General features: G+C 74.6%; 41 protein-coding genes. 15 read left to right on the forward strand and 26 right to left on the reverse strand.

What is annotated here, in order from left to right; all coding sequences use genetic code 11:
- Positions 1-65 precede the first annotated feature (65 nt).
- From trmB to PKA89_RS02420, 4 genes are all read right to left on the reverse strand, one after another.
- Positions 66-746 carry a tRNA (guanosine(46)-N7)-methyltransferase TrmB gene (gene trmB, locus PKA89_RS02405; protein ID WP_324416240.1) on the reverse strand — a complete coding sequence of 227 codons (681 nt, stop codon included), beginning with the start codon at positions 744-746 and terminating at the stop codon, positions 66-68.
- A 55-nt stretch (positions 747-801) separates the two neighbouring features.
- Positions 802-1914, reverse strand: coding sequence for a PP2C family protein-serine/threonine phosphatase (locus tag PKA89_RS02410; RefSeq protein WP_324416496.1), 1113 nt, complete (start codon positions 1912-1914; stop codon positions 802-804).
- 141 nt (positions 1915-2055) lie between these two features.
- Positions 2056-2526, reverse strand: coding sequence for a ribose-5-phosphate isomerase (locus PKA89_RS02415; protein ID WP_324416242.1), 471 nt, complete (start codon positions 2524-2526; stop codon positions 2056-2058).
- Between the two features lies 1 nt (position 2527).
- On the reverse strand, positions 2528-3160 hold the full coding sequence (locus tag PKA89_RS02420) for a disulfide bond formation protein DsbA (RefSeq protein ID WP_324416244.1): 633 nt from the start codon (positions 3158-3160) through the stop codon (positions 2528-2530).
- Between the two features lie 119 nt (positions 3161-3279).
- Between PKA89_RS02420 and pepN the strand changes: the two genes are divergently transcribed.
- The 3 genes from pepN to PKA89_RS02435 are packed head-to-tail and all read left to right on the forward strand — an operon-like array spanning position 3280 to position 7176.
- Entirely contained in the window at positions 3280-5832 is a 2553-nt protein-coding gene (gene pepN / locus PKA89_RS02425; RefSeq protein WP_324416246.1) for an aminopeptidase N, read from the forward strand.
- Positions 5825-6781 (forward strand): mechanosensitive ion channel family protein, encoded by a 957-nt coding sequence (locus tag PKA89_RS02430; RefSeq protein ID WP_324416248.1) that lies wholly within the window; start codon positions 5825-5827, stop codon positions 6779-6781. The genes pepN and PKA89_RS02430 overlap by 8 nt, the downstream gene beginning before the upstream one ends.
- Entirely contained in the window at positions 6778-7176 is a 399-nt protein-coding gene (locus tag PKA89_RS02435) for a globin (RefSeq protein WP_324416250.1), read from the forward strand. The genes PKA89_RS02430 and PKA89_RS02435 overlap by 4 nt, the downstream gene beginning before the upstream one ends.
- On the opposite strand, the gene PKA89_RS02440 is transcribed toward PKA89_RS02435, so the two are convergent.
- Complete coding sequence (locus tag PKA89_RS02440) at positions 7166-8275, reverse strand: crosslink repair DNA glycosylase YcaQ family protein (RefSeq protein ID WP_324416252.1); 1110 nt, start codon at positions 8273-8275, stop codon at positions 7166-7168. The two genes, PKA89_RS02435 and PKA89_RS02440, sit on opposite strands and share 11 nt — an antisense overlap.
- A 116-nt stretch (positions 8276-8391) precedes the next feature.
- Between PKA89_RS02440 and PKA89_RS02445 the strand changes: the two genes are divergently transcribed.
- The 4 genes from PKA89_RS02445 (at position 8392) to PKA89_RS02460 (ending at position 13334) form a co-directional block, all read left to right on the forward strand.
- A complete protein-coding gene (locus tag PKA89_RS02445; protein ID WP_324416254.1) occupies positions 8392-9237 on the forward strand; it encodes an alpha/beta hydrolase in 846 nt (281 codons plus the stop codon).
- Positions 9238-9335: 98 nt separating this feature from the next.
- A complete protein-coding gene (locus PKA89_RS02450) occupies positions 9336-11117 on the forward strand; it encodes a glycoside hydrolase family 13 protein (RefSeq protein WP_324416256.1) in 1782 nt (593 codons plus the stop codon).
- 2 nt (positions 11118-11119) lie between these two features.
- Positions 11120-11938, forward strand: a complete 819-nt coding sequence (locus tag PKA89_RS02455) for a glycerophosphodiester phosphodiesterase (RefSeq protein ID WP_324416258.1) — start codon at positions 11120-11122, stop codon at positions 11936-11938.
- Between the two features lie 10 nt (positions 11939-11948).
- Positions 11949-13334 carry an MFS transporter gene (locus PKA89_RS02460; protein ID WP_324416260.1) on the forward strand — a complete coding sequence of 462 codons (1386 nt, stop codon included), beginning with the start codon at positions 11949-11951 and terminating at the stop codon, positions 13332-13334.
- Here the strand turns inward: PKA89_RS02460 and PKA89_RS02465 are convergent.
- Positions 13316-13933: a hypothetical protein gene (locus tag PKA89_RS02465; protein ID WP_324416262.1), complete on the reverse strand. Its 618-nt coding sequence runs from the start codon at positions 13931-13933 to the stop codon at positions 13316-13318. The genes PKA89_RS02460 and PKA89_RS02465 overlap by 19 nt on opposite strands.
- Positions 13930-14376 (reverse strand): acyl-CoA thioesterase, encoded by a 447-nt coding sequence (locus tag PKA89_RS02470; protein WP_324416264.1) that lies wholly within the window; start codon positions 14374-14376, stop codon positions 13930-13932. The genes PKA89_RS02465 and PKA89_RS02470 overlap by 4 nt, the downstream gene beginning before the upstream one ends.
- A gap of 51 nt (positions 14377-14427) precedes the next feature.
- Here PKA89_RS02470 and PKA89_RS02475 point away from each other — a divergent pair, with 51 nt between their 5' ends.
- Both PKA89_RS02475 and PKA89_RS02480 read left to right on the forward strand, forming a co-directional pair.
- On the forward strand, positions 14428-15783 hold the full coding sequence (locus tag PKA89_RS02475; protein ID WP_324416266.1) for a serine hydrolase domain-containing protein: 1356 nt from the start codon (positions 14428-14430) through the stop codon (positions 15781-15783).
- A gap of 231 nt (positions 15784-16014) precedes the next feature.
- Complete coding sequence (locus tag PKA89_RS02480; RefSeq protein WP_324416268.1) at positions 16015-18153, forward strand: RecQ family ATP-dependent DNA helicase; 2139 nt, start codon at positions 16015-16017, stop codon at positions 18151-18153.
- Between the two features lie 10 nt (positions 18154-18163).
- Here the strand turns inward: PKA89_RS02480 and PKA89_RS02485 are convergent, their stop codons facing one another.
- From PKA89_RS02485 to PKA89_RS02505, 5 genes are all read right to left on the reverse strand, one after another.
- Entirely contained in the window at positions 18164-18883 is a 720-nt protein-coding gene (locus PKA89_RS02485; protein WP_324416270.1) for an ABC transporter ATP-binding protein, read from the reverse strand.
- Positions 18873-19655, reverse strand: coding sequence for an ABC transporter ATP-binding protein (locus PKA89_RS02490; protein ID WP_324416272.1), 783 nt, complete (start codon positions 19653-19655; stop codon positions 18873-18875). Before PKA89_RS02490 ends, PKA89_RS02485 begins: the two co-directional genes overlap by 11 nt.
- 1 nt (position 19656) lies before the next feature.
- The gene (locus tag PKA89_RS02495) at positions 19657-20832 is read right to left on the reverse strand and encodes a branched-chain amino acid ABC transporter permease (RefSeq protein WP_324416274.1); all 1176 of its coding nucleotides are present in this window, start codon (positions 20830-20832) and stop codon (positions 19657-19659) included.
- Positions 20832-21833 carry a branched-chain amino acid ABC transporter permease gene (locus PKA89_RS02500; protein WP_324416276.1) on the reverse strand — a complete coding sequence of 334 codons (1002 nt, stop codon included), beginning with the start codon at positions 21831-21833 and terminating at the stop codon, positions 20832-20834. Before PKA89_RS02500 ends, PKA89_RS02495 begins: the two co-directional genes overlap by 1 nt.
- A gap of 83 nt (positions 21834-21916) precedes the next feature.
- Positions 21917-23062: a branched-chain amino acid ABC transporter substrate-binding protein gene (locus PKA89_RS02505; protein WP_324416278.1), complete on the reverse strand. Its 1146-nt coding sequence runs from the start codon at positions 23060-23062 to the stop codon at positions 21917-21919.
- Between the two features lie 223 nt (positions 23063-23285).
- On the opposite strand from PKA89_RS02505, the gene PKA89_RS02510 reads away from it, so the two are divergent.
- Positions 23286-24746, forward strand: coding sequence for an MFS transporter (locus PKA89_RS02510; protein ID WP_324416280.1), 1461 nt, complete (start codon positions 23286-23288; stop codon positions 24744-24746).
- On the opposite strand, the gene PKA89_RS02515 is transcribed toward PKA89_RS02510, so the two are convergent.
- Positions 24710-25420, reverse strand: coding sequence for a hypothetical protein (locus tag PKA89_RS02515; protein WP_324416281.1), 711 nt, complete (start codon positions 25418-25420; stop codon positions 24710-24712). The two genes, PKA89_RS02510 and PKA89_RS02515, sit on opposite strands and share 37 nt — an antisense overlap.
- A gap of 60 nt (positions 25421-25480) precedes the next feature.
- Between PKA89_RS02515 and PKA89_RS02520 the strand changes: the two genes are divergently transcribed.
- On the forward strand, positions 25481-26950 hold the full coding sequence (locus PKA89_RS02520; RefSeq protein WP_324416283.1) for a PLP-dependent aminotransferase family protein: 1470 nt from the start codon (positions 25481-25483) through the stop codon (positions 26948-26950).
- A gap of 32 nt (positions 26951-26982) precedes the next feature.
- Positions 26983-27930 carry an acyl-CoA thioesterase II gene (locus tag PKA89_RS02525; protein WP_324416285.1) on the forward strand — a complete coding sequence of 316 codons (948 nt, stop codon included), beginning with the start codon at positions 26983-26985 and terminating at the stop codon, positions 27928-27930.
- A 3-nt stretch (positions 27931-27933) separates the two neighbouring features.
- Here the strand turns inward: PKA89_RS02525 and PKA89_RS02530 are convergent, their stop codons facing one another.
- From PKA89_RS02530 to glgX, 7 genes are read right to left on the reverse strand one after another with little or no spacing between them, the layout of a single operon-like run.
- Positions 27934-28617 carry an ABC transporter ATP-binding protein gene (locus PKA89_RS02530; protein ID WP_324416287.1) on the reverse strand — a complete coding sequence of 228 codons (684 nt, stop codon included), beginning with the start codon at positions 28615-28617 and terminating at the stop codon, positions 27934-27936.
- The gene (locus PKA89_RS02535) at positions 28614-29546 is read right to left on the reverse strand and encodes an ABC transporter ATP-binding protein (protein WP_324416289.1); all 933 of its coding nucleotides are present in this window, start codon (positions 29544-29546) and stop codon (positions 28614-28616) included. The genes PKA89_RS02530 and PKA89_RS02535 overlap by 4 nt, the downstream gene beginning before the upstream one ends.
- Positions 29543-32377, reverse strand: a complete 2835-nt coding sequence (locus PKA89_RS02540) for a hypothetical protein (protein WP_324416292.1) — start codon at positions 32375-32377, stop codon at positions 29543-29545. The genes PKA89_RS02535 and PKA89_RS02540 overlap by 4 nt, the downstream gene beginning before the upstream one ends.
- The gene (locus PKA89_RS02545) at positions 32374-35520 is read right to left on the reverse strand and encodes an FtsX-like permease family protein (RefSeq protein ID WP_324416294.1); all 3147 of its coding nucleotides are present in this window, start codon (positions 35518-35520) and stop codon (positions 32374-32376) included. The genes PKA89_RS02540 and PKA89_RS02545 overlap by 4 nt, the downstream gene beginning before the upstream one ends.
- A gap of 56 nt (positions 35521-35576) precedes the next feature.
- Complete coding sequence (treZ, locus tag PKA89_RS02550) at positions 35577-37403, reverse strand: malto-oligosyltrehalose trehalohydrolase (RefSeq protein ID WP_324416296.1); 1827 nt, start codon at positions 37401-37403, stop codon at positions 35577-35579.
- Complete coding sequence (gene treY, locus PKA89_RS02555) at positions 37400-39850, reverse strand: malto-oligosyltrehalose synthase (protein ID WP_324416298.1); 2451 nt, start codon at positions 39848-39850, stop codon at positions 37400-37402. Before treY ends, treZ begins: the two co-directional genes overlap by 4 nt.
- An 8-nt stretch (positions 39851-39858) precedes the next feature.
- Positions 39859-42009 carry a glycogen debranching protein GlgX gene (gene glgX, locus PKA89_RS02560; RefSeq protein WP_324416300.1) on the reverse strand — a complete coding sequence of 717 codons (2151 nt, stop codon included), beginning with the start codon at positions 42007-42009 and terminating at the stop codon, positions 39859-39861.
- A gap of 213 nt (positions 42010-42222) precedes the next feature.
- Between glgX and fabG the strand changes: the two genes are divergently transcribed.
- Positions 42223-42978, forward strand: a complete 756-nt coding sequence (gene fabG, locus PKA89_RS02565; protein WP_324416302.1) for a 3-oxoacyl-ACP reductase FabG — start codon at positions 42223-42225, stop codon at positions 42976-42978.
- On the opposite strand, the gene PKA89_RS02570 is transcribed toward fabG, so the two are convergent.
- Together PKA89_RS02570 and PKA89_RS02575 are read right to left on the reverse strand one after the other, a co-directional pair.
- Complete coding sequence (locus tag PKA89_RS02570) at positions 42951-43469, reverse strand: nitroreductase family deazaflavin-dependent oxidoreductase (RefSeq protein WP_324416304.1); 519 nt, start codon at positions 43467-43469, stop codon at positions 42951-42953. The two genes, fabG and PKA89_RS02570, sit on opposite strands and share 28 nt — an antisense overlap.
- Before the next feature lie 38 nt (positions 43470-43507).
- Positions 43508-44653 (reverse strand): acyl-CoA dehydrogenase family protein, encoded by a 1146-nt coding sequence (locus PKA89_RS02575; RefSeq protein ID WP_324416307.1) that lies wholly within the window; start codon positions 44651-44653, stop codon positions 43508-43510.
- A gap of 92 nt (positions 44654-44745) precedes the next feature.
- On the opposite strand from PKA89_RS02575, the gene PKA89_RS02580 reads away from it, so the two are divergent.
- Both PKA89_RS02580 and PKA89_RS02585 read left to right on the forward strand, forming a co-directional pair.
- On the forward strand, positions 44746-45402 hold the full coding sequence (locus PKA89_RS02580) for a TetR/AcrR family transcriptional regulator (protein ID WP_324416309.1): 657 nt from the start codon (positions 44746-44748) through the stop codon (positions 45400-45402).
- A gap of 33 nt (positions 45403-45435) precedes the next feature.
- Positions 45436-46161 carry a class I SAM-dependent methyltransferase gene (locus PKA89_RS02585; protein ID WP_324416311.1) on the forward strand — a complete coding sequence of 242 codons (726 nt, stop codon included), beginning with the start codon at positions 45436-45438 and terminating at the stop codon, positions 46159-46161.
- Between the two features lie 20 nt (positions 46162-46181).
- Here PKA89_RS02585 and PKA89_RS02590 read toward each other — a convergent pair whose 3' ends face one another.
- The 4 genes from PKA89_RS02590 to PKA89_RS02605 form a co-directional block, all read right to left on the reverse strand.
- A complete protein-coding gene (locus PKA89_RS02590) occupies positions 46182-47138 on the reverse strand; it encodes an NAD-dependent epimerase/dehydratase family protein (protein ID WP_324416313.1) in 957 nt (318 codons plus the stop codon).
- Positions 47135-48157 (reverse strand): glycosyltransferase, encoded by a 1023-nt coding sequence (locus PKA89_RS02595; protein WP_324416315.1) that lies wholly within the window; start codon positions 48155-48157, stop codon positions 47135-47137. Before PKA89_RS02595 ends, PKA89_RS02590 begins: the two co-directional genes overlap by 4 nt.
- Before the next feature lie 17 nt (positions 48158-48174).
- Positions 48175-49857, reverse strand: a complete 1683-nt coding sequence (ettA, locus tag PKA89_RS02600) for an energy-dependent translational throttle protein EttA (RefSeq protein WP_324416317.1) — start codon at positions 49855-49857, stop codon at positions 48175-48177.
- Between the two features lie 61 nt (positions 49858-49918).
- A complete protein-coding gene (locus tag PKA89_RS02605; protein WP_324416319.1) occupies positions 49919-50470 on the reverse strand; it encodes a single-stranded DNA-binding protein in 552 nt (183 codons plus the stop codon).
- Positions 50471-50740 lie beyond the last annotated feature (270 nt).

The following is a 50740-nucleotide window of genomic DNA, read 5'->3' on the forward strand; positions in this document are numbered from 1 at the left end:
CCGCGAACGTGTGTGAAGAACGTCGCCAGGCCGACGTTCTTCACACACGTTCGCAGTGGGGGGAGTCAGGGCAGCAGCGTGCAGCGGAGCTCGGAGACGGTGCGCCCGTGCCGCAGCCCCTTGGCCTCGAAGCCGTCGTCCGGACGCCACGCCGGACGCTCCCCCTCGACGACGTCGAAGCCTCCGAACGCGGCGAGCTGCTCGCGACAGTGCCGGGCGTAGGCGTCGATGTCGGTGGCGATGCGCAGCACCCCGCCGGGCGCGAGGCGCGAGGCGATGAGCGTCAGCGTGTGCTGCTGGACGAAGCGCCGCTTGGCGTGCCGCTGCTTGGGCCAGGGGTCGGGGAAGAACAGGTGCACGGCGGCGAGCGTCGCCGGCTCCACCCGGGCGCGCAGCAGCGGCAGCACGTCGCCGGGGTGCACCCACAGGTTGGCGACGCCGGCCTCCTCGGCCGCGGCGAGCATCCGGGCGACCCCCGGCACGTGCACGTCCACGGCGACGACGTCGGCCTCCGGGTGGGCCAGGGCGTAGGCGATGGCGGCGGCGCCGTGCCCGGACCCGATCTCGAGCACGACCGGGCCGCTGCGCCCGAACGCCTCGGTGGGCACGAGCGGGCCCTCGGGCAGGGCGCGCGCCGGCAACAGCGTGGCCATCCGCTCGTCGGTCAGGGGGCTGTTGCGCCAGCGCGGCGTGAAGGTGCGCACGCCCTCGCGGGGCTCGTGGTCGAGGACCGGGCGGGATGCCACGGGTCGGGCCTTTCGGGTCGGGACCGGGTGCCGGGCCGCGGCACCGCCGTCCGCGTCAGACGCGGCGCACGGAGAACGCGGCCCGGTCGTCATCCTCCCCCGAACGCGCCGCCTCGCACACCTCGCGGGCGACGTCGCCGTCCCGGACGACCGACATCGCGGCCACGCCGAGCATCCGGTCGATGCCGTCGGTGAGGTCGCGGTCCCGGGTCTCGACGACGCCGTCGGAGTAGAGGAGCAGCCCGTCGCCACGCTCGAGACGGCCGGTGAGCCGGGGGAACTCGGCCTCGGGCAGGAGGCCCAGCAACGGGCCGCGCGAGCCCTCGAGGACGGTCCAGCGGGCGCGTCCCGAAGTGTAGGCGGCCGGTGCGGGGTGCCCCGCGTTGCCGACCGAGTAGGCGCCGGTGCGCAGGTCGAGCTCGAGGTGGACGGCCGTCGCGAACCCCTCGCCCCACCCCTGCCGCACGAGGTACCCGTTGGCCGCCCGGAGGAAGCTGGCGGCGGGCACCGCGCCGAGCAGCCCGCCGAGCGCACCGGAGAGGAGGAGCGAGCGGGTGCCCGCCCCGGTGCCCTTGCCGCTGACGTCGACGAGGACCACCTCGAGCCGCTCCTCGCCCGGGGCGAGGTGCGCGATGACGAAGTCGCCGGAGAAGCGGTCGCCGTGCGCGGAGAGGATGCAGGAGGTGGCGTACCAGCCGGTGGGCAGGGCCGGCACGCCGCCGGCCTGCACGATGCGGTCGCGCAGCTCGACGAACATCCGGTCCGCACCGAGGCCGCGGGTGCCGACGAGGGCGCGCGAGCGGGCGACGAGCACGGCCTGCCACATCACGAGGGCGACGGCGACGACGACCCCGGCGACCCGCACCGGGTCGAGCAGGGAGACCGGCGACCAGACGAGGACCACCGCGGCGGTCGCGCCGAGTACGACGGCGAGCCGCCGTGGTTCGAGGACGAGCCCGGCGAGCACGAGCAGCGGGAAGACGAGCGCGATGGGGACGAGCGCCGGCGCCAGCACCGCCCCGGCCCCGAGGAGGACGACCCCGACGACGAGCAGGACGGTGGGGGCGCGCCCCTCGGCGAGGCGGCCGAGGCGGTCGGCGGGGAGGCGGCGCCACCCCACCTCGGCCTCGGGACGGACCGCCCCGGCCGGCTCACCGCCTGCTGCCATGCTCACCCCTGTGTCGTCGTCCGGTCGCCACAGTCGGGCGGGCGTCACAATAGTGCCAACCGACCCGCCCCGCCAGAGGATCGGCGCGGACCGCTCCCGCGCAGGTGGGGAGCCTGCGGCGGAGGTCGCCGGAAGGCCCGCTCAGGGGGTGGGCGGGAGGCTGCCGTCGGCCTCGTAGGCGTCGATCATCCGCAGCCGGCGCACGTGCCGCTCCTCGCCGCTGAACGGCGTGGCGACGAAGGTGCGCACCATCGCCCGAGCCACCTCGGGCTCGGTCATCCGGGCGCCGATCGAGATGATCCGGGCGTCGTTGTGCTCACGGGCGAGGCGGGCCAGCTCCTCGTCGTAGCAGAGGGCAGCGCGGACCCCGCGAACCTTGTTCGCGGCCATCTGCTCCCCGTTGCCGGAGCCGCCGAGGACCACGCCGAGCGCCTCGGGGTCGGCGGCGACGGCCTCGGCCGCGCGGAGCACGAAGACCGGGTAGTCGTCCTGGGCGTCGTAGGCGTGCGGGCCGTGGTTGGTCACCTCGTGGCCCTCGGCCTCGAGGAACGCCGCCAGGTCGGCGACCATCTCGAACGCGGCGTGGTCGCCGGCGACGTGGACGCGGGCCATCTCAGTCCTCCGTGTCGAAGATCGGGCCCTGGGTGCGGGACCGCTTGAGCTCGTAGAAGCCGGGGGTGCGGGCGAGCAGCAGGCAGCCGTCCCAGAGCAGCCCGGCGGCCTCGCCCTTGGGCGCCGGCGTGACGACCGGACCGAAGAACGCGACGCCGTCGACGGCCACGACGGGGGTGCCCACGTCGTCACCGACGAGGTCGATGGCCCGCTGGTGGCTGGCCCGCAGCTCGTCGTCGTGCTCCTGCGAGTGCGCGGCCTCGGCGAGCTCGGCCGGCAGGTCGAGGTCCGCGAGGGCCCCGGCGATGGCCGTGGCGTAGTCCTCCTCGCGGTGGTGGATGCGGGTGCCGAGGGCGTCGTAGAGCGGCTTGACGACCTCGTCGCCGAGCTTGTGCCGCGCGGCGATGACCACGCGCACCGGGCCCCAGCCGTCGTCCATCAGCTCGCGGTACCTCGCCGGGAGGTCCTCGCGGCCCTCGTTGAGCACCGAGAGGCTCATGACGGACCAGGTGACGTCGACGTCGCGCACCTGCTGCACCTCCCCCATCCAGCGGGAGGTCATCCAGGCCCACGGGCACAGCGGGTCGAACCAGAACTCGGCGGAGGCGCGGGTGGGGGCGGTCTCGGTGGTCACCCTCGCCATCCTGCCACCGCACCCCCCACCCCCGGCCGGGTGGTCCCGCACCGTGACAGGATGAGCCGCGGGGCGCCCGGACCGGGCGCCCTCATCGCACAGGACGACAGGAGCCCCCCGTGCCCGGCACGAACCTCACGCGCGACGAGGCCGCCACCCGCTCGGCCCTCGTCACCGTCGACACCCACGACGTCGTCCTCGACGTCACGGCGAGCGCGGAGACCTTCCCGACGACGAGCACCATCCGGTTCTCGTGCAGCACACCGGGCGCGGAGACCTTCCTCGACTTCGTGGGCGCCTCGGTCGAGTCGATCACCGTCAACGGCGCCGAGCTCGACCCCGCGACGCACTACGCCGACAGCCGGGTCCGCCTCACCGGGCTCGCCGAGCAGAACGAGGTCGTCGTGCGCGCGACCGGCCGGTTCACGAACACCGGCGAGGGGCTGCACCGCTTCGTCGACCCGGTCGACGACGAGGTCTACCTCTACACGCAGTTCGAGGTGCCGGACAGCCGGCGGATGTACCCCGTGTTCGAGCAGCCCGACCTCAAGGCCGAGTTCGGCTTCACGGTCACCGCGCCGGCGCACTGGCAGGTCGTGTCCAACTCCCCGACCCCGCAGCCGCTGCCGGCCGGCAAGGGCACCGCCACGTGGGCCTTCGAGCGCACGCCACGCATCTCGAGCTACATCACCGCCCTCGTCGCCGGCCCCTACGACGTCGTCCGCGACACGGTGACGACGCGGGCCGGCGAGGTGCCGCTCGGCATCTTCTGCCGCCGCTCGCTCACGCCGTACCTCGACGCCGACAACCTCTTCGAGGTGACCAAGCAGGGGTTCGCCTTCTTCGAGGAGGAGTTCGACTGCGCCTACCCGTTCGCGAAGTACGACCAGCTCTTCTCGCCGGAGTACAACATGGGGGCGATGGAGAACGCGGGCTGCGTCACCATCGCCGAGGTCTACGTCTTCCGCTCGCGGGTGCCCGACGCCCTCGTCGAGCGCCGCGCCCTCACCGTCCTCCACGAGCTGGCGCACATGTGGTTCGGCGACCTCGTGACGATGCGGTGGTGGAACGACCTGTGGCTCAACGAGTCCTTCGCCGAGTGGGCCTCGACGACGTGCCAGGCCGAGGCGACCGAGTGGACCGACGCGTGGACCACGTTCGGCACCTACGAGAAGGACTGGGCCTACGGCCAGGACCAGCTCTCGACGACGCACCCGATCGTCGCCGAGATCCGTGACCTCCAGGACGTGGAGGTCAACTTCGACGGCATCACCTACGCCAAGGGCGCCTCGGTCCTCAAGCAGCTCGTCGCCTACGTCGGCCGCGACGCCTTCCGTGAGGGGCTGCGCACCTACTTCCGCACGCACGCCTGGGGCAACACGACCCTCGACGACCTGCTGACCGAGCTCGAGGCCACCTCCGGCCGTGACCTGCGCGCGTGGTCGCGCCTGTGGCTCGAGACCGCGGGCGTCAACACGCTGCGCCCGGTCGTCGAGGTCGACGAGTACGGACGCATCAGCGCGGCGGCCGTCGAGCAGACCTTCGCCGAGGGCTACGAGACGCTGCGCCCGCACCGCCTCGGCATCGGGCTCTACGAGGTCCGCGACGGCGCGCTGCACCGCACCGACCTCCTCGAGCTCGACGTCGACGGCGAGCGCACCGAGGTGCCCGAGCTCGTCGGCCGCGAGCAGCCCGACCTCCTCCTCGTCAACGACGAGGACCTCGCCTACGCGAAGATCCGGCTCGACGAGCGCTCGCTCGCCACCGCCCTGGCCCACCCGCGCGGCTTCACCGAGTCCCTCCCCCGCGCCCTCGTCCTCGCCTCGGCGTGGGACATGACCCGCGAGGCCGAGATGGGCGCGCGCCGGTTCGTCGACCTCGTCCTGGCCAGCCTGCCCGGCGAGAGCGACTCCACCCTGCTGCGCACCCTGCTCGTCCAGCTGCGCACGGCGGTCTTCTCCTACACCGCGCCGGAGCACCGCGAGGCCACCCGCACCGCGACCCGCGACCGGCTGTGGGAGGTGGCGCGGGCCGCCGCCCCCGGCAGTGACGCGCAGCTCCAGCTCGTCATGGCCGCCGCCGCGTTCACGACGGCGGGCGACGACACGACGACGCTGCGCGGCCTCTACGAGGGCACCGAGGTGCTCGACGGCCTCGACGTCGACTTCGAGATGCGCTGGACGCTGCTCACCGCGCTCGCCGCGGCCGGTGACTCCTCGGACGAGGAGGTCGCCGCCGAACGGGCCCGCGAGGACACCGCGACCGCCCGCGAGCGCGCCGCCCGCACCCTCGCGGCCGTGCCGACCGCGCAGGCCAAGGAGCGCGCGTGGCGCACGAGCGTCGAGGAGAGCGGCCTGCCGAACGCCGTCGTCGACGCGACCGGCCTCGGCTTCAGCCGGGCCGGCACGCCCGCCGAGCTCCTGCGTCCGTACGTGGCGCGCTACCACACGATGCTCGACACCGTCGAGGCCAAGGGCTCGCACGCCCTCGTCGAGGCCCTCGTCCTCGGCTTCTACCCGAGGCCGCTCGCCGACGCCGCGCTGCTCGAGGCGACGCAGTCGTGGCTCGACGAGCGCGCCGACGCCCCCGCCGCGCTGCGCCGCCTCGTCGCCGAGAACCGCGACCCGGTGGTCCGCGCCCTCGCCGCCCAGGAGCGTGATGCCCGTGACTGATGCCGTGACCGCCCTGCTCGCCCTCGACCCGTTCACCCTCGACGCGAGGACGGTGAGCACGTACTGGGACACGGTGCAGGGGTGGCTGCTCACCGACGGCATCCGGGTGCTCGTCGTCCTGCTCCTCGGGTTCGTCGCCCGCTGGGCGCTGCACCGCTTCATCGGCCGGGTCGTCGCGACGATGACCTCGCGCACGGCCGCGCGCCTGGCCACCGCGGGGGGTGCCGGGCGCGTCCTCGCGACGGCCACCGGTCTCGCCGGTGAGCGGCACCGACAGCGGGTCGAGACGATGGGGTCGCTGCTGCGGAGCATCTCGACCTTCGTCGTCGGGATCGTCACGGTGCTCACCGTGATGGCCCTCGTCGGGCTCCCGCTCGGGCCGCTGCTCGCGTCGGCAGGCGTCGGCGGGGTGGCCCTCGGCTTCGGCGCGCAGAGCCTCGTCAAGGACTTCCTCTCCGGGATCTTCATGATCTTCGAGGACCAGTACGGCGTCGGTGACGTCATCGACACCGGCGAGGCGATCGGCACCGTCGAGGAGGTCACCCTGCGGGTCACCCGGCTGCGCGACGCCGACGGCATCACCTGGTACGTCCGCAACGGCGAGATCGTCCGGATCGGCAACCGGTCGCAGGGCTACTCGGCCGCGTGGGTCGACATGCCGGTCTCCTACCTCGAGGACATCGAGAACGTCCTCGGCGTCGTCCGCGCCGCGGCGGAGGCCTTCGGCAACGACCCGACGTGGTCCGAGAAGCTCCTCGAGCCGCCGACCGTCCTCGGCGTCGACTCGATCACCGGGCAGACCGTCACCGTGCGGGTGCTCGCGAAGTGCCTGCCGGGCGAGAACTTCGGCGTCCAGCGCGAGCTGCGCACCCGCATCAAGCTCGCCTTCGACGCCCACGGCATCCAGGGCCCGCCGCTCCCGCCGTTCTCGACGGGGGCCCACTCGTGAGCCTCTACGAGGAGGTCGGCGGGGCCCCCACCTTCGAGCGGCTGGTGCACGCCTTCTACGAGGGCGTGGCCGCCGACCCGCCGCTGCGGGCGCTCTACCCGGAGGAGGACCTCGCGCCGGCGGAGCGCCGGCTGCGGATGTTCCTCACCCAGTACTTCGGCGGGCCGAGCACGTACAGCGAGGAGCGTGGCCACCCCCGGCTGCGGATGCGGCACGCGCCCTTCCCCGTGACCCTCGACATGCGCGACCGCTGGATGCGGCACATGCTCGACGCCGTCGAGGTGGCCGGCATCCCCGAGCCGCAGGCAGAGCAGATGCGCGACTACTTCCTGCGCGCCGCCCACATGCTCGTCAACACCGACGACGGGCACGGCCACCCGCCGCTCACCCCCTGAGCCGCAGGTCCCGCCCGAGGATGGCACCGAGCCGCCCGACCTCCTCGTCGAGCGCCCCGGCGGGCAGCGGCGCGGCGTCGAGCCAGGTGACGTCGAGGTCGTCACCGCGCCGGCTCCAGGTGCCGCGGACCACCCCGCCCGCGACGACGAGGTTCGCCTTGCGGGTCACCACCTCGCGCCGGTCCGGCGGGACCACGGAGGTGTCCCTCGTCCCCGGTCCCATGACCCACTGGTCGTGGCCGGGCAGCAGCCGCACGGCCTCCGACGGCTCGGCCGCGAGCAGCGCCTCGAGGTCCTCGCGGAGCAGCAGCGACGGCGTCCCAGCGACCTCGACCGTGACGAGCCGGTCGGCGAGGCCGGCCAGCCAGCGCTCGACCCGCCGGCGGCCGGCGCTCAGGCCGTCGCCCAGCCAGTGGTGCACGTGCCCCGGCGTGGCCGGGCCGTAGGTGCGCAGGTAGGCCAGGACCGCACGCGGTCCGGCGTCCTCGAGGTCGGGGACGCCCCGCCACCGCGGGTTGGTGTCGAGCCGCTGGAAGGTGGCCCGGCCCCCGCGCGGCGGCCCGAAGCACATGTCGCCCTGCCACGTCAGCGGCTTGACCAGCGTGCCGGCTCCCGCGGCGAACACCGGCGCGAGGTGGCGGTAGGCCGGGTCCCGGGTGACCACCTCACCGAGCTCGGTCACGGTGAGCGGCCCGGCGGTGAGGGCCTCACGGACGGCGGCGCGGAAGTCCGGCCAGTCCTCCGGCGCCAGCCGGTAGTGCTCGACCCAGCTCGGCAGCTCCCACTGCCGTCCGGCGGCCCGCAGCGCGAGGTAGATGCCCCCGTCCTCCGCCGCGAGGTGGTGCACCGCGCCCCGGAAGGCGAACACCCTGACCACCGTGCCCGCCGCGAGCGCCGCCGCCAGCTCGCCGGGACGCGAGCTGCGCCGCCGGGTGCGGACGGCGAGCTCGGCGCCCGCCTCGTCCATCGAGGGCACCGCACCGAGGCGACGGACCACCCCGGCGACCGGCTCGCCGCCCACCGGGTCGAGCAGGTGCCGCGCGAGCCGGTGGGCGAGCGCCTGCTCGCGGGTGACCCGGACCTGCGTCGTCGCGACCATGCCAGCGAGCCTGCCACCGGATCCGGACGGTCCGCGTCCGGCACGTGGCGTTCCCGACACGTCCGCAGGTCCGGTGCCCGTCGGGGTCGACACTGGAGCCGAGAGGAGCGCACGAGATGACGGCCGGTCGGCGCGCGGCGGGACTCGTGTCCCGGACGGCCCTGGTCGCCTGCGCCCTGCTGGCGGCCTGCACCCCGGGCGGCGACCCGGGCGTCCGCGTTCTGCCGGCCCACGACTACCGCCCGGGCCTGCAGGCCACCGCGCACCTGCCCGTCCGCACCGGACCGGCGCCGGTCGTCGTGCTCGTGCCCGGTGGCGGCTGGGTCTCGGCCGACCCCTCCGGTCTCGCCGGCCTCGCCGAGCACCTCGCGGCCGCCGGGGCGGTGGCGGTCCCCGTCGAGATCCGCGCCGCCCGCGACGGTGTCGTGTGGCCGACCCCCGTGGAGGACGTGCTGTGCGCGCTCGCCGACGCCGCCGTGACCAGCCGCGAGGCCGGGATCGAGCCGACGGCACTGGTCCTGCTGGGGCACTCCTCGGGCGCCCACCTGGCCGCGCTCGCGGCGCTGGCGCCGCACGACGTGCACCCCGTGTGCGCCGACCCCCTCGTCGTCCCCGACGCGCTCGTCGGGCTCGCCGGGCCGTACGACGTCCGGCAGGTCCCCGAGGCCGCGGTCGCACTGCTCGGCGTGCGGCCCGAGGAGGACCCGGCCCGGTGGGTCGCGGCGGACCCGCTGCTGCTCGCCGACCGGCGGCCGGACCTGCCGGTGCTGCTGGTCCACGGCGACGCCGACGACGTCGTCCCGCCGGCCCAGAGCCGCGCGTTCGACCTCGCGCTGCGCGCCGCCGGCCACCCCACCTCGCTCGTCGTGGTCCCCGGTGCCGGTCACGCGGACGCGTACTCGGCCGACGTCGTCGGCGACCTGGTGGCCGAGTGGGTCACCGCCCTCGGGCCGCGGCGCTGAGGCCCCACGGGGCGGCGCCGCAGGACGGGGGCTCGGGGTCGGTCCACGGCGGCGGGCCGGTTTCGACGCGGCCGGGCAGATGGGGAAGCATGGGGCGGGTGACCGCCCAGAGCACCGAGCCACGCCCGCTCACCGAGCCCGGCACCGTCCTCCACCCGGCCGAGGCGCCCGACGCGCCGTGGTGGCGCGACGCCGTCATCTACCAGGTCTACCCGCGCTCGTGGGCCGACAGCGACGGCGACGGCATCGGCGACCTGCCGGGCATCACCGCCCGCCTGCCCTACCTGCGCGACCTCGGCGTCGACGCGGTCTGGCTCAGCCCGTTCTACGTCTCGCCGATGAACGACGCCGGGTACGACGTCGCCGACTACCGCGACATCGACCCACGCTTCGGCACCCTCGAGGACGCCGACCGGATGCTCGCCGCCGCGCACGACCTCGGGCTCAAGGTGCTCGTCGACCTCGTGCCGAACCACACGAGCAGCGAGCACGCGTGGTTCCGGGCCGCCCTCGCCGCCGGCCCGGGCAGCCCCGAGCGCGACCGCTACGTCTTCCGCGACGGACGCGGCCCGCACGGTGAGGAGCCCCCGAACAACTGGCCGTCGGTCTTCGGCGGCAAGGGGTGGAGCCGCGTCACCGAGGCCGACGGCAGCCCGGGCCAGTGGTACCTCCACATCTTCGACGTCACCCAGCCGGACCTGAACTGGCACAACCCAGAGGTCCGGGCCGAGCTCGAGTCGGTCCTGCGGTTCTGGTGCGACAGAGGGGTCGACGGCTTCCGGGTGGACGTCGCGCACGGCCTCGTCAAGGCCGAGGGGCTGCCGGACTGGCACGGCGCCGTGGGCCTGTACGACGAGGTCGTCACCGAGGAGGGTCCCGAGGCCGACGGCGACACCTCCGTGCTCGACCACAACGCCGGCGGGCACGCCCCGATGTGGGACCAGGACGGCGTGCACGAGATCTACCGCTCGTGGCGCCGGGTCCTCGACTCCTACGGCCGCCCCGACCGGATCCTGTGCGCCGAGGCGTGGGTCAAGCCCGAGGAGCGGCTGGCCCGCTACGTCCGGCCCGACGAGATGCACCAGGCCTTCAACTTCGAGTTCCTCGAGGCGCCCTGGGACGGGGCGGCCCTGGCGGCGGTCGTCGAGTCGTCGCTGCGCTCGAACGACGCCGTCGGCGCGCCGACCACGTGGGTGCTGTCCAACCACGACGTCGTCCGGCACGCCTCCCGGCTCGGCCTCGACCAGCACCGTCCGCGGCCGAACGGCATCGCCGCCGACGACCCGCAGCCCGACGCCGAGCTCGGGCTGCGCCGGGCGCGGGCCGCGACCGCGCTCATGCTCGCGCTGCCCGGCGGCGCCTACGTCTACCAGGGCGAGGAGCTCGGGCTGCCCGAGCACACGACGATGCCCGACGAGGTGCGCCAGGACCCCACCTACCACCACACCAAGGGGGAGGTGACCGGCCGGGACGGCTGCCGGGTGCCGATGCCCTGGGTCAGGGACGCCCCCAGCCTCGGCTTCGGCCCGGGCGACCACCCGTGGCTGCCGCAGCCCGAGGCCTACGCCGGGCTCGCGGTCGACCAGCAGGACGGTGTCGCGGGCTCGACCCTCGAGCTGTACCGGACGCTGCTCCGGCTGCGTCGCTCCCTCGGGCTCGGGCGCGGCTCGTTCGCCTGGGACGGGCGGACCGGCGGCGACGTGGTCGCGTTCCGGAGCGCGCCGGCGGAGGACGGCGGTGAGGTCCTCGTCGTGACGAACACGGGCGCGGCACCGGTGGCGCTTCCGGCGGGCGAGGTGCTCGTCGCGTCCGGGCCGCTCGGTGCCGACGGCACGCTGCCCGCGGACACCACCGTCTGGCTCCGCCCCACCGCGGGCTGACCGTGCGGGCCGCCGACTTCCCCTACCTCGCGACGCCGACCCCCCTGGCCCTCGCCCACCGCGGCGGGGCCAAGCTCGCCGAGAACGCCGGGCTGGAGAACACGCTGGTCGCCTTCGGTCGGGCCGTCGCGATGGGCTACCGCTACCTCGAGACCGACGTCCACGCGACCCGCGACGGCCACGTCGTCGCCGTCCACGACCCCCGCCTCGACCGGGTCACCGACGCCACGGGGGCCGTCGCCGACCTGCCGTGGGAGGCCGTCGCCGCGGCCCGCATCGGCGGCTCCGAACCCGTGCCCCTGCTCGCCGACCTCCTCGAGGCCTTCCCGGACGCCCGCCTCAACATCGACGTCAAGGCGGACACCGCCCTGGCGCCGACCCTCCGGGTGCTGCGCGACCACGACGCCCTCGACCGGGTGTGTCTCGGCTCGTTCTCACCGCGGCGCGTCCGGGCCATCCGGCGCGAGCTCGGCCCCCGCGTCGCCACCGCCGCCGGCCAGGTCGGCACGGCGGCGCTGCGGTTCTCGCCGGCGCTGCTCAGCCGGCTGCTGCACACCCCGGCGCCGGTGCTCCAGATCCCGGCGGAGCACCGGGTCGCGGGGCGCACGCTGACCCTCGTGACCCCCGGGCTGGTCCGGCGCGCCCATGCCCTCGGCAAGCAGGTGCACGTCTGGTTCCACGACTGGTCGCGCGAGGACGCCGACGAGTACCACCGACTCCTCGACCTGGGCGTCGACGGCATCGTCGCCGACCGGATCGACGTCCTGCGCGACGTCCTGGACCAGCGCGGACACCCCCTGACGCCGAGGTCCGGGCACTAGGGTGACGACAATGCGGACCGAGGGCAGCGAGCGCGTCGGAGGACCCCTCAGCCGCCCGTACCTCGAGGTCACGCTGGCCGTCCTCGCCCTGGTGACCATCGTCGCGTTCGAGTCGATGGCCGTCTCGACCGCGATGCCCGACGTCGCCGTCGAGCTGCACGCCGTCCGCTCCTACGGCTTCGCGTTCTCGGTGATGCTCACCGCGCAGCTGCTCGGCATCGTCCTCGCCGGGGTGTGGACCGACCGCTCCGGACCGCTGCCCGGCACGTTCGTCGGCCAGCTGCTGCTCGCGGCGGGCGCGGCGACGTGCGGCTCCGCCACCCGGCTCGACGTCTTCCTCGTCGGGCGCGCGCTGACCGGGCTCGGTGGCGGGCTGCTCGTCGTCATGCTCTACGTCATCGCCGGACGGGTCTACCCGGAGGCCGCCCGGCCCCGCCTCTTCACGTACATCTCCGCCGCCTGGGTCGTCCCGTCGCTCGCCGGTCCGCCGCTGTCGGCGTGGCTGACCGAGAACCTCACGTGGCGCTGGGTGTTCTGGATCGTCGTCGTGCCGGTCCTCGTCACCGTCGTGGCGCTCGGCCGGGCCCAGCGGCGGGTCGACACCTCCTCGCTCGGGGAGGTCGACGCGAGCCGCGACCACGCCACGCACGTCCGGACCGCCTGGGCCGGCGTCGCGGTCGCCCTCGCCGCGGGCGCCCTCCAGCTCGGCACCCACGAGCTCGTCATCGCGTGGTCGTGGAAGACCGGGCTCGCGCTCGTCGGGCTCGTCGGGGTGGTCGTCGTCGCCCCGCGCCTGCTCCCGCGCGGCACCGTGCGCATGGCCGCCGGGGTGCCGAGCTGCGTCCTCGCCCGCGCCCTGCTCTGCGCCGCGTTCTACGGGGCCGTCACCTACGTGCCGCTCTTCCTCGCCGGGCAGCGCCACGCGAGCCTCCAGGTCGCCGGGCTCGCCCTGGCCGTCGGGGCCGTCGGCTGGGCCGTCGGCGCCTGGTACCAGGGCCACGACGCGCTGCACCTGCCGCGGCACCGGCTCGTCGAGGTCGGCGGCCTGGTCCTCGCGGTCGGCCTCGGCTGGCTCTCCCTCGTCGCGTGGGTCAACCTGCCCGCCTGGCTCGGCGTCTTCGCGCTCCTGCTCGCCGGCTTCTCGATGGGCACCGGTGTCACGACGACGACCATCCTCGCGCTCGAGCTGAGCCCGCTCGAGGCCCACGGCGAGGCGTCCTCGTCCATCCAGCTGGCCGACGTGCTCGGCAGCGTCCTCGGCATCGCGGGGGTGACGGCGGCGTTCGCCGCGGCCCACGTCCCCGGGCAGGACAACCCGCTCTTTGGGGCGATCTTCCTCGCCCTCGCGGTCGTCGCCGTCGTCGTCGTGCCGGCCGGTCAGCGCATCAGGACGTGACCGCCGGCGGCGGTGAGCCGGGTCCACCGCCCGGAGCGGAACACCCGGACCGCCGACCCCGGTGCGAGGAAGCCGAGCGAGAACGCCGCGAAGGCGCCGCCGGCCCGCACGCCGTCGAGGTCACGGGCCCACACGCGGTCACGGACGAACCCCGCCGCGGCGCCCCGCTCGCGGACCGCCGCACCGACCTCGGCCAGTCCCTCGCGGGCCGCGGCGGCGAGGTCGTCGGCGGGCAGCTCGCCGGCCGCGTCCCAGCCGGACCGCGGCGGGGTGAGCGCCGACCACGCCGCGAGCGCCCGGGTCGGGGGCAGGGGAAGGACTCCGGGCGCCCCGGGACGGGCGGTGCGGTCGGTGACCGCCCCGAGGGGCACGACGGCGTCGCAGGTGGCCGGCTCGGCGAGGGCGAAGGTGCGCAGGCCGAGGACGGTCCCCTCGGAGAGGATGCCGCTGCCCGGGAGCACCCCGACCCAGGCGGCGAGCACGTCCCCGCCGGCCTGCAGGCGCATGGCGCCCTGCTCGTCGAGGGTGCGGGCCCGCGCGGCGAAGCGCCCGAGGTCGCCGAGCGCCGCGGCGTCGACGAGCCGGAGCACCTCGCTCACCGGCCACCCCACCGGAAGGCCACGGGGTCGCCGACGTGGACCGCGAGCGCCTCGCGCGCGGCGGCCTCGAGGCGCCGTGGGCGCGCGGTCGCGAAGTCGTAGAGGACGAGCCCGGTCTCGGCGACGGCGTACACGGCCTCCCCGACCGACGCGGGGTCGCGCACGACGTAGCCGAGGTCGAAGCCGGCCCCGTGGACGCGGGTGACCCACATGTCCACCTCGACCGGTTCGGGCCGGTAGGTGAGCGGCGCGCGGTACTCGATGGCGTGCCGCGACACGACGATGCCCTCGTCGAGCAGCGTGGGGCGGTCGGGGAACCACTCGCGGAACCCGATGACGCGGGCGTCCTCGAGGAGGCGGAGGTACTGCACGTTGTTGACGTGCCCGTAGGCGTCCATGTCGGACCAGCGCAGCGGGACCTCGACGACGTAGGGGTCGGTCATGGCGGCCATCCTTCCAGCCACGGTCCCGCTCCACGGTCCTAGGGTGGGCCGGTGACCCTCGCCCCCCGCACCACCGCGCTCCTCGACCACGCCCTCGCCACCGCCCAGCGGGAGGGTCGGGTGCCCTCCGTCGTCGCCGGCCTCGTCCGCGGCGGCGGGCTCGTGTGGCACGGCGCGGTCGGCACGCTCGACGGCCGCGCCTCCGGTGAGCCGGCGGACGCCGACACGCAGTACCGGATGGGGTCGATCACCAAGACCTTCGTCGCCGTCTGCGTGCTGCGGCTGCGCGACGCCGGCCGGCTCGACCTCGCGGACCGGTTCGAGGAGCACGTCCCGGGGTCGGCGCTCGGCGGGGCGACACTCGAGCAGCTGCTGACCCACGCCGCGGGCGCCCAGGCCGAGACCGACGGGCCGTGGTGGGAGCGCACGCCGGGTGGCGACTGGGACGCGCTCGTCGCCTCCGGTGCCGCCCAGCGGTTCCGGGCCGGGCGCCGCTTCCACTACTCCAACGTCGGCTACGGGGCGCTCGGCCGCCTCCTCGAGGTACACCACGGCACCGGGTGGTTCGACGTCGTGCGGGCCGAGCTGCTCGAGCCGCTGGGGATGAGCCGCACGACGACGCGGCCGGCCGGGCGCGCGGCCCAGGGGCTCGCGGTCCACCCGTTCGCCGACCTGCTGCTCCGGGAGCCGGAGCACGACGGCGGCGCGATGGGCCCCGCCGGCCAGCTGTGGACCACCGTGACCGACCTCGCGCGATGGGCGGCCTTCCTCGGGGGCGACACCGCCGGGCTGCTCGCGCCGGAGACCCTCGCCGAGATGTGCGAGCCCCACCACGTCGTCGACGAGCCGGGCCAGCCGTGGACCGGCGCGCACGGCCTCGGCTGGCAGGTGTGGAACGAGGACGGTGTCCGGTTCGCCGGGCACGGTGGGTCGATGCCCGGATTCCTCGCCGGGCTGCGGGTGAGGCTCGTGGGCGGCGACGGCGTCGTGACCTTGGCCAACACCACCTCGACGGCGGTGATGCGCGGGCTCGGCGACGACCTCCTGCGGGTCCTCGGCGAGGAGGAGCCGGCGCCGGTGGAGCCCTGGTCGGCCGACGGCGACCCGGCGTCCCTCGAGCTGGTGGGCACGTGGCACTGGGGAGCGAGCACGACGACGGCCCGGCTGGTCGGCGAGGACCTCGTCCTCGGGGAACCGGGCACCGCGCGCGGTTCCCGGTTCCGCCGCACCGGGCAGGACGCCTGGGTCGGCCTGGACAGCTACCACACCGGCGAGCCGCTGCGGGTGGTCCGCCGGGCCGACGGCACGGTCTCGCACCTCGACCTCGCGTCGTTCCGCTTCACCCGCACGCCGTACGACCCCACCGCCGACGTCCCCGGCGGCGTCGACGACCTCGGCTGGCACTGACCACCTGGTCCCGCTCCCGCCTCCCGCCCCACGCCGACCGTCCCCGCCCCCCGCGTATCGGGTCACCCGATACGGCCGCGCCTCACCCGGGTTCGGTTCCCCCGCGAAGCGCGCCGTTCCCCGGTGAAGCAGCCGGTCCGCGCCCAGCCACCCCCGTCGTCCCGCGTCGGCGGCCGGCCTGTGGACGGCGGGCGCCCCGGTGTCGGCCGGGGTGCGTACGGTGGGCGGACCATGACGACACCGGCCGTGCCACCCGTCCCCGCTCCCCCGACGCCCGAGCTCACCGAGCGGGCACGCGCCGACCTGCGCCGGCTCGTCGGGCGCGATGACGCCGACTTCCGCGACGGCCAGCTCGAGGCGGTCTCGGCCCTCGTCGCCGACCGCTCCCGCGTGCTCGTCGTGCAGCGCACCGGATGGGGCAAGTCGGCGGTCTACTTCGTCGCCACGGCCCTGCGCCGTGCCGAGGGCGCCGGCCCCACGGTCATCATCAGTCCGCTGCTCGCCCTCATGCGCGACCAGATCGCCGCCGCGCAGCGGGCCGGCATCCGGGCCGTCACGATGAACTCCGCCAACGCCCAGGACTGGGACGAGGTGCGCGCCGCCCTGGCCGCCGACGCCGTCGACGTCCTCCTCGTCAGCCCCGAGCGGCTCAACAACCCGCGCTTCCGTGACGAGCAGCTCCCCGACCTCGCCCGCCGCTGTGGCCTGCTCGTCGTCGACGAGGCGCACTGCGTCAGCGACTGGGGCCACGACTTCCGCCCCGACTACCGGCGCATCCGCGACCTCCTCGACGGGCTGCCCTCCGACACACCGGTGCTCGCCACCACCGCCACTGCAAACGCCCGCGTCGTCCACGACGTCGAGGAGCAGCTGGGCGTCGGCGGTCGTCCGGTCCTCACGGTGCGTGGGGGGCTCGCCCGCGACTCGCTGCGCCTCGGTGTGCTCCGCTCGATGTCTCCGGAGCAGCGCCTCGGCTGGCTGCTCGCGCACCTCGGCGAGCTCCCGGGTAGCGGCATCGTCTACGCGCTCACCGTCTCCGCGGCCGAGGACGTCGCGGCGAGCCTGTCGGAGGCGGGCCACGCGGTCGCGTCGTACACCGGCCGCACCGACCCCGCCGACCGCGAGCGGCTCGAGGACGCCCTGCGCCGCAACGAGGTCAAGGCCCTCGTCGCCACCTCGGCCCTGGGCATGGGCTTCGACAAGCCCGACCTCGGCTTCGTCGTCCACCTCGGGGCGCCGAGCAGCCCGGTCGCCTACTACCAGCAGGTCGGCCGGGCCGGGCGCGCCACCGAGCGGGCCGACGTCCTCCTGCTGCCCGGGCCGGAGGACCACGACATCTGGCGGTACTTCGCGAGCGTCTCGATGCCACGCGAGGAGCAGGCCGAGGCGGTGCTCCGCGCGCTCGCCGAGGCCGGCCGGCCGCTCTCGACCGCCGCCCTCGAGACGGCCGTCGACGTCCGACGGACCCGCCTCGAGCTGCTCCTCAAGGTCCTCGACGTCGACGGCGCGGTGCAGCGGGTCTCCGGCGGATGGGTCGCCACCGGCGTGCCGTGGCAGTACGACGCCGAGCGGTACGACCGGGTGGCCGCCGCGCGCCGTGACGAGCAGCAGCTGATGGTCGACTACGAGCGCACGGACGGCTGCCGGATGGCCTTCCTCCAGGAGTGCCTCGACGACGACACCGCCGTCCCGTGCGGCCGCTGCGACGGCTGTGCGGGCCCCTGGTACCCCACCGAGGTCCCCGACCGCGTCGTCGGCGCGGCCCGCGAGCGACTGCAGCGGGTCGGCGTCGACCTCGACCCCCGCGCCCAGTGGCCCACCGGGATGGACCGGCTGGGCGTCCCGGTCAAGGGGCGCATCGCCCCGGAGGAGCAGGTGCGGCCCGGCCGGGTGCTCGCCCGGCTCTCCGACCTCGGGTGGGGCCAACGCCTGCGCGAGGTCCTCGCCGAGGACGCCCCCGCCTCCCCCGAGCTGCTGCGGGCCTGCGTGCCGGTCCTCGCCGGGTGGGGCTGGGGCGAGCGGCCGGTCGGCGTGGTCGCGATGCCGTCGCGCACCCGGCCACGACTCGTCGGCTCCCTCGCGGCCGGGCTCGCCGAGATCGGCCGGCTGCGGATGCTCGGCACGCTCGACCTCGCCCACGACGGCCCGACCGGCGAGATGGGCGGCAACAGCGCCTACCGGCTGGCCGGCGTCTGGGAGCGGCTCGTCGTCGGCCCCGACCTCGCGGCCGCGCTCGACGGCTGCCCGGGGCCGGTGCTCCTCGTCGACGACATCGTGTCGTCGCGGTGGAGCCTCACCGTCGCCGGCCGCGCGTTGCGGCTCGCGGGCGCCCCGGGCGTGCTGCCCTTCGCGCTCGCCCTCGACGGCTGAACCGGTCCGGCTAGACGTCGCCGCCGAGGTAGGCGGCCTTCACCGACTCGTCGCCCGCGAGCTCGGCACCGGTCCCCGAGCGCACGATCTCGCCGGTCTCGAGGATGTGCGCGGTGTGCGCCAGCTTGAGCGCCTGGGCGGCGTTCTGCTCGACCACGAGCACCGTCGTGCCCTGCTCGTTGATCTCCTTGATGATGGCGAAGATCTGTTGGATCAGCTTGGGCGCCAGCCCCATCGACGGTTCGTCGAGCAGCAGCAGCTTGGGCCGGGCCATGAGCGCCCGGCCGATGGCGAGCATCTGCTGCTCACCGCCGGACATCGTCCCCGCGATCTGCCGCTCGCGCTCGTAGAGCCGCGGGAAGAGGTGGAACACGCGCTCGAGGTCCTCGGTGTAGGCCGCCGACTTGCGGTCGGTCCGCACGTACGCGCCCATGTCGAGGTTCTCGCGCACGGACATCCCGACGAACACGCCGCGTCCCTCGGGTGCCTGGCTCAGCCGGAGCGCGACCCGCTCGTGCGCCGGGACCTGGGTGATGTCCTGGCCGTCGAAGAGCACCCGCCCGGCGCGGACCGGACGCAGCCCTGAGATGGTCTTGAGCGTCGTCGTCTTGCCCGCGCCGTTGGCCCCGATGAGCGAGACCACCTGGCCCTCCTCGACCCCGAAGGAGATGTCGCGGATGGCCTCGATGTGCCCGTAGTTGACACAGAGGTTCTCGACCTCAAGAAGCATCCTCATCAACTCCCAGGTAGGCGGCGATGACCGCGGGGTCGTCGCGGATCTCGGCGGGGGGGCCCTCGGCGATCTTCTTGCCGAACTCCAGCACGACGATCCGGTCGGTCACCCCCATGACGAGCCGCATGTCGTGCTCGATGAGCAGCACGGTGTACCCGCGGTCGCGGACCCGCTTGATCAGCTCCATGAGCTGGACCTTCTCCTGCGGGTTGAAGCCCGCGGCCGGCTCGTCGAGGCACAGCAGCTTCGGGCCGGTGGCCATGGCGCGGGCGATCTCGAGGCGTCGCTGGTCGCCGTAGGAGAGGTTCGCGGCGAGCTCGTCGGCCCGGGAGGTCAGCCCCATGAACTCGAGCAGCTCCATGCCGCGCTCGTGGCCGTCGTCCTCCTCGCGGCGGTGCTTCGAGGTCCGGAACAGCGCGGAGAGCACCCCGCTGGAGTGGTGCGCGTCGGCGCCCACGAGCACGTTCTCCAGGGCCGTCATCGAGTTGAACAGCCGGATGTTCTGGAACGTGCGGGCGATGCCGCGCTGGGTGATGGCGTGCTTCTTGAGGCCGGCCAGGGGCTGGCCCTCGAAGCGGACCGCTCCCGACGTGGGCTGGTAGACCCCGGTGATGACGTTGAAGGCGGTGGTCTTGCCGGCACCGTTCGGGCCGATCATCCCGAGGATCTCGCCCTCGTCGATGTGCAGCGACACCGAGTCCAGCGCGGTGAGGCCGCCGAAGCGGAGGGTGACGTCGTCCACCTCGAGGACGCGGGCACGCTCGGCCATCTCAGAGCACCTCCGTGTGGGCGTCGTCGCGCCCCTCGAGCTGGTCGATCTCCTTGGCCGCCACCCGGGCGCGGATGGTGCGCCGTGGGGGCAGGAGGCCCTGCGGCCGGTAGACCGGCAGGATCATCAGGGCCAGGCCGAAGACGAGCAGCCGGAAGTCGGCGAACTCCCGGAAGCGCTCCGGGAGGTAGGCGACGAGCGTGCCGCCGACGATCGCGCCCCACCGGCTGCCCGCGCCGCCGACGATGACCGCCGCGACGAAGAGGATCGACAGCAGCAGCGGGAAGCTCTGCGGGTTGATGTAACCGCCCTGGCTGCTCGCGTAGAGCGACCCCGACAGGCCACCGATCGCCGCCCCGAGCGCGAACGCGAGGAGCTTGAAGCGGAACGTCGGCACTCCCATCAGCTCGGCGGCGTCCTCGTCCTCGCGGGTGGCCTCCCACGCCCGGCCGACCCTGCTGTCCTTGACGAGGCGGTCGGCGAAGAGGATGAGGATGAGGAACGTGAGGATGAGCCAGTAGTACGGCACCGCGCTCAGCGCCCCGAAGATGAGGAACCGGGTGTCCCGGCCCTGGTCGATCGACGGGATGATGCCATCCCACTGGAGGCTGGGGATGCTGAACAGGCCGCCCTGGTCGAAGGGTGGCTTCGGGGCCGGCCCGATGTTCGGGGGGTGCGGGATGTCCTTGATGCCGGCCGCCGCACCGAGCCAGTCGACGTTGGTGACGATCAGCCGGATGATCTCCCCGAAGCCGAGCGTGACGATGGCGAGGTAGTCGCCGCGCACCCGCAGCGTCGGCCAACCGAGCAGGACGCCGGTCGCCATGGTCACGACGACCGCCAGGGGCAGGACGAGGAAGAACGGCCACGCGAAGTGGTAGGCGGTGAGCACGCCGGTCGTGTACGCGCCGACGAGGTAGAAGCCGATGTACCCGAGGTCGAGCAGGCCGGCGTAGCCGATGACGATGTTGAGGCCGACGGCGACCAGTGCGGTGGCGGCGACACCGAACATCACCCCGCCGAAGTCGATCTGCTCGGTCGTGATGATCGGGGGCCGCAGCAGCGGCAGCACGTAGAAGAAGACCACCAGCAGGACGATGAGGGCGAGCCGAGCCGGCCGCGGCAGGGCGGCGTAGCGCCGCGCCATGCGGTCGAGGTAGGTGCGGACGACGCCCATCACGCACGCGCCTTTCCGAGCGACTCACCGAGCAGGCCGGAGGGTCGCACGAGGAGGATGAGGATGAGGAGCACGAAGGACACGACGTCCTTCCACTGGGTGCCGAAGATGCCGGCGCCGTAGTTCTCGGCCACCCCGAGGATGAGCCCGCCGACGAGGGCGCCGCGCAGGTTGCCGATGCCCCCGAGGACGGCCGCGGTGAAGGCCTTGACGCCGAGGATGAAGCCCGAGTCCTGGCGGGTCGAGCCGATCTTCACCATGTAGAGCGTGGCCGCGGCCCCGGCCATCATGCCGCCGAGGACGAACGTCCCGCGCACGATGCGGGAGGCGTTGACGCCCATGAGCGCTGCCGAGTCGGGGTCCTGCGCCACCGCCCGCATGCCGCGCCCGAAGCGGGTGCGGCGGACGAACTGGTCGAGGGCGACCATCATGAGCAGCGCGGCGACGATGACCATGATGTCGACGTTCTTGACCCCGTAGGAACCGATGTGGAACACCGTGTCCGGCTGGATGGTCACCGGGTTGGAGTAGGTGTCGCGCGCCTTGGAGACGTAGTTGTCGAGGTTGTCGCGCAACCCGACCCACCCGACGACGCGGTCACGCAGGCCCATCAGCTCGGAGAGCGCGAACGAGGCGCCGATCGCCGAGATGAGCGCCATGAGCCGCGGGGCCCCACGCTTGAGCAGCGGTCGGTAGGCCACCCGCTCGATGACGAGGGCGATCGCCGCCGACAGCGCCATCGCGGCCAGCAGCGCCACGACGAGCAGCCCGATCGTCGACCCGAGGCTCTGGGTGACCGGCACCGTGCCGTGGAGGAACACGAACACCCACGCCACCGCGAAGGTGCCGTACATGAACACCTCGGAGTGGGCGAAGTTGATGAGCTGCAGCACGCCGTACACCATCGTGTACCCGAGCGCGACCAGCGAGTAGACGGCGCCGATGGCCAGACCGGTGATGGTCAGCTCGACGATGTTGGTGAAGAGGAACGAGAAGTCCACGGCACTCCTACGGCAGAGACAGCGGCCGGGGGCGGTGCCGCCCCCGGCCGCGAGTCGTCATCGGTTCTGGCGTGCGAACCCGGTCACTTGATCGGGGTCGGGTTCTCCGTGTCGAGCGCACCGTTCTTGACCATGTACGCGTAGATGGTCGAGGTCTTGATGTCGCCCTTGTCGTCGAAGGAGATCGGTCCGCTCACACCGTCGCCGCTGTAGGAGTTGATGAAGTCGTTGATGTCCTTGGGCTCCGTCTTCCCGGCCTTGAGCGCGGCGAGGAAGATGTTCGCGGCGTCGTAGGACTGCGTGGTGTACAGGCCCGCCTCGTTGCCGGTGTCCTCCTTGACCTTGCTGGCGAAGTCGGCCGGGGCGGGAGCCGCCGGGGCCGAGAGGATCGCGCCGTCGCCGGCCGCACCCGCGACCTTGACGAACGACGGGTCCTCGGCGCCGTCGCCGGACATGAAGGTGCCCTTCCAGCCGGCCTGGCGCAGCTGCTTCACGAGCAGGCCCGCCTCGGTGTAGTAGCCGCCGTAGAAGACCGCGTCGGCACCGGCGGCCGTGATCTTGGTGACCGTGGCCGACATGTCGGTCTGCTTCACCTGGATCTCGTCCGAGCCCACCGCGGCCGCGCCGAGGCTGTCCTTGACGACGGTCGCGAGGCCCTTGGAGTAGTCCTGCGCGTCGTCGACGACGTAGACCTTCTTGGCGCCGACCGTCTCGGTGAGGTACTTCGCGTCGGCCTTGCCCTGCGCGTTGTCGTTGCCGATGACGCGGTGCCAGGTGGTCCAGCCCTGCTGGGTGATCGTGACGTTGGTCGCCGAGGGCGAGATCGAGGGAAGGCCCGACTCGAAGAAGGTCTTGCCGGTGGCGAGGGACTCACCCGAGAAGCCGGGACCGATGAGACCGACGATGGTCTTGTCGCCGACGATCTGGGTGGCCAGCGCGGGGGCCTTGTCGGGGCTGCCCTGGGAGTCGAACTTCTTGAAGCCGACCTTGCACTTGGCGTCCTTGTTGTACTCGTCGACGGCGAGCTGGATGCCGTTGGCCATGTTGACGCCGAGGGCGCCGGCGTCGCCGGTCAGGGCGCCGAGGAAGGCGAGGTTCTGCTCCTTGCAGTCGCCTCCGCCGCTGCTGCTGCCGCCGCCGCTGTTGTCGCTGCTGCCGCAGGCCGCGAGAGAGAGGCTGGCCGCCGTGACGGCCACCCCGATGCGCCAGGTGCGGGTGATACGGATCATCGGCCCTCCGTGGGTACGAACTCGTGTTCGAGACGGGCGGCTGCGCCCCGGGTGGTCGCAGCCGTGGTGGGCAGAACCTAGCACCGCCGGGGGCGAACACCGCAGAGGCTCGGGCCTCCCGGGACGACGACGTGACGAACTTGTGACCAAGGGGCGCGTCGAGGGTTGCGGTCCGCGAGGCCTCCCCGGGCCATCCGCCGCCGCCAGCACCTAGCGTGGACGGGTGAGCCAGGAGACCGAGGAGCGGGAGCGGACGGCCCCCGAGGACACCCCCGACCCGCGGCGCTGGCGCATCCTCGGCGTCACCCTCGTCGTCGGCTTCATGGTGCTGCTCGACGTGACCATCGTCAACGTCGCCATCCCCTCGATGCGGGCGGGGCTCGACACCACCGCCGGCGCGGTCCAGTGGGTCGTCTCCGGCTACGCCCTCGCCCTCGGGCTCGTCCTCGTGAGCGGCGGCCGGCTCGGGGACGCGCACGGCCGGCGGGTCGTCATGCTCGTCGGGCTGGCCGGGTTCGTCCTCTCGAGCGCGGCGGCCGGGCTCGCGCCGCACGTCGCGGTCCTCGTCGGTGCCCGGCTGGTCCAGGGCTTCGCCGCCGGCCTGCTGACCCCCCAGAGCTCGGGCCTCATCCAGTCGCTCTTCCGCGGCCCGGAGCGCGGGGTCGCGTTCGGGCTCTTCGGGTTCACCGTGTCGGTGTCGTCGGCGATCGGGCCGGTGCTCGGCGGCCTGCTCATCGCCTTCTTCGGGGCGGAGAACGGCTGGCGGTGGATCTTCCTCGTCAACGTGCCGATCGGCCTCGTCCTCCTCGTGGCGATCGCCCGCCTCGTGCCGGGGCGGCTGGACGACGCGCCCCGCGACACCCGCCTCGACCTCCCCGGCGCGGCGTTCCTCGGCGTCACCGTCCTCGCGCTGCTCTACCCGGTCGTCAGCCTCGAGTCGGGCCGCCGGTGGCCGCTGCTCCTGCTCCTCCTCGTCCCCGTCGCCGGCGCGGCGTTCGTCCGCCGCGAGCGCCGGGTGGTCCACTCCGGCGGCGAGCCGCTGCTCGACCTCGGGCTGCTGCGCGCGACGCCCGGCTACGCCAGCGGCATCCTCGTGGGCAGCCTGTACTTCACGGGCTTCACCGGGGTCTTCCTCGTGCTCAGCGTCTTCCTCCAGGAGGGGCTGGACTACACGCCGTTGCACGCCGGGCTGCTCCTCACCCCGTTCGCCGTCGGGTCGGCCGTCGCGAGCCCGCTCGCCGGGCGGCTGGTCAGCCGGGTCGGCCGGCCGATCACCGTCGTCGCCCTCGGCGTGATGATGGCCGGCCTCGTCGCGCTCGCCGTCGTCGTCCCGGCCCTCGACGGCGACCTCCCGTGGTGGGCGCTCGCGGCCCCCCTGCTCGTCGCCGGCCTCGGCGGCGGCGCCGTCGTCTCGCCGAACATCACCCTGTCGCTCGCCGAGGTCCCGCCCCGGATGGGCGGCGCGGCCGGCGGGGCACTGCAGACCGGGCAACGGATCGGCGCCGCGATCGGGGCCGCGGTCCTCATGACGACCTACCAGGTGGCCGTCGCCCGCACCGACGACCCCGGGACGTCGCTGCGCTGGGCGCTCGGGGCCTCGGTGGCCCTCCTGCTCGCCGCGTGGGCGGCGGCTGTGTGGTCGTGGCGCTACGAGCCGGAGGTCTCGGCGAGCTCCGGCTCCTGAGCCGGCGGCCCGAGGCGCACGGTGAGCATCGGCAGGAAGAGCTGGACGACCGGCCCGATGAGGAGGGCGTAGACGAGGGTGCCCAGCCCGACGACGCCGCCGAGGGTCCAGCCGAGGACGACGACGGTCACCTCGATCGAGGTGCGCACGAGGCGGATCGAGCGGCCGGTGCGGTGGGCGAGGCCGGTCATCAGCCCGTCGCGCGGTCCGGGACCGAGCTGGCTGCCGATGTAGAGCGCACCGGCCAGGCCGTTGCCGACGACGCCGACGACCATGAGCAGCGCGCGCCAGCCGAGGCCCTCGACCGGCGGCCCGAGCGAGAGCGTGGCGTCGGTGGCCAGGCCGATGACGACGGCGTTGAGCACCGTGCCGAGCCCCGGCCACTGGCGCAGCGGGATCCAGAGGAGGAGCACGACGAACGAGGTCGCGATGACCATCTCGCCGTAGCTGAGCGGGATGTGCCGGATCAGCCCGTAGGACAGCACGCCCCACGGCTCGAGGCCCAGGGTCGCGCGGACGAGGAGGGCCATCGTCACGCCGAAGAGCACGAGCCCGACGAGCAGCTGCACGACGCGGTGGCCCATCCGGCCGGCCCGCACCTGCTCTAGCGGGGTCATCGGGGTGAGGGCGACCCGTCGGGCCACGCCCCGCCGGGCGAGCTGCATCGGTGACATGGCTCCATCGTCGGCCTGATTGGTCTGGGATTCGAGGGCCAATCGTGCCACAGTGGCCACGTGTTCCCGAGCCCCACGATCAGCGCCGCCCGCACCGCGCGCCTCGTCGGCGACGTCTCCGGGGTCCGCCCGGCCTACCGCGCCCTCGCCGACGCCCTGCGGCTGGCGATCGCCGACGGGCGCGTCCCCGTCGGCGCCCGGCTGCCGAGCGAGCGTGACCTCACCCGCCCGCTCGGGGTGAGCCGGACGACCGTGACCCGCGCCTACGACGTGCTGCGCGAGAGCGGGTACCTCGTCTCCCGGCAGGGCTCGGGGTCGGTCGCGTCGCTGCCGAGCGGTGCCCGTCGCCGTGGCACCGGGGGGCTCTACCCGGCCGACGTCGCCGAGGGCGTCATCGACCTCACGTGCGCGGCGACCCGCGCTCCGGCGGGCGTCGTCGAGGCCTACGAGCGGGCGGTGGAGCGGCTGCCCGCGTACCTCTGCGGCGCCGGCTACCTCACCTACGGCGTCCCGGAGCTGCGCGAGGCGGTCGCCCAGCGCTACCGCGAGCGCGGCCTGCCCACCTCGGCCGACGACGTCCTCGTCACGTCCGGCGCGGTGGCCGGCCTCGGCGTCGTCGCGCGCGCCCTGCTCCGCCCCGGCGACCGCGTCGTCGTCGAGGACCCCTCGTACCCGAACACGCTCGACGCGCTGCGGGCCGCCGGCGCCCGGCTGCACGGCCTGCCCGTCGACCCCACCGGCTGGGACCTCGAGGAGGCGGTCCGGCTCGTCGGCGCGACCGGGGCGCGGGCGGCCGCGCTCATCCCGGACTTCCACAACCCGACCGGGGTCCTCCTCGACGACGACGGCCGGGCGAGGATGGCCCACGCGCTGCGGGCCGCCGGCACCACCCCGGTCGTCGACGAGACGATCGCCGAGGTCGACCTCGGCGGTGGGCCGGCCCCGCTGCCGTTCGCCGCCCACGCACCGGAGGCCGTCACGGTCGGCAGCTCGTCCAAGTCGCACTGGGGCGGCCTGCGCACCGGGTGGGTCCGGGCGCCGCGCGGGGCGCTGCGGGCCCTCGTCGAGGCGCGGGTGACGAGCGACCTCGGGGCCCCGGTCCTCGAGCAGCTCGTCCTCGCCGAGCTGATGCAGCGCTCCCCCGGGCTGACCCCCGAGCGGCGGACCGGCCTCGTCGCCGCCCGCGACGCCCTGGCCGGCGCGCTGCGCGAGCGGCTGCCCGACGTGCGGTTCACCGTGCCCCGCGGCGGGCTGTCGCTGTGGTGCGAGCTGCCGACCGGGTTGTCCTCCACCGCACTCGCCGCAGCCGCCGAGGAGGAGGGGCTGCTCGTCGCCGCGGGTCCACGGTTCGCCGTCGACGGCGGCCTCGACCGCTGGATCCGGGTGCCGCACGTCCTGCCGCCGGAGACGATGCGCGAGGCCGTCGACCGCCTCGCCCGGGCGGCCGAGCGGGTGCGGGCCGGGCGCACCCCGGTCGCGTCCGGGCGACGCGGGGCGGGCGAGCGGGCCCGCCGACCCCTCGTCGCCTGAGCACCTCCCCCGGGCTGGCTATCGTGACCCGCGTGAGCGACGCGCCCGTGGACCCCCTCGACGACCTCCTGCGGACCCTCGACCTCGAGGAGCTCGGGTCCGCCCAGGTGAGCGTCCAGCCGACGAGCCTCACCGACCCGGCGCTGGCCATCCCCTCGACCTTCGCCGAGGACATCACCCTCTTCCGCGGGCGCAGCCAGAGGCAGCCGCACGGCCGGGTGTTCGGGGGTCAGGTGCTCGCCCAGGGTGTCGTCGCCTCCGGGCGCACGGTGGCCGGCGTGGGCGAGGTCCCCCGGCGGCTGCACTCCCTCCACGCCTACTTCATGCGCCCGGGCGACGACACCCGCCCGATCACCTTCTCGGTCGAGCGGATGCGTGACGGCCGCTCGTTCTCGACCCGGCGCGTCCACGCCATCCAGGACGGCCAGCCGATCCTCTCGATGAGCACGTCCTTCCAGGTGCCCGACGGCGGGCTCGACCACCAGGACGCCGCCCCGCCGGCGCCCGAGCCGGAGTCCGTGCCGTCCCTTCGTGAGGCGTTCGAGGGCGTGGACGACCCTCGGGCACAGCACATCTCGCGCCGGGCCATCGAGCTGCGGCACGTCGAGGGCAACCTCTTCGCGGCTCCCCCGGCCGACGCGGTGGCCCACCAACGGGTGTGGATGCGGGCGGTCGGCCGGCTGCCCGACGAGCCGCTGGTCCACGACGCCGTCCTCGCCTACGCCTCCGACTACAGCCTCCTCGAGCCGATCCTGCGCCGGCACGGTCTGCCGTGGACGACGCGCGGGCTCAAGATGGCCAGCCTCGACCACGCGATGTGGTTCCACCGCCCGGCCCGCGCCGACGAGTGGGTGCTCTACGCCCAGGAGTCGCCGTCCGCGCAGGGCGGCCGCGGGCTCGGCCTCGGCCGGATGTTCACCGCCGACGGCTCGCTCGTGGCCACCGTCGCCCAGGAGGGCATGGTCCGCGTCCCCGAGTGACGCTCACCCGGGGTCGACGAGGTGGCCGTCGGCGATCTCGAGGACGCGGTCGGCGACGGCCAGCAGGGCCGGGTCGTGCGTCGTGACGAGCGTCGTCATCGACCGCTCCTTGGCCAGCCGGGCGATGAGCCGCATGATCTCGCCCGCGGTCTCGGAGTCGAGCTGGCCGGTCGGCTCGTCGGCGAGGAGCAGCCCCGGCTCGGCGACGAGGGCACGAGCCAGGCCGACCCGCTGCTGCTGACCACCGGAGAGCTCGTCCGGCCGGTGCTCGCCGTGGTCGGCGAGCCCGACGTGCTCGAGCGCCTCGGCGACCCGCCGCTCGCGCTCGGCCGCCTCGACCGCCCTGAGCCGCAAGGGAACCCCGACGTTCTCGCGCGCCGTGAGGATCGGCACCAGGCCGAAGGACTGGAAGACGTACGACACCGGTCCGCGGCGCAGGGCGAGGAGGTCGGCGTCGGTCATCGTCGTCACCTCACGGTCGCCGAGGTGGACCGTCCCGGCGTCCGGCCGGTCGAGCCCGCCGATGACGTTGAGCAGGCTCGTCTTGCCCGAGCCGGAGCGCCCCCGCACCGCGACGAGCTCCCCCGGCGCGACCTCGAGGGAGACCCCACGCAGCGCCCGGACCGCCGTCTCGCCGGAGCCGTAGGTGCGCTCCACCCCACGCACCCGGAGCAGCTCCCCGCTCACGGCGCCTCCTCCACGTCCTCGCGCGTCGACCGGACGGTGATGTGGTCGGGCTCGAGGCCGAGCCGGACCCGGTCACGCAGGTCGAGGGCGGTCGTGAAGGCCTTCGGCAGCTGGAGCCGGCCGGCGCGGTCGAGGACCGCGAACTCCTCGGCGACCCGGCCGACCTCGCCGTCCGCACCGACCGCGTCGCGGCGGAGCACCTCGGTGGAGGTGCGGCCGTCGCGGATGCCGACGGTGCGGGCCACCTGTTCGCTGACGTGCGCGTCGTGGGTGACGACGAGGGTCGTCGTCCCGAACTCGGTGTTGGCCCGCCGGATCGCGGCGAAGACCTCGTCGCTGCTGCGGGTGTCGAGCTCGCCGGTCGGCTCGTCGGCGAGCAGCACGCGCGGCCGGTTGGCGACGGCGACGCCGAGCGCCACCCGCTGCTGCTGCCCGCCGGACAGCTGCCCCGGACGACGGTCGGCGCAGTCGGCGATGCCGAGCACCTCGAGCGTCTCGTGCGCCCGGGCCGAGCGCTGCCGCGAGCGCACGCCCGCGAGCATCATCGGCAGCTCCACGTTCTCGGCGGCGGTGAGGTACGGGAGCAGGTTGGCCGAGGCCTGCTGGAAGAGGAAGCCGACGGTACGGCGACGGTACTCGAGCCGCTCGGCGCGCTGCATCGTGCCGAGGTCGTGGCCGGCGACCCGGGCGAGGCCGGCGCTCGGCCGGTCGAGCCCGGAGAGGATGCCGAGCAGGGTCGACTTGCCCGAGCCGGACGCGCCGACGAGGGCGACGAGCTCACCGCTGCGCACCTCCAGGTCGAGGCCCTGCAGTGCGACGACCTCGATGCCCTCGGCCCGGTAGATGCGCACGAGGTTGTCGCAGTGGATGTCCGGGCCGTCGGGCACCGCGACGTCGCGCCGCCTCCGGGTGGTGGGCGTGGTGGTCATGCCGTGTCTCCCTTGCGCAGGTGGTCGGCGAGCCGGCCGCGGCGGGCGGCCGCGGCGTCGAGGACGAGGGCCAGGGCCCCGAGGACGGTGACGAGCAGCCCGGCGCCGACCGCGGCGACCGGGTGGACGGGCAGGGGCGGGAACGGCGCCCCGCCGGTGAACGGGCCGAGGTCGACGGCGGCCGCGACGAGGGTCGGGGCCACCGCCCCGACGAGTCCGCCGGCCAGCGCGGCGACAGCGACGACCGGCATCACCTCGGTCCAGGCGAGCGAGCGCTCCGCGCCGTGCGGCAGGCCCATCGTCCGCAGCCGGACGACGAGCGCGGCGCGGTCCGGGCGGGTCGCGACGAGGAGCAGCACGACGGCCAGGAGGGTGAGCACGCCGGCGAGCACGGCGCCGACGAGGAAGGTCCACGTGACGAGCCGTGGGAGTGCGCGGTCGGCGACGCGCGCGCTCGCCGCGGCCACGGTGTCGACCCCGGTGACCCGCCCGCTCGGGGTGGCCGTGCCCGGGTCGCGGAGGGAGGCGAGGGCCCGTGCGGCGTCGGCGTCGGCGGTGAGGAACGCCGACGTCCCGGTGGCCGACGGCACCCCGGCCCCGAGCCGGTCCAGCGGGACGAGGACGGCCGGCAGCTCCTGGCCACCGCCGACGCGCACGAGCCCGGGGTCGTGGCCGACCACCCGCACCGGGACCCGAGTGCCACGGACGGCGAGCTCGACGTCGCCGGACACCCCGTCCAGGGGGCCGAGCACCGCAGGGACGCGGTCGCCGCCACCGGTCGGCAGCGTCGTCACCTCGGCCGGCGTGCCTCGCACGAGCGCGGCGTAGGCCCGCGGGTCGACCCCGACGACCGAGACCGGCGTCGCCCGGCTGCCGCTCACGAGGTTGCCCGTCGCGACGTACGCCGGGACGGCCGTGCCGACGCCCGGCCGGGCCTCGAGGGCGGCGAGGTCGTCGGCGTCGACCCGGACGGCGTCGACCCGGACCGCGGCGCCGACCGCGCGGTAGGCCGCCACCTCGCGCTCGTGCGAGACCGTCGTGCCGAGCGCGGCGAGGAGGGCGAGGACCGCGGCGCCGACGACGACGGCGAGGACCGGGAGGGCGGCCGTCGCCCCGGTGCGGGCGGCACGGGCCAGGCCGAGGAAGCCGACGAGCCCCCGGCGCCGTGCGGCGAGGCGCGCGGCCACGCCGACCGGCCACGGCAGGAGCCGCAGGACGAGCAGGGCGGCGACGGCCGCGACGAGCACCGGGGTGAGGGCGGCGGTCCAGTCCGTGCGGCCCCCGGCGATCTCGGAGCCACGGGTGCGGACGGTGGAGACGGCCGCGGCGGCGAGCGCGACGACGGCGAGCTCGGCGACGACCCGCCGGGCCACCCGGACGAGGCGACGTCTCCGGGCGGCCTCCTCGGCGGACTCGTCCCGCTCGCTCGCGTGGACCCGGACGAGGACGGCCACCGCGGCGGCCAGGGCCGGGACGAGGGTGACCGCCGCGACCTCGAGCCAGGCCCCGGTCCCCGTGGTGCCTCGCACGAGGAGGACGCTCGCGCCCACCGCGAGCGCCGCGACGGGCAGGGCGGGGAGGGCCGTGCCGGCCACGACGTTCCCGAGGAGCTGGCGCAGCGACGCGCCCCGGGCGCGGACCAGGCCCACCTCGCGCGCCCGGCGGGCGACCGCGACGACCGCGGTGAGGGCGAGGACGAGCACGGTGAGCGCGGTGAGGCCGGCCGTCGCGAAGGACGTCATGACCCGGACGCTGCGGATCGAGGCCTCGTACGCGTCGAGGATGCCGGCCAGGCCCGTCGTCGTCTCGAGCCGGCCCTCGCGGCCGCCGAGCCGGGCGTCGGTCGCGAGCCGGACGACGGCCCGGCGCAGCGGCTCGACGTCGGCGGCACGCAGCCGCGAGGGCTCGAGCGGGTAGCGCCAGCTCGAGGTGAGCACCGTCGACTCGGACGGCATCCCGGTCCCGGGCGCCGGTCGGTCGAGGCCGTCGGAGACCGCGGAGAAGCTCTCGGCCGCGGCGACGAGGGCCCCCTCGCTGACCACCCCGCCCTGGTCGGTGGCGATCGCCGCGAGCCCGTTCATCCGGGGCTCGGCCTGCCAGAACCCGTCGGTCGGGTCGGTCGCGACGAAGGTGCCGGTGACCTCGAGCGCGACCGGCGTCAGCTGGCCGTCGGGAACGGCGACGAGGCGGTCGCCGACCGAGACGCCCCAGTAGCGCGCCGTCGTGTCGGCGAGCGCCACCGGCACGACCGCCGTCACGTGGCCCGGGCGCACCGGGTCGAGGGCACGAGTCGTCGTCGGCGCGCCCGGGGCGGTGCCGGCGCTCCACCGGACGTACGCGCCCAGGTCGCTCTGCACCCGGAGCACGGCGAGCGACCCGTCCGGGCGCAGGGTCGAGCCGTCCGGGTGGGCCACGGTCAGGGAGTCGGTCTGCGCCGCCCAGGTCGGCCGGCCGAGGAGCCGGCCGACGCGCGGTCCGAGCACGGAGCGCACCGCGGCGTCGACCTCCGTGAAGGGGGCGTCCGGGCCCGGACGGGGGGTCGCCGAGACGGTCGGCACCTCGAAGCCGCGAGCCGGAGCGAGGCGCACCCCGACCTCGCGCGCCTGGGCCCGGGCGGCCGAGACCGCATCGCCGACCGCCCGGTCGCGCGCCACCGACTCCACCCGCGGGGTGACGACGAGGAACGTCGCGGTAACCGCGGCGAGCACGGCGAGCACGACGGCCGGCGCACGGGACGAGAGCAGGCCGCGCCGGGCCAGCACGGCTGGGGTGAGGGTGCCGGTGGTCTCCACCGGCTCCGCTCCCCGGCTGGCGACGTGCCGCCCGCTCACGCCGTCTCCCCCTCGCGCAGCTCGCCGGCGAGGTCTCGGCTCGAGCTGCGCAGCACGAGGGCCCCGACCACCCCGAGGGCGACGAGGAGCAGCAGCGCGTACCCGGCGAGGAGCGTCGCCGGCAGCTGCACGCGGACCGGCGGCACCTGTGGGTGCCCGTCCCCGCCGACGAGCAGGGGGACGACGGTGACCGCGGCGACGACCCCGAGGACGATCCCGACGACGACGGTGACGAGGACGACGAGCAGGCGCTCGAGGACGAGGACGACCCGGATCCGCCGCGGCGGCATCCCGAGGGCGAGCAGGACGGCGTTCTCGTGCCGGCGGGCCCGGCCGAGCGCCGCGGTGCTCGCGGCGAAGCCGACCCCGGCGAGGAGGACCGACGCCAGCGTCACGAGGAGCATCGCCGAGCGCATCCCGGCGTTGACCGGCTCGCGCAGCCGGGACGTGACCGCCTCGTCCTCGACGAGGACGGTCGTGCCGTACGGGGCGTCGGCCCGGACGGTGGCCGCCGCGGCCTCGGGGTGCGCGGGGGCGGCCCACCACTCCTGCGGGTCGAGGACGCTGCGGCTGCGCACGTCCGAGCCGCCGCCGACCCGGTCCGGGGCCGCCTCGAGGCTCGGCAGGTCGAGGAGGATGCCGCGTCCGGGGATGGTCGCCGTCGGCAGCGAGTCGACGACGGCGACGACGGTGACCGGAAGGTCACGCACCCCGAGGGGCAGGGTCACGGTGCGCCCCTCGGTCGCCTGGAGCGCGTCGGCGACCTCACGGGTCATCACCGCCGCCACGCTCGCGCGCTTCCCGGCCGGCGCCGCCCACCACAGGCCGAGCCGGTCGGAGTCGTCGCGGAAGTCGCTCGGCACGGGCACGGTGCGCCCGTCGGCCGACAGCCCCGTGACGTGCAGGGCGAACGACGGCTCGGGCAGGAAGTAGTACACGTAGTCGGGCAGCGGCACCGAGACGCCGACGACCGACACCGGTGCGGCCAGCCCGAGCCCGGACAGGTCGGCGGTGAGCGTCCGCGACGTCGTCGAGACCAGCCCGAGCGGCACCGCGCTGACGAAGCCTCGCGCGTCGCGCACGCGCAGCGACCCCGCGAAGCCGTCGGCCCCGAGCGGTGACCCGGTGGCCACCGAGACGGTGACCTGCACCGCGCGCGGCGAGCCGGGCAGCTCGACGCCGCCGCCGAGGTCGCGCTGCGCGACGAGCCGGCCGGCGACCTGCGACCACGGCGCGTCGAGGGTGTCGGGCCGGGGGTCGAGGACCCGTCGGGCCGCGTCGGCGTCGACCCCGAGGACCGTGACGCCCTCGGTGCCGCCGAGGTCGACGCTGCCGCGCCACACCGGGGTCACCGCCCGGGGGTCGCCGGACGCGCGGTCGACGAGCGCCCCGGTGGCGGCCGAACCGGGCCCGGCCACCTCACGGACCACCCGCAGCGGGGCACCGGTGTCGAAGGCCGACTGGTCGGCGACCGCGCGGTCCACGGTCGCGGAGTGGCCGAGGGCGATCGTGCCCATCCCGGCGGCGAGCAGGACGAGGAGCAGCGTGCCACCCTGGCCGGCGACCCGCCGGGCGAACTGCCATCCACCCCAGGCGGCGTCGAGCCCCGGCCGCCCTGCACCCCACCGCGAGACGACGCGCGCCAGCACGGGGAGCAGGCGCAGGCAGAGGACCGCGAGGCCGGCCACGACGAGTGCGGGTGCGACGGTCGTCACGGGGTCGACGGTCGTGTCGCCGGCGGCGTCGTAGCGCCGCAGCTGGACCGCCGCGAGGACACCGAGCACGACGAGCACGAGGTCGAGACCGGAGCCGGCGGCGAGCCGGAGCGCCGCCGGCCGCGTCCGGCCCCCCTCGCGCGAGCGCCCGACGCCGAGGGTCGTCGCGACCGTCACGGCGACGGCGAGGCCGGCCAGTGGGACCGCCGTGCGCCACAGGACCGCGTCCCCCAGCGAGGCGGTGCTCCACGCGGGTCCCGGCTCCCCGGCCACGAGATGGGCCAGCGCCGGGGCGGCGAAGACCGCGCCGACGAGCCCCACCGCCGCGACGACGACGGCGTCCCCGAGAGCGAGCGCCGCGAGGCGGCTGGTCGAGGCACCCCGGGTGCGCAGCAGCCGGGTCTCGCCGACCCGCAGCGAGGCGAGGAGGGCGGCCGCGCCGACGAGCGCGACCCCGCCGAGCAGGCCGAGGAGGACGGTCGGCGTGAGCAGCGCGACGCGCACGCGGTCGCCCACGAGGCCGGCGGCGTCGAGCAGGGCCGGCAGCCCGGTCGCCACCCGGGCGTTCTCGACCGGCACGGTCGCGGGGCGCGCCGTCTCCGGTACCCCTTCGACCGCGGGGAGCCCGACGCCGACGCGCAGCCCGGTGACGACCTCGTCGGTGGTCCGGGCCAGCGCCCCGACATCGGCGGCGCTGACGCCCGTCAGGTCGGGGACCGCGCGCCAGGTGACGCTCGAGGTGCCGACGAGCGGCCCGTCGAAGGTGCCCGGGGCCACGACGAACGGGCCGTAGGTGGTGAAGTCGGACTCCGTGACCCCGTCGAGTCCCAGGGGCAGGTCGGCCCACAGCGCGTCGTCGGCGGCACGCGGGCGGAACAGCCCGACGACCTCGACCGTCACCCTCGGCTTCGTCGCGTCGACGAGGTCGGCGAGCGGGAGCGTGGAGCCGACCCGCACCCCGAGGGCGGTGGCCGCGGACTCGGGCAGCGCGACCGGCACCCGACCGCGCCCGGCCGCGGCGGCGTCGTCCGGGCGCCCCGGCCACGCGCCGGCGGTCAGCTCGGTGGCCGCCTCGAGGCCGTCGACGTCGGCGAGCAGGGCCCGGTCGGTGCCGGCCCGGCCGGGCATCGACCGCGTCGTCGCGGTGCCGACCCGGGTGACCCGCGGCTGCGGCAGCCGGGCGACGGCCGAGCGGAAGGCGGCGTCGGCGGCGGCGAGGTCACCCGGACGCACCGAGGCGGTGAGCAAGAGCGAGCGGTCGGCGGCCGGGACGTCGAGGCCGGAGCGCACGCCGGAGTCGGTGATCCGCGCCGAGAGGAGCTGGAGGGCGGTGACGACGACGAGTGAGGCGAGGACGGAGACGACGATCGCGGCGACCGCGACGGGGTGGGCCCCCAAGCGCCGGCGGAGCAGGTGCGCACCGCCCACGACCGCGTACTCCTCCCCGGGGCGGTCGGTCCGCCCCCGGGCACCCTAACGGCCGTTCAGGGACCCTCGAGACCGACGACGGACACGGATCGACAACGATGTGAGATCGTCCCGGCGTCGAGTCCGGCTCCGTCGGAATCCCACGTGAGGAGTACCTCGCCGGCCCCCACGGGCACCGACGCGCCGTCCTCGCCGAGGACCGCGACGACGGCGTGGCCGGACCGGCCCGCCGGGCGGTGGCGCACGACGAGCCAGCGCGCGTCCTCGTCGTAGGTCACCTCGACGTCGGCGAACCGGGTGGGCCCGGACCCGAGGAGGCGGCGGCGCAGCGCGACGAGGTCGGTGTACCACCGGAGCATCCGCGCGTGGTCGGCCTCCTCGACCTCGGTCCAGCGCAGGACGGAGCGGTCGCGGGTGGCGGGGTCCTGTGGGTCGGGGACGGCGTCGGCGGACCAGCCGTGCGACCCGAACTCGGCGCGACGCCCGTCGCGCACGGCGTCGGCGAGCCAGTCCTCGGCGAAGCTCGTGAAGAACTGCCACGGGGTCGAGGCGGCCCACTCCTCCCCCATGAAGAGCATCGGGGTGGTCGGCGCCAGGAGGTAGAGGGCGGCGCCGGCGGCCTGGAGCGCGGGGTCGGTGACGAGGGCAGAGATCCGTTCTCCGGCAGCGCGGTTGCCGACCTGGTCGTGCGTCTGCAGGTACCCGAGCAAGCGCCGGGCGTCGAGGTGCTCGCGGTCGACGGGGGCGCCCCAGTCGCGGCCGCGGAACGAGGACCGCGTGCCGTCGTGGAGGAACCCGCGGGTGAGCACCTTCGCGAGGACGGCGAGGGGCCCCTGCTCCGGGGAGCCCGGGGCGCCCGCGAAGTCCGCGTAGTAGCCCTGGGTCTCGCCGGTCAGCGTGACGTGGAGGGCGTGGTGCACGTCGTCGTCCCACTGCGCCGTCATCCCGCGGCCCCCGCCGGCCGTCGGCGTGACCATCACCGGGTCGTTGAGGTCGGACTCGGCGACGAGGTCGAGGGGCCGGCCGAGCTCGGTGGCGAGTGCGGCCACGGTGTCGGACAGCTCGGCGAGGTAGTGGCGCGGAGAGTCGTCCTTGAGCTCGTGGACGGCGTCGAGGCGCAGCGCGTCGACGTGGAAGTCGCGCAACCACCGCAGGGCGCTGTCGACGAGGAAGCGGCGCACCTCCGCCGAGCCCTCGTGGTCGAGGTTGACCGCGGGACCCCACGGCGTCTCGTGCGCCTCGGTGAAGTACGGCCCGAAGCGGGCGAGGTAGTTGCCGCTCGCCCCGAGGTGGTTGTGGACGACGTCGAGGCAGACGCCGAGCCCGCGGGCGTGACAGGCGTCGACGAACCGGGCGAAGGCCGCCGGGCCGCCGTAGGCGTCCTGCACGGCGTACAGCCCGACGCCGTCGTACCCCCAGCCGCGGTCGGTGGGGAACGCGGCGACCGGCATCACCTCGACGACGTCGACCCCGAGGGCCACGAGGTGCTCGAGGCGCCCGACCGCGGCGTCGAAGGTGCCCTCGGGGGTGAAGGTGCCGACGTGCAGCTCGTAGAACACCGCGCCGAGGCTGCCGGCGCCGTGGCGCACGCCGCTCCACGCGTCGTCGGTCCACGGGAACGCCGCGGTGTCGACGGTGCGGCTCGGGCCGTGCACGGTGCCCGGCTGCCACGCGCTGCGCGGGTCGGGGAGGGCCGGCTCCTCGCCGTCGAGCACGAAGGCGTAGTCGACCGGACCCGCGACGTCGCCGGGCAGGTCGACGCGCCACCAGCCGCCGGCGGCGGCGAGCATCGGGTCGCGGCGGGGCGCCCCTCCCGGGTCGGCCCACTCGACGTCGACGCGCTCGACGCGCGGAGCCCAGACCTCGAGGCTGCGTGGGGTCATCCGGCGTCCTGCCGCACGAGGAGGGCGACCGGGTGGTCGGCGAGCAGCACGGCCAACGGGACGGCACCCCCGGCCACCGGCTGCCCGGCGAGCACCTCGACCCACTCCCCCTCGGGCACCTCGAGCGACGCGTCGCCGAAGCCGCCGGCCTGCGCGAGCCGACCCGCGGCGCGGGTGACGACAGTGAGCACCCGCGGACCGGCGGAGTCCCCGCGGGCGAAGGCCAGGGCGTGCCCGGTGCCGGTCTCCCAGGGGAGGTAGGTGGCCTCCTCGCCGACGAACCAGCCCGGGTGCTCGCGCCGCAGCCGCAGGGCCAGCGCGGTGAGCCGGATCTTCTCGTCGTCGAGGTCGAAGGTCGGCTCGTCGTCGAGGACGCGGGAGAGCCGCAGCGCCCGGTCGGCCCAGTCGACCGGGCGGCGGTTGTCCGGGTCGACGAGGGCCAGCCGCCCGATCTCGCAGCCCTGGAAGACGTCCGGCACCCCCGGCATGGTCAGCTGGAGGAGCTTCTGGCCGAGGATGTTGGCCCGGGTCGCCGGCTCGTGCGGCGCCGTCCACGCGTCGAGGTGCGCGTGGACCGCGGTGTCGCGGCCGATCGCGCGGGCGAAGGCGACGACCTCGCCCTCGTACTCCTCGTCACCGTCGACCCACGCGGTGTGCACCTTGGCCTCGCGCACCGCCTTGAGCAGGTAGGCCTCGAGCCGGGCGCCCGAGATCGGCCAGGTGCCGACGAGCGTCTGCCACACGAGGTACTCGGTCGGGGCGTCGACGCGCGGGGTGCGGTGCGGCGCGGCGAGCTCGCGAGCCCGCTCCAGCCACGCCGCCCAGCCCTCGGCGTCCTCGGCGAGGACCATGAGCCGGGCCCGGGTGTCCTCGGAGCGCTTGGTGTCGTGCGTCGTGAGCGTGGTCATCGACGTCGGCCACTCGGCCTGCTGCACGGCGCACCAGGCGTGGAACTCGTCGACCTCCGCGGAGAGCACCTCGGGGTGGCCGCCCACCTCGTTGGCGCCGGCGAGGCGGAACCACCGGTAGAACGCGGTGTCCTCGATGCCCTTGGCCATCACCGGGCCGCAGGTCTGCTGGAAGCGCACCCGCAGCTCGTCGGCGACGCGGCCGGTGTCCGGGACCGCCTCGGGCACGCCGCGGTCGAGGACGAGACGGACGACGAGGTCGAGGGCGTCCTCGTCGCTCGGTGCGAGCAGCGCCCGCGCCCGGGCCGCCGCCGAGTCGACGACCGCGGCCTGCTCGGGGTCGACCCCGCGGCCGGGCACGACGTAGGCACGGTAGCGGTCCATCGAGACGAGCAGGGCCTCCAGCGCCCGGCGCAGCGCCGCGGCGTCGGCGTCCGGCACGATGCGCCGGGCCAGCCGCATCAGGCGGTCGACCTCGGCGGCCTGCACGTCGTCGACGACCAGCCGCTTGCTCTGCTCGACGACCGCCTCGAGGGAGGCCTCGCCGGGTGCGACCTCGGCCCACAGCCGGTCGAGGGTGCCGGTGGCGTCGGGTGGGGTCAGCACCTGCTGGACCCGCAGCAGCGCGTCGTAGCCGGTCGTGCCGGCGCAGCGCCAGGCGTCGGGCAGGCGCTCCGGCCCCTCGAGGATCTTCTCGACGACGACCCACGCGTCGCCGGTGGCCTCGGCGAGCCGCTCGAGGTAGCCGCCGGGGTCGGCGAGGCCGTCCGGGTGGTCGATGCGGAAGCCGTCGACCTGGCCGTGGCCGTGGAGGGCCAGGAGCAGCGCGTGGGTCGCGGTGAAGACGACCGGGTCCTCGACCCGGACCGCGACGAGCGTGGTGACGTCGAAGAAGCGCCGGTAGTTGAGCGCCTCCCCCTCGCGCCAGCTGGTGAGCCGGTAGGCCTGGCTCTCGACGAGCTCGGCGAGGGGCAGCTCCTCGGTGCCGGGCGCCACGGGGAACTCGTGGTCGTAGTAGCGCAGGACGTGCTCGGTGCCGCTCGGGCCGCCGTCGTCGGCGAGCACCAGCTCGCCCCGCCCGAGGACCTCCCCGAGGGCGTCGCCGAGGACCGGCATGAGGATGCGGTCGTCCTCGGCCACCCAGTCGACGTCGAACCAGCCGGCGTACGGCGAGCGCCGGCCCTCGCGCAGCAGCGACCAGAACGGCGCGTTGAGGTGCTCCGGCGAGGGGACGGCCATGTGGTTCGGCACGACGTCGACGACGACCCCGAGCCCCGCCTCGCGACAGGCCGCCACGAGCCGGTCGAAGGCTTCGCGACCGCCGGCCTCCTCGCTGATGCGGGTGTGGTCGAGGACGTCGTAGCCGTGCGTCGAGCCCGGCGCGGCCTGGAGCACCGGGGACAGGTAGACGTGCGAGACCCCGAGCGAGGCGAGGTAGGGCACCTGCACGGCGGCGTCGTCGAAGGTGAAGCCGCCGTGCACCTGCAGGCGGTAGGTCGCCGTCGGGACGACGCGGGCGGGGTCGGGTCGGTGGGCCACCACGGGCGTCAGCTCCTCGTCGCGCCGGCCGCTCCGGACGCCGCGGTCGGGGTCTCGCGCGGGTCGCGCAGCACGACGACCGAGCGGGCGGTGACCGTGAGGGTCGAGCCGGCGTCGTGCCACTCGGGCTCGACGTGGTCGGCGGCGGTGTCGACCTCGGTGCACCACCGCTCGCCCCACTCCTTGGCGGGGAGGGCGAAGTCGTGGTCCTCGTGGTCGGCGTTGAAGAGGACGAGGAAGTCGTCGTCGACGAGCCGCCGCCCGCGGGTGTCCGGGCCGGGGATGGCCTCGCCGTTGAGGAAGACGGTCATCATCCGGGCCTGGCCGTCGGCCCAGTCGTCCTCGGCCATCGGCTCGCCGCTCGGCTGGAACCACGCGATGTCGCCGAGCTCGGACTGCCCGCCGTGGTCGGCGCTGCCCGCGAAGAACCGGCGCCGCCGGAAGACCGGGTGCTCGCGACGCAGCCGGGTCAGGGCCGCGGTGAACGCGAGGAGGTCGCGCTGGTCCTCGGTGAGGTCCCAGTCGACCCACGAGATCTCGTTGTCCTGGCAGTACACGTTGTTGTTGCCGCCCTGGGTGCGGCCGATCTCGTCGCCGTGCGCGATCATCGGCACGCCCTGGCTGAGCAGGAGGGTCGCGAGGAAGTTGCGCTGCTGGCGGGCTCGCAGGGCGAGGACCTCCGCGTCCTCGGTCTCGCCCTCGACACCGCAGTTCCACGACCGGTTGTGGCCCTCGCCGTCGCGGCCGTCCTCGCCGTTGGCCTCGTTGTGCTTCTCGTTGTAGGACACCAGGTCGCGCAGCGTGAAGCCGTCGTGGGCGGTGACGAAGTTGATGCTCGCGATCGGCTTGCGACCGCTGTGCTCGTAGAGGTCGGAGGAGCCGGTGATGCGGGACGCGAACTCCCCGAGCGACCCCGGTTCACCGCGCCAGAAGTCCCGGACGGTGTCGCGGTACTTGCCGTTCCACTCCGTCCACAGCGGCGGGACCCCGCCGACCTGGTAGCCACCCTCGCCGATGTCCCAGGGCTCGGCGATGAGCTTGACCTGGCTGATCACGGGGTCCTGCTGGATGAGGTCGAAGAACGCGCTCAGCTTGTCGACCTCGTGGAACTGGCGGGCCAGGGTGGCCGCGAGGTCGAAGCGGAAGCCGTCGACGTGCATCTCGGTGACCCAGTACCGCAGGCTGTCCATGATGAGCTGGAGCACGTGCGGGTTGCGCATGAGCAGGCTGTTGCCGGTGCCCGTCGTGTCGTAGTAGTGCTCCTTGGCGTCGTCGACGAGCCGGTAGTACGCGGCGTTGTCGATGCCCCGGAAGCAGATCGTCGGGCCCATCTCGTTGCCCTCGGCGGTGTGGTTGTAGACGACGTCGAGGATGACCTCGATGTCCGCCTCGTGCAGCGCCTTGACCATCGCCTTGAACTCGGTGACCTGCTCGCCGCGGTCCGAGCGGGCGTAGGCGTTGTGCGGCGCGAGGAAGCCGATCGTGTTGTAGCCCCAGTAGTTGGTCAGGCCCTTGGCCTGCAGCGAGGTGTCCTGGACGAACTGGTGCACGGGCATCAGCTCGAGGGCCGTGACGCCGAGGTCGGTGAGGTGCTCGATGACCGCGGGGTGGGCGATCGCCGCGTAGGTGCCGCGGACCTCCTCGGGGATCTCCGGGTGGGTCATCGTCAGGCCGCGCACGTGGGCCTCGTAGATGACGCTCTCGTGGTACTCGTGCCGCGGCGGCCGGTCGTGCCCCCAGTCGAAGTAGGGGTTGATGACGACCGAGAGCATCGTCTTCCCGAGGCTGTCGTCGGTGTTGCGCTCGGTCGGGTCGTCGAAGTCGTACGAGAAGAGCGAGGGGTCGTTGTCGACCTGCCCCTCGACGGCCTTCGCGTACGGGTCGAGGAGGAGCTTGCTCGGGTCGCAGCGGTGCCCGTTCTCGGGGTCGTACGGTCCGTGGACGCGGTAGCCGTAGCGCTGGCCGGGCTGCATCCCGGGGACGTGGCCGTGCCAGACGAAGCCGTCGGTCTCGGGCAGGTCGAGGCGGGTCTCGGTGCCGTCGTCGTCGACGAGGCACAGCTCGACGCGCTCGGCCACCTCGCTGAACAGCGCGAAGTTGACGCCACTGCCGTCGTACGTGGCGCCCAAGGGGTACGCCGTCCCGGGCCAGATCTCCACTGCATGCCTTCCGTGGGGTGTCTCTGCAGGCCAGCCACGCTGCCGGCGTCGCGCGGCCACCGGGCCGACGCAGGGTCCCAACCTACCCGCCGGGCGCGGGCCCTCGGACCACTGCGTCCGACCCGGGACGCACCGGTGCAGGCCCGGTCGGCGCCGGCCACGGCTCGGCTACTGTCGGGACCGACCCACCCCAGAGCGCCGAGGAGCAGCCCCATGTCCGACCAGCGAGTCGCCGTCGTCACCGGAGCCGCCCGCGGCATCGGGGCCGCCACCGCCGAGCGGCTGGCCCGCGACGGCTTCGCCGTGGCCGTGCTCGACCTCGACGAGGCCGCCTGCGAGGAGGTCGCCGGCCGCATCCGCGACGCCGGGGGCCGGGCCCTCGGGGTCGGCGTCGACGTCTCGGACGCCGCGGCGGTCGAGGCCGGGGTCGCCCGCGTGGCCGCCGAGCTCGGGCCGCCGGTCGTGCTCGTCAACAACGCCGGGATCATCCGGGACAACCTCCTCTTCAAGATGACCGAGGCCGACTGGGACGCCGTGATGTCGGTCCACCTCAAGGGGGCCTTCCTCATGACGAGGGCGTGCCAGGCGCACATGACCGAGCAGCGCTACGGCCGGATCGTCAACCTCTCGTCCTCGTCGGCGCAGGGCAACCGCGGGCAGGCCAACTACTCGGCCGCGAAGGCGGGGCTCCAGGGGTTCACCAAGACCCTCGCCATCGAGCTCGGCAAGTTCGGCGTCACGGCCAACGCGGTCGCGCCCGGCTTCATCGAGACCGACATGACGCGGGCGACCGCCGAGCGGCTCAAGGTCTCGTTCGAGGACTTCCTCACGCACACCGCCGCCCAGATCCCCGTCGCGCGGGTCGGGCAGCCCGAGGACATCGCCGCGACCATCTCGTTCCTCGTCTCCGAGGAGGCCGGGTTCGTCTCCGGCCAGGTCGTCTACGTCGCCGGCGGCCCGCTCGACTGAGACTCCCGAGCCGGGGTGAGCCGCACCATCGGCAGCTCCTCGGCGAGGCGTCGGCGGTCGGCGTCGGTGCCGCGGTACTCCCAGCCGGTGAGCGCGGACAGTGCCCGCCGCACGACCGGGGCCGCGAACCGGTTGCGGTGCTCGTAGCGCGCGAGGACGGCGACGGCCTCCCCGACCGGGAGCACCTCGAAGTCGGCGCGCCGCGGCCCGTGGCCGAGGTCGACCCCCACGGGAGCGCCCGAGGTGACGTTGCGGAACCAGTCCGCGCCGCGACCGAAACCCGACACGACGGTCACGGCGCCGGTGCGCCGGTCGTGCTCGAGCACCTCGAGGACGGTGCGGTACGGGCGCCCGCTGCGCCGGCCGACGTGCGACACCCGCACGAACCGGCCGCCGAGCAGCCACCCGAGTCCGCGGTCGTACAGGGGGTGCGGCGCCGCGAAGACGACGCGGAGCCAGCCGGGCATCTCGTGCGAGCTGCGGGGCGTCATCGCCCCACGGTGTCACACGCGGCGCCCGGCGGGCGGGCTCAGAGGCCGAGGTCGCGGCCGATGAGCTCCTTCATGATCTCGTTCGAGCCGGCCCAGATCTTCGAGACGCGGGCGTCGCGCCAGGCCCGGGCGACGCGGTACTCGTTCATGAACCCGTAGCCGCCGTGCAGCTGGACGCACTCGTCGAGCACCTCGTTCTGCACCTGCGCCGAGAACCACTTCGCCTTCGCGGCGTCGACCGGCGTCAGCTTCCCCTCGGCGTGCGCGGCGACGCAGTCGTCGACGTAGGCCTGGGTGACCTCGAGCTTGGTCAGCAGCTCGGCCATCTTGAACTTGTTGTGCTGGAACGAGCCGACCGGCTGGCCGAAGGCCTTGCGCTCCTTGGTGTACTCGACGGTCTCCCGGAAGATCTGGAAGGCGTGCGCGGTGTTGGCCACGGCGGCGCCGATGCGCTCCTGCGGCAGGCGCTGCATCATCGCGACGAAGCCCATGCCCTCCTCGCCCAGCCGGTTGGCGTCGGGGACGCGGACGTCCTCGAAGAACAGCTCGGAGGTGTCGGCCTCCTCCTGCCCGACCTTGTCGAGCTTGCGGCCGCGGGTGAAGCCCTCCATCCCCTCCTCGACGACGAGCAGGGTGATGCCCTTGGCGCCCTTGCTCGGGTCGGTGCGGACCGCGACGATGACGAGGTCGGCCTGGTAGCCGTTGGTGATGAAGGTCTTGGACCCGTTGAGCACCCAGTCCTCGCCGTCGCGGACGGCCGTGGTCTTCAGCGCGGCGAGGTCGGAACCGCCGGAGGGCTCGGTCATCGCGATGGCCGCGATGAGCTCGCCGTTGGCCATCCCGGGCAGCCAGCGCTCCTTCTGCTCCTGGGTGCCGAGGTCGACGATGTACGGCGGGCAGACGTCGGAGTGGATGCCGAAGCAGGACGACACCGCGAAGTTGAAGCCGGCGATGACCTCGGCGGCGATCGCGTTGAAGCGGTAGTCCTCGGCGCCCATCCCCCCGAACTCCTCGGGGATGTCGAGGCCGAAGAGGCCCTGCTTGCCGGCCTCCTTCCACAGGTCGCGCTCGACCGACTTGACCTCGAGCATCTGCTCGGCGCGGGGCTCGAGCGTCCGGGAGACGAACTCCTGGACGGACGCACGGAAGTCCTCGTGCTCGGCGGCGTAGACGTTGCGGGGCATGCGGCTCCTCGGCTCGGTGGGTGGACGGCGGCGGCACGCCACCGTGACTAAGCGCTTGCTTAGTCTCGCTTGGGTACGGCATGCTGTCAACCGTGCCCAGCACCACGCCGCTCACCGAGACCGCCGTCCTCGCCGCGCTCGCGCCCGAGGGTGGCCGCCCCGGCGGCGCCACCGACGTCGGCGACACGGCGACCCGGATCATGCTCGCGGCCGCCGACGCCTTCGCCGAGCACGGCTTCCCTGCGACGACGACCCGCGACATCGCCTCGCGCGCCGGCCTCTCCCCCGCCGGTGTCTACGTGCACTTCGCCTCCAAGGAGGTCCTCCTCTTCGAGATCAGCCGGCGCGGGCACGCCCGGGCCCGCGACCTCCTCGTCGAGGCGGCGGCCGACGCTGCGTCCCCGACCGAGGCACTGCGCGCCATCGTCGGCGGGTTCTCCCGGTGGCACGCCGAGCACCACCAGCTCGGCCGGATCGTCCAGTTCGAGTTCCGGCACCTGTCGACCGAGCACCAGTCCGCGGTCATCGACCTGCGCAAGGACATCGACCGCGTCGTGGCCGACGTCCTGCGCGACGGCGTCGAGTCCGGCGAGCTCGACGTCGAGGACGTGCCGGCCACCGCGCTCGCCCTGCTCTCGATGGCCATCGACGTCGCCCGCTGGTACGTCCCGGGAGGCCGGCGCACCCCCGAGATGGTCGAGCGGACCTACGGCGACCTCGCGGTTCGTCTCGCGGGCGGCCGGGCCTGAGGGACCACCCCGCCCGGCGGGTAGCCTGTCGCGGTGACTGAGCACGGACACGGTGGGTCGCCGTCGATCGCCGCGCCCGACTACTGGTGGTACGTCGCGCGCGCGGACCTCCTCGAGCAGGCGCTGCGCGACCTCGTCGAGGGCGCCGACACCGCGCTCGACCTCGGCAGCGCCGACGGTCCGAGTGCCGGCTGGTTCCGTGAGGCGGTCGGGCGCACCGCGTCCCTCGACATCGACCCGCGCGGCCTCGACGCCGACGGCGTCTGCGGCTCGGCCCTCGCGCTGCCCTTCGCCGACGCCTCGTTCGACGCCGTCGCGGCGTTCGACGTCATCGAGCACTGCGACCCCGAGGCCGAGGCGCTCGCGGAGGTCCACCGGGTGCTGCGGCCGGGCGGCCGCTTCCTCATGTCGGTGCCCGCGTACACCTGGGCCTGGACCGACTTCGACGTCGCCAACGGCCACCACCGCCGCTACACGCGCCGTCGCGCGACGGCCGCCCTGGAGCGCGCCGGCTTCCGGGTCGAGCGCGCCACCTACGGGTTCGCCACCGTCTTCCCGCTGTTCGTCGCCGAGCGGGCCGCCCGTCGGGTCTCCCGGCGACGGGTGTCCGGCCCGCACGACATCGTCGAGGTGCCACGCGTGCCGCGGGCGCTCAACACCACGCTCCGGGCGATGTGCCGGCTCGACCACGCCCTCCTCGGACGGGCCGACCTGCCGTTCGGGTCCTCGGTGTTCGTTGGCGCGACCCGGCTCGGTTGACCGGCCTCCCGCGGGCGGCGTCAGCCGTCGAGCGGGCCGCCGGAGGTGACCCGGGCGCGCACGTCGGCGGCTGTCGCGGCGAGGCCGGCGACGAGCGGCGTGGCGGCGAGCGCGTCGACCTCGGGCCAGCGGACCGAGCCCAGCCGCAGGTCGAGCACCTGGCCCCTGCCGCCGGGCGCCATCGCGGTGCGCAGCGGCCGGTGGAACACCCGGCGCGCCTCGGAGACGAGGTGGCCGACGGTGACCGGGCGACCGGACGCGACCACCTTGGTCACCGTCGTCCCGGCCGGCTCCTCGCGGACCAGCTCGGCGCAGCGCAGGAACATCCGGGCGACGTCGACGACGTAGACGTAGTCGCGGATCGTGTCGAGCGACACGAAGACCGGCAGGGGCCGCGTCGTGGCGTCGGAGAGGCACAGCTGCGAGAGCAGGCCCTGCGGCTTGCCGAGGGTCTGGCCGGGACCGTAGACGTTGGCCAGCCGGGCCAGCACCGCGCGGGTCCCGGTGCGCGAGACCGCTTCAGTGAGGGCCGCCTCCATCGCCAGCTTCGTGCGGCCGTACGGCACGAGCGGCGCGGGCTCGGTGTCCTCGGTGAAGGGCGGCGAGGTCGCGCCCGCGTAGAGGCCGCCGGCGGACGAGGCGAGCACGACGACCCCGAGGCCGTCCGGGTCGGGCTCGAGCAGCGCGGTGAACGCCTCGAAGACCCTCAGCTCGGCGGCCAGCGCGTCGGCGCCGGTGGCGACCACCCCGGCGCCCGCGCACCACGCGAGCAGCCAGGGGCGACCGGCGCGCTCCCGGACGAAGCGCTCGTGCTCGGCGCGGAGCACCTCGACCGAGGCGGCCTCGTCCGACCACGGCACCGCGGAGGTCATCACCTCGTCGCCGCGGGCGCGCAGGGCGGCCACGAGGTGCCGGCCGACGAGCCCGCCCGAGCCGACGACCCAGGCGAGGGGCCGCCCGGTCGTCCGCTCGCTCACTCCTCGTCCCGCCCGAGCGGGCCCTCACGGCGGTCGCGGACCGGCAGGTAGAGCGGCTTGCCCATCGCCATGTTGACGGCCATCCCGACGTACTCGGCGATGACCCCGAGCGCGAAGAGGATGGCGCCGGTTGCCGCCATGAGCAGCACCATCGTCGAGGTCCATCCGGGGGCGTCCCACCAGCGGGCGGTCCGACCGACGAGGAGGACGACCGCGACGACGGGCGCGAGGACGACGGCCGCGGCCCCGGCGAGGCTGACCAGCCGCAGCGGCGTCGTGCCGCTGGACAGGACGAGCCGCCAGAAGTGGGAGGCGAGCCGGCGCAGGTCGTAGCCCGAGGCCCGACCACCCTCGGCGCGCATCGGCACCGGCGCGGTCGTCGTGCGGCGCGCGACCCAGGAGATGGCGACGTCGAGGTAGATGCCGGGGCCGGCGTACGCGGCGACCGAGCGGGCCACCTCGCCGACGACGAGCCGGTAGCTGTTGAAGTCCGCGGCCGGGGCCCCCTTGGCCATCCGGGCGACGAGCCACTTCGCCGACCGGGACGCGACGTTGCGCAGCGCCCCGTGCGGCGGGGCGTTCGAGGGCCGGGCGTAGACGACGTCGGCCTGCTCGGTCATCGCCGCGTCGAGCAGCGTGCCGATGTGCACCGGGTCGTGCTGGCCGTCCTCGTCCATCGTGACGACCCACTCGCCACCGGAGGCCGAGATGCCGGCGAGCGTCGCCGCGTGCTGGCCGAAGTTGCGGCTCAGCCACACCGGACGCACCCAGTCGTGCTCGGCGGCCAGCGCGCGGATGACGACGTCGGAGGAGTCCGGACCGCAGTCGTCGACGAGGAGCACCTCCTCGACGACGAAGGACCGACCGGCCGGGGACGTGGCGACGCGGGTCAGCGGCGCGATCTCGGCGACGAGGCCCCGCAGCGTCGTGGACCCCTGGTAGACGGGGACGACGACGGAGACCCGGTGCGGCGGGCGCTCGGTGGACCCGGCGGCGGACCCGGCAGGGGTGGTGGACAACGGGGCCTCCGGGGCGGTCAGTCGCGGGTCAGCTTGCGGTAGGTCACCCGGTGCGGGCGGGCCGCGTCCTCGCCGAGCCGCTCGACCTTGTTCTTCTCGTACGACTCGAAGTTGCCCTCGAACCAGTACCACTTCGCCGGGTTCTCGTCGTCGCCCTCGTAGGCGAGGATGTGCGTCGCGACCCGGTCGAGGAACCAGCGGTCGTGGCTGATGACCACCGCGCAGCCCGGGAAGTCGAGGAGCGCGTTCTCGAGGGAACCGAGGGTCTCGACGTCGAGGTCGTTGGTCGGCTCGTCGAGGAGGAGCAGGTTGCCGCCCTCCTTGAGGGTCAGCGCGAGGTTGAGCCGGTTGCGCTCGCCTCCGGAGAGGACACCGGCCTTCTTCTGCTGGTCGGGGCCCTTGAAGCCGAACTGGCTGACGTAGGCCCGGCTCGGGATCTCGACGTGGCCGACCTGGATGTAGTCGTGGCCGCCGGAGACGGTCTCCCAGAGGTTCTTGTTCGGGTCGAGGCCGCCGCGGCTCTGGTCGACGTAGGAGATCTTCACCGTCTCGCCGACGTCGACCGTGCCGGCATCGGCCTCCTCGAGCCCGACGATGGTCTTGAACAACGTGGTCTTGCCGACACCGTTCGGGCCGATGACCCCGACGATCCCGTTGCGCGGCAGCGTGAACGACAGGTCGTCGATGAGAAGGCGCTCGCCGAAGCCCTTGCGCAGGCCCTTGACCTCGATGACCTTGCTCCCGAGGCGCGGGCCCGGCGGGATCTGGATCTCCTCGAAGTCGAGCTTGCGGGTGCTGTCGGCCTCGGCCGCCATCTCCTCGTAGCGCTGGAGGCGGGCCTTGGACTTGGTCTGCTTCGCCTTGGCGTTCGAGCGGACCCACTCGAGCTCCTCGGCCAGCCGCTTGGCGAGCTTGGCGTCCTTCTTGCCCTGCACCTCGAGGCGGGCCTGCTTCTTCTCGAGGTAGGTCGAGTAGTTGCCCTCGTACGGGTAGGCCCGGCCGCGGTCGAGCTCGAGGATCCACTCGGCGACGTTGTCCATGAAGTACCGGTCGTGGGTCACCGCGACGACGGCGCCGTGGTAGGCCGCGAGGTGCTGCTCGAGCCAGAGGACCGACTCGGCGTCGAGGTGGTTGGTCGGCTCGTCGAGGAGGAGCAGGTCGGGCTTCTGGAGCAGCAGCTTGCAGAGGGCGACCCGACGGCGCTCACCGCCGGAGAGCACGGTGACGTCGGCGTCCGGCGGCGGGCAGCGCAGGGCGTCCATCGCCTGCTCGAGCTGGGAGTCGAGGTCCCACGCGTCGGCGGCGTCGATGGCCTCCTGGAGCTGGCCCATCTCGGCCATCAACGCGTCGAAGTCGGCGTCCGGCTCGGCCATCTCGGCGCTGATCGCGTTGTACCGGTCGACCTTCGCCTTGATCTCGCCGGCGCCCTCCTCGACGTTGCCGAGGACGGTCTTCTCCTCGTTGAGCTCGGGCTCCTGCATGAGGATGCCGACCGAGTAGCCCGGGGTGAGGCGCGCCTCGCCGTTGGACGGCTGGTCGAGACCGGCCATGATCTTCAGGACCGAGGACTTGCCGGCGCCGTTCGGGCCGACGACACCGATCTTGGCGCCGGGCAGGAACGAGAGCGTGACGTCGTCGAGGATGACCTTGTCGCCGTGCGCCTTGCGGGCACGCGACATCACGTAGATGAACTCGGGCATGGGGCCAGCGTAACGAGACACGACCCCCCGCCCGAATCCGCGGCGGTCGGCCGCCCCGGCCTCAGGCGGCGTCCTCCTCGGCCGGGCGGACGAGCGGACCGGTGTCCGCGGGGGCCAGGCCGTTCGCCGCCGCGGCGCCCGCGAGCTCCGCCCCCAGGACCGGGCCCGGACCCGCGACCTCGTAGGCGTCGCGCTCCGGGTCCCCGAACGCCGCCGCCGCGGAGCCCGCCTCCGGCAGCGCGGGGGCGAGGTCGCCGTTGCGCGTGTAGGCGGTGACCCCCCAGCGCAGGTCGTGGCCCAGGGCGTAGGCGTCGAGCTCGACGGCGGCGCCGAAGGAGCCGTCGTCGCGACGGAACTGCCGGATGCGCTGCTTGCCGTGGACGACGACCGGATGGCCCTTGCGCAGCGACCGGACGGCGTTCTCGCCCATCCCCCGGTACACGGAGACGTCGTAGAAGCTCGGGTCGGACTCGGTCCACCGGCCGGGCTCGCCGCGGTCGGGGTGCCGCTCGGACTGGGCCACCCTGAAGACCGTAAACGGCCCGTGGCGGCCCTGCTTGACGACGGGGTCGGCGACGAGGCGCCCCTGCACCGTCACGTGGGTCTCGTACATCGTGTGCTCCTCCCCGGCCCCCGCCGCTCGGGGACCGCTGGGACCACCCTCGTCAGCGCTCCGGCCCGGCACAACGGCCGCCGCGCGACCTGTGGACGACGGAGGACGGGTCGGCGCGCTGTGGACGACGCCGCCCGGTCAGACCTCGGCGGCGTGCCGCAGCGCGGCACGGGTGGCCGCGTGCCGGTCGAGGACGCGGCGCACGGGCGCGAGGATCTCGGCGTCGGCGACGGTCTCGATGGCGGCGCGCAGCCGCGCGTCCATGACCGC

Origin of the sequence: Phycicoccus sp., from assembly GCF_035325325.1 — a bacterium.
Taxonomy (GTDB): domain Bacteria; phylum Actinomycetota; class Actinomycetes; order Actinomycetales; family Dermatophilaceae; genus Phycicoccus.

Bases quoted from the DNA above. Each gene is read 5' to 3' on its own strand.
- PKA89_RS02410 (WP_324416496.1), bottom strand. From the start codon at position 1,914: ATGGCAGCAGGCGGTGAGCCGGCCGGGGCGGTCCGTCCCGAGGCCGAG.
- PKA89_RS02415 (WP_324416242.1), bottom strand. From the start codon at position 2,526: ATGGCCCGCGTCCACGTCGCCGGCGACCACGCCGCGTTCGAGATGGTC.
- PKA89_RS02440 (WP_324416252.1), bottom strand. From the start codon at position 8,275: ATGGTCGCGACGACGCAGGTCCGGGTCACCCGCGAGCAGGCGCTCGCC.
- PKA89_RS02445 (WP_324416254.1), top strand. From the start codon at position 8,392: ATGACGGCCGGTCGGCGCGCGGCGGGACTCGTGTCCCGGACGGCCCTG.
- PKA89_RS02460 (WP_324416260.1), top strand. From the start codon at position 11,949: ATGCGGACCGAGGGCAGCGAGCGCGTCGGAGGACCCCTCAGCCGCCCG.
- PKA89_RS02470 (WP_324416264.1), bottom strand. From the start codon at position 14,376: ATGACCGACCCCTACGTCGTCGAGGTCCCGCTGCGCTGGTCCGACATG.
- PKA89_RS02480 (WP_324416268.1), top strand. From the start codon at position 16,015: ATGACGACACCGGCCGTGCCACCCGTCCCCGCTCCCCCGACGCCCGAG.
- PKA89_RS02485 (WP_324416270.1), bottom strand. From the start codon at position 18,883: ATGCTTCTTGAGGTCGAGAACCTCTGTGTCAACTACGGGCACATCGAG.
- PKA89_RS02490 (WP_324416272.1), bottom strand. From the start codon at position 19,655: ATGGCCGAGCGTGCCCGCGTCCTCGAGGTGGACGACGTCACCCTCCGC.
- PKA89_RS02495 (WP_324416274.1), bottom strand. From the start codon at position 20,832: ATGGGCGTCGTCCGCACCTACCTCGACCGCATGGCGCGGCGCTACGCC.
- PKA89_RS02505 (WP_324416278.1), bottom strand. From the start codon at position 23,062: ATGATCCGTATCACCCGCACCTGGCGCATCGGGGTGGCCGTCACGGCG.
- PKA89_RS02515 (WP_324416281.1), bottom strand. From the start codon at position 25,420: ATGTCACCGATGCAGCTCGCCCGGCGGGGCGTGGCCCGACGGGTCGCC.
- PKA89_RS02535 (WP_324416289.1), bottom strand. From the start codon at position 29,546: ATGACCACCACGCCCACCACCCGGAGGCGGCGCGACGTCGCGGTGCCC.
- treZ (WP_324416296.1), bottom strand. From the start codon at position 37,403: ATGACCCCACGCAGCCTCGAGGTCTGGGCTCCGCGCGTCGAGCGCGTC.
- fabG (WP_324416302.1), top strand. From the start codon at position 42,223: ATGTCCGACCAGCGAGTCGCCGTCGTCACCGGAGCCGCCCGCGGCATC.
- PKA89_RS02570 (WP_324416304.1), bottom strand. From the start codon at position 43,469: ATGACGCCCCGCAGCTCGCACGAGATGCCCGGCTGGCTCCGCGTCGTC.
- PKA89_RS02575 (WP_324416307.1), bottom strand. From the start codon at position 44,653: ATGCCCCGCAACGTCTACGCCGCCGAGCACGAGGACTTCCGTGCGTCC.
- ettA (WP_324416317.1), bottom strand. From the start codon at position 49,857: ATGCCCGAGTTCATCTACGTGATGTCGCGTGCCCGCAAGGCGCACGGC.
- PKA89_RS02605 (WP_324416319.1), bottom strand. From the start codon at position 50,470: ATGTACGAGACCCACGTGACGGTGCAGGGGCGCCTCGTCGCCGACCCC.